The organism is Gordonia araii NBRC 100433 (assembly GCF_000241265.1).
GTDB classification, from domain to species: Bacteria; Actinomycetota; Actinomycetes; order Mycobacteriales; family Mycobacteriaceae; genus Gordonia; species Gordonia araii.
Window position 1 is genome coordinate 1 of sequence record NZ_BAEE01000026.1, and the last position, 55,616, is coordinate 55,616.

Consider the following 55,616-nt stretch of genomic DNA (forward strand, 5'->3'; position numbering starts at 1 on the left):
GGGCGGTTCAGTACTTCGTCCTGGGAATCGGCATGAGCGAGTCCGACAAGATCAGCAAGACGGTCAACGACTTCGCCAAAGCCGTCGACGCAGGCAATAGCCCCGAGATCCTGGATCTAATGTGCGAGGTTGAGGCCAAACAGATTCGTGCCAGCGATGACACTGCGCGAGCAGCTGCGCACCTATGCCCGCAAGAATCCGCGGCACGGGTTCCGCCGGGCGTGGGCGCACCTGCGCTTCGACGATGGCATCGAGATCAACAAGAAGAAGGTGCACCGGCTGTGGAAAGAGGAAGGGTTGCAGGTTCGCCGCGCGCCGCGGCGGAAACGAGCGGGCCAATCATCGGTGCCGATTGTCGTCGCTGATGCACCAAAAGTGGTGTGGGCGTTGGATTTTCAGTTCGATTCCACGGTGGACGGCAAGAAGGTCAAGATAGCTTCGATGGTCGATGAGCACACCCGGATGTCGTTGCTGAACATCGTGGACCGCTCGATCACCGCCGAGCGCCTGATCGAGGAGTTGGAGAAGACATTCGCGATCTGGGATGGCCCGCCGATAGTGCTGCGTATGGACAACGGCCCTGAGTTCATCTCAGAGGCCCTGCGGGAGTTCTGTGCAGGGTCGGTGGGGATCTCCTACATTCCGCCCGGCACACCGTGGAACAACGGGTACATCGAGTCGTTCAACAACCGGCTGCGCGACGAGTGCTTGAACCGCAATTGCTGGCCCACACTGCTCGAGGCCCGTGTGGTCATCGGCGACTTCAAAGACGACCACAACCACCGACACCGGCACTCGGCGCTGGGCTACCGAACCCCGGCCGAGTACGCTGCCGGATGCACCCACAGACACCACCCCGTGGGCTGCGAGATCGACTGACCGACAGCAACAAGGAACTGGCTCTAGAACGGCCTGGACCGGCTATCGGGGACCTGCCAACCCCAATCGAAGCCATCACTATGGGTCTGATCGGGCTCCTGAGGTGTACTGGTCCAGTTAGGGGACCGGAGTTCGTCCGGATCGCTCACGGCTCGGGGTAGGGAGAACTCGAACGTTGCTGATGGCGAGCTGACGACGATGGTTGCGCCAAGCGCCTCCGGAAGTACAACGATTCCGTTGCCGCACGCGAAGTGCCCTTCGAACACGCGGCTCTTCTCCATCCGCTGATCTTCGCATGTGCAACCGCGCAACCGGCGCACCTTGGGTAGCACGGGGGTAGCACGCAACGCGCTTGACCAGCATAGACGCACCGAAACCGCCTGTTACCAGGCGGTTTGCAGTGGGGCGACCGGGGCTCGAACCCGGGACCTACGGATTATGAGTCCGCGGCTCTAACCAACTGAGCTATCGCCCCGCGGGCGCTAGGCCCGCCGAAAAGAGTACCGGTCACCGTCGATTCGACGTCGACGAGGACCGTCTCCGTCAGTCGAGGACGCCGAAGTTTCCCCGGATGATGTTGTCGGGGTCGTGCGTGGCCTTGAGTTGACGGAGCCGTTGCAGTGACGACGGCGGCAGCGCGTCGGACAGCTGCTCTGCCGGGTTGAGGAACGACAGGGGTTTGTGGCCGCTCGACGGCAACGCTTCAGCAAAGGCGGCCTGCTTACGGACAATTGCCTGCTCCACCTCCGGCGTCGCGGGAACACCGAACATGTAGACCGCATACGGCTCGGACAGCGGTCCGTGCGGACTGTCGCTCGGGCGGGCGAAGGCGCCGCCGAGGTGGCGTACCTGCAACGTCATGAGCGGCGCGATGGGCTCGTCAACGAGCACGTCGATCGCCGCGTCGTCGAGATCGGTCAGCAGTTCCGCGCGCGACGTCCCCGGACTCGGCTCTGTCGGTTCGCCGGTGATTCCGCCGAGATCGGCGACGCTGATCGGTGCCCGGGTGTCGGAGAGCGGAGCAGGCAGGTGCTCGGTCTCGCGCATCAGGCGGCGCGCGGTCTCGGCGTCGCCCAGGTAGGTGGAGTCGATGGCGACCATCGGCTCGGCACCGGGGAAGTTCAGCAGCTCGTACCAGAGGGTCAGACCCTCGGGGGCAGAGTTCGTCAGCGTGCGAAAGACCTCGGCGACCTGTCGTGCATGCTCGCCCGACCAGAGTTGCCGTCCGCCGAACACTTCCGGTGCCGGGTGCAGTTGCAGTTCCAGAGCGGTGACGACGGCGATGTCGCCACCGCCGCCGCGCAACGCCCAGAACAGGTCAGGCTCGGTGGAGGCGGTGACGCGGCGCGCGTGGCCGTCGGCGGTGACGACCTCGAAGGCGACGACGCTGTCGGCGATCCAGCCGAACGATCGCCCGAACCAACTCAGCCCTCCTCCCAGTGCGGCGCCGGTGACGGTCACCACCGGCGAGCTGCCGGGCAGTGCGGTGAGGCCGTGTTCGGCTGCGGCACGCTGCAGATCGCCGGAACGAACACCTGCGCCGATGCGCGCGGTCTTCGTCAGCGGATCCACGTCAACGCTGTTGAGCCGACCGGTGCGCAGCAAGATGGCGCCGGCGGCCCTGCCGGTCGCCCCGTGCCCACTGGGCTGGGTGGCAATCGGGACGCCGTGCGCGCCGGCGAATCGCACAAGCTCGACGACATCATCGGCGTCGGCCGCCTCGACAACGGCCCAAACATCCTGGTCGACGGCGAGATTCCACGGTCGGCGATGGGCGTCGAACTCGGGGTCGTCGCTGAACCAGGCACCGCCGCGAATCTTCGCGCGCAGCTCATCGACAATGATGGACGGGTAGACGGTCACGGGTAACTCCTTCTCGATGGACGTGATCGGACGCGATTCGCGTCCTCTCATCACTGAGACGAGCGCGGCCGTCGGAATGTGACGAACCGTGAACTGAGGAGTTCTCGTGGTACCGGAACCGCCCGCGCCAACGCTGGACGACGTCGCCGCTCGATTCGAATCGCACCGCCCGCGGCTCCACGCCATCGCGTTCCGCACGCTCGGGTCGGTATGGACCGCCGACGACGCGGTGCAAGAAGCCTGGATACGGCTCCAGCGGACCGACGTCAACCAGATCGAGAACCTTGAGGCGTGGTTGACCACAGTGGTGTCGCGGATCTGCGTCGACATGATCCGCCACTCCGCCACGAGGCGCGAGGAGTTGGAGGAACAGAACGACGAGGCGGTGCCGTCGGGCCTGGCGAACGTTGAACACGGTCCGGCCGAGGATGCCCTGCTATCGGACGATCTGGCGCTAGCGATGGACGTCGTGCTCGAAACGCTGGGTCCGCTTGAGCGTCTCGCGCTGGTCCTGCACGACGTGTTCGCATTGTCCTTCGACGACATCGCGCCCATCGTCGAACGTTCGCCCGCCGCCGCCCGCCAGCTGGCTTCCCGCGCCCGCGCGCGACTGCGGACCGTCGACGTGAACGCGGTCCGGGAACGGCGCGCCGCGGCGATCGAGGCATTCCTTTCAGCGGCGCGCGAGGGCGACTTCGGCGGTCTTCTCCAACTGCTGGACCCCGAGATCGAGCTGAACAGCGACTCCGCTGCTCTGGAGCTGGCCGCGGCCGGCGCGGAGTACGGTGCGCCGCTGCTCGATCGCACGATCCGCGGTGGCGATGCCGTCGCCAAGGTATTCGCCGGACGCGCGGAACTCACCAGGCTGATCAGCCTCGGTGGCGTGCCCGCTGCGGCCTATGTCGACGACGGCACGGCCCACGCGCTCTATCTGATTACCTTCGACGGAGACCGGATCGCCCGGCTCGACGTCGTCGCCGACGCCGCGCTCCTCGCCGGCCTGCCCGTGGCGTTCTAGGTGTCTTACCTGACGTCGGCGAGAACCTCGTCGACGAACGCGTGGATTCGCCGCCGCAGATCGGCGACTCGTTCTTCCCGCACCGCATCGAGGTCGGTGCCGCCGTGATACGCGGGCGGCAACTGTCGTGCGTTGCGGGAGCACCCGAACTTCTCGCAGATCAGCACGCCCAACGTCGAGCCACGGCGACCGGCCGCTCCGGCACGGCGCACCGTGTAGAGCACGGCGTCGTCGGAGAGATTGACGTCGTTGCACCACGAGCACATCGCTCGGCCGCGGGGTTTGGTCTCGGCGCGGGTGAGTAGTAGCGCGACCGGGCCGGACGAATGCTCAACGACGAGGTAGGCGCGGCGTGGGATCTTGCGGTCGCGCCAACCGAGGAATTCGAGGCGCGAGAAGTCGATCTGGCCGAGGTCCGGATAGCTGACTCGGCTGATTTCGCTGCGCGTAGCGCCGCGAAACGCGGATCGGATGGTTGCTTCGGTGAGTGGTTGCATGAGGTGACCAACCTTGGAGGTGGCCGACGCGGCGGACGCGCCGGGAGGGCGAATGGAGGTAACAGTGACCCGCCGATCACCGTGATCGGCTTCGGGGCGCGGTCAACTGTTGTGGGCGCGGTAGGCGCCGGACTCCTCGATTCGCGGGTTGCTCACGGAGCCCAGGCTAGCGCCCGGGCGGAATGCGCGCACCCGAGATTCCGTTGCCAGGAGTATGGCGGCCGATCAGCATTCCGAGATCCGACGTCGAGTCTTGGTCATCGGGGCGGGACAGGCGGGCCTTTCGGCGGCCTACCACCTGCGGCGAGAGGGACTTGTTCCCGGCGACGACTTTGAGATCCTCGACGCGAACCCGACGCCCGGCGGCGCGTGGAGCCACCGCTGGGACGCGTTGACCTTCGACGAGGTGCACGGGCTGTACCCGTTGCCGGGGTCGACGATTGGCCCGCCCGACCCGGCCGAGCCGGCCCGCGAGGTGGTGAAGCGCTATTACGCGCAATACGAGCACGATCATGGTTTCCGCGTCAGCCGGCCGTGGCGCGTCACCGCCGTGGCTCGCGACGGTGAGCAGTTCATCGTCACCGCCACAGGTCCGGCGAACGCGCAGCGCGTCTACCGTTCCGACGCGGTGATCAGCGGCAGCGGTACGTGGGACCGACCGTATGTGCCGCACTATCCGGGACGATTCGCAGGCTCTCAACTGACTACGCGCGACTTCGCCGACCCCGAGGACTTTCGCGGCAAACGCGTCCTGGTCGTCGGGGGCGGCACGTCGGCCGTGCAGTTCCTGCTGCTTCTCGACCAGCACGGGGCGTCGACCGTGTGGTCCACGCGACGGCCGCCGCGGTGGACCGACCGGAAATTCGATGCCGAATGGGGGATCAGGGTCGAGCGCGGGGTCGCCGAGCGTACGCGGCAGGGGCTGCGCCCGCTCAGCGTCGTCGCGGCGACCGGGCTGCCGCTGATTCCACGGTATGTCGATGGCATCGAGCGCGGCGTTCTGGTCTCGCGCGGCGCACTAGCGCGCTTGACCGAGACCGGCGTCGACTTCGTCGACGGCACACACGAAGACGTCGACGTCATTCTGTGGGCGACCGGATTCCGAGCCTCCCTCGACCACCTCGCTCCACTGCGGATTCGTGAGCCCGGCGGTGGTGTGTTGATGGCGCGCGACGACGTGAGCGTCGTGACGATGCCGGGCCTGTACCTCGTCGGCTACGGCCGCAGCGCGTCGACTCTCGGTGCGACGAGGGCGGGACGGGCAGCGGCGCGGGCCGCGCGCCGGCATCTTGCGGCCGGTGCGGACGAGCGCCTCACAGGGTGAGGGCCCGTCACTCGTCGTCGAGTCCGCCCTGCTCGAGGATCTGCGCCCGCAGCTGGACGAACTGTTCTTCGGTGACGATGCTGGCGTCGCGGAGTTTCGCCAGCTTCTCCAGCCGGGCTACCGGATCGGCATCGGATCGGGTGGCGTGGACGGAGACGTTGGGCGGCGGCACCGGCGCACCGGGCGGCGTGCTCATCGGTTGAGGCGACGGCGCGCCATGGCCTGAGACGTGGACTTGGGCCCCAGGGAACATCTGTTGGATCTGCGAGATCACGTCGTTCGCCGTCGTCGGCATCCCCTGTTCTCCGCCGGGTGAAGGGTTGCCGGATTGGTTCAGGTGGTCGACGATCGCGGCCGCCTGCTGGCGACCGGCGTCCGCGCCGGTTGCCACTTCGTCCCAAAAAACTGCGAGGTTGTGCGGATTGCGTGGGTCGACGGCGACCGGCAGCGCGGTGCCGGGGTGCGGCCACTTGGAGACTCGGCAATTCAGCTTGCTGTAGTCGGTCTGAAAGGCGGGCATACCGGGAACCTCCACGACCAGGGTGGCCGACACGTTCGCCCAGGTCGCAGAGTGTGGCGGGGCGCTGGACGCGATGACGCGCGCGGTTCCCCGGACCCAATCGGGACCGGGCTGCTCCTTGCCGAACAGATTGTCAAAGAGGCCCACGGCCTAATTCTATTCGCAGGCGATGCCGTCATCGTCGCGATCCAGGTGCGCGGCGTAGCCGTCTTGCCCCTTGTGAAGCGGATCGGCGCCGTCGGCGCGAACCGCGTCACAGTTCTCGTAGTACTTCACCTGTGTCGCGCCCGGCAGGGGAGCGGCGTATGCCGTGCCAACAACCGCTGATGGGGCAAGGCCCGCAGCGGCAAACAGGACGGCACCGAGGGTTTTGGCGACGACGGTCATCGAAGGCTCCTTCGTTCAGTCCCCCGGAGCAACTGAACATAGGCCGCGCCGGCTATGCCCGTTGTTGTATTCGATGAAGTTCGGGCCCAAAGACCCTCGGTGACGGTCAGGGGCGCCGAGCCCGCATCAGAGCGCGGGGGAGCTGAGGCAGCTGGGGCTTTCGTACCGTACGTGCGATGAACTCACCCAGCGTCACCCCCGCTGCCAGGGCACATCCGACGCCGAAAGCCGTGGCCATCTCCCGGGTTCCGGCAGCCCCCGCGTCGGTCATCAAGCCGTACATTCCTCGATAGATCGCCAGGCCGGGCAGCAGCGGGGTGATCCCGGCGACGGCGATGACCAGCGGCGGCGTCAGCGAGCGGCGCGCCGCGATGCCGCCGACGAAGCCGATGATGATCGCGGCGGCCGCGTAGGCGAAGATCGGGCCGAGGTCGGTGAGATACAGGCTCGCGGTAACCCCGGAGCCGATGGCACCGGCGATGAATGCGGCAGGCAGCGCACGTCGTTCGGCGTAACTCGCCAGTGCGAAGGCGAACGCCGCGAGTGAGCCGCCGAATACGCGCGCGGGGATGTCGGCGGCGCCGAAGGGAGCCACCGTCGTGATGGTCGGCAGGTGCACGTCGAACAGGCCGACGAAACGGATCGAGAGCGCCACGCCGACCATGATGCCGCCGGTCATCACCACGACCTCGGTGACACGGGCCGTTCCGGTGATCGGCGCGCCGGTGATGGCGTCCTGGACGGCGCCGACGAGGGTGAGCCCGGAGAGCAGGACGACGATCCCGGCGGCGATGATCTGGGCCGGCCGGAAACCGAGGCCGCTTCCTTCCAGGACCGGGTAGAGAAGCGCGGCGGGCAGCACGGCGAGAAAACCGCCGGCCATCTGCTGAAAGAACGGGGGCGTGCCGATCCGGTTGAGCTGGCGGTTGACGACGATGATCACCACGGTGGTGGCGAAGGCCGTCAGGCACACGACCCAGGTGCCGCCCAGGTAGATGCCGATGCCCAGTGCGAGCAGTCCCCATGCGAGCGTGGCGATCCAGCGCGGATACGGGTGCGGGGCGGCGGTGATCTCGTCGACGATTCGGTGGGCGGTCGCGGGTGCGATAGCGGATCGTCGGATCCGCCGCACGAGCCGGTCAACTTGGGCCAGGCGCGTGAAGTCCAGCGACCGGTAGTTGACCGACCGCGACGACGTGATCGGTGGCAGCGTGCTGCCCCGGCGGGCGCAGATCAGGACGGTGTTGAAGGTGACATCGACATCGACGTCTTCGAGACCGTAGAACGCCGCGACGAACTCCACCTGGTGAGCCGTGTCGATCGCGCCCGTCCCCGCGTCGAGAAGAAGGGCGCCGATCCGGGCGGCGAGGTCGAGGACCTCGGTGATCGCGGCTTCGTCGTGGAGGTCGATCGGCTTGCGGGGCGCGATGACGATGCTGCCCGGCTCGATGGTGTCGATCGTCGCCGGGGGAGTGCCCAGCAGGCGGTTCCAGCCCCGCCGGATCGCTCCGAGCACCGGTTCACCTCCTCGAACGCGGGCCGCGATGCGAGCGGCTCCCAGGCAGACTGCGCACCCCTGGTCTGGGCTGTCTTCGACGATGCCGGGGTGCTTCGCCCATTGTAGGTATGCGCCTCGTGGCTCCGATTGTCTGGACGGATCGCGCAGTGCACCCCGGTCAGCCTGCGAACTTCGCGGGCGCAGACTGCCGAGCGGACGGGGCGCTATACGGTCCGACCGCTCGGCAGTTCGCATGGACGAGTACGAGAATGGCCCGCCCCGGCGAATGCGCTGGTGACGGGCCACTTTCTGGCTCCCCCAACTGGACTCGAACCAGTAACCGTTCGATTAACAGTCGAATGCTCTGCCAATTGAGCTATGGGGGAATGGCTTTGGCTCGGGTGAGCCGGATGTTGACTCTAGCGCATGCCCCGACTTGCGGACAAAACAGCAGTTCAGAAGGGGTGCCGCCACAGCTACTCGGCGGGCTTGGCGAAGGCTGCGAGGGTCTGTTGAAACTCCGGGGACTGCAGCAGCCGAGTCTGTCCGGCCAGCTCTTCGCCCAGTGCGGTCTCGAACGCCGCCATGGTGATCGCGTCGGAGGCGGCCTTCGTGGTTCGCAGCGCCGACGGCGACTTGGCGGCCAGCTTGCCGACGACCTCGTCGACCCGGGTCCGCAGCGCGGGTTCGTCGTCGACGACCTCGGTGATCAAGCCGGCATCGAACGCCGCCGCGGCGCGGAACTTCTCACCGAGCATCAGCAACGCGTTGGCCCGCGCCCGGCCGATCGACGCCGCGACGAGCATGGTGGCCGCGCCGTCGGGCATCAGGCCGATGTTGACGAACGGGAGGAGGAAGTAGGAGCGTGCGGTGGCGTAGATGAGATCGGCGCCCAAGGCCAGCGAGGCGCCGATCCCGACTGCGGCTCCATCGACGGCGGCGATGACCGGGACCGGGATCGCGCGGACGGAACGGGCGAGGTCGGAGCCGTTGGAGATGATGCCGACCGCGCTCGATTCGTCGACGGCGGGGGCATCGGCGGACTCCGCGCCGCGTGAATTCGCCGCGGCCATATCGGTGATGTCGGCGCCTGCCGAAAAGCTGCCGCCGGCTCCCGTGATCACGACCACCCGCACGTCGTCGCGCGTCGCCCATTCGTCGAGAGCTGCCCGGATGCCGAGCGACACCGCCCCGCTCAAGGCGTTCATCCGGGTCGGCCGGTTGATGGTGAGGCGGGCGATCCCGTCGTCGATTGTCGCGAGCAGTTCAGCAGAGTCGGTCACGAACCCGTTCTAGCACAGGGTGATCCACACCACCCTCTGCGCCGGGGTCAGACGACCTGCAGATCGTCGAGCAGCCAGCGGTCGCCATCGCGCACCAGCGTGACTTTCACGCGGGATTGGTAGAGGTGGTAGCCCTCGGGGAGGGCCTCGGCCAGGCCGGGGGCCGAGATCTTCTGGTCGAGGGTCACCAGTACCTCGGCCTTGTCGCCGGAGAGGGCGATGATCCCGGCGTTGGCGGCCGTCGCTTCCGACGACGCACCCGCTGCGGTGTTGCCCTTGCGCGCGTCTGCCGACGACTTGATGAATTCCTCGGCGAAGTCGGTGGTGGCGATCTCCCGAATCTTGCGGTCTAGTGCGCCGTAGTCCTTCACGTCGTAGGTCATCACCGACGACACGTACTCGCGGGCCGTTTTCATCGCATCCTGTCCGTGCCGCGACGCGGGATCGGTTTGGGCGGCGACATTGGACGAATGCAGTGCCCAGATCCCCAGCCCGACGGAGGTCGCTCCAAGGGCGACGACCAGCGCGGCCAGGACGGTCACCAATCGTCGACTGCCGCCCCCAGCAACTGAGCGCCACGACCGCTTCGGCGTCTCGACCTTCCCGGGGACGCGCGCTTTGCGTGCCGCTTCGCGGTCGGCCTCCTCTTTGGCCTGTGCCCGCTTCTTGCGGTTCACGGTCAGGAAGGCTTCGCCGGACAACGGGGAGTCGTGATCGACCTCGTCGCCACCGGTGTCGTTCGCCTTAGCGTCCTTGGTCGTGCGTCCCATGGCTAACCAGGGTAGGCGACGCGGTATCGCGGTCTACTGAGTCTGTCTCCTATCAAATATATGTGATAGGAATGAGGGCGACCCCTTACGAAAGGCCAAACTCGATGATCGAATTCACCCCCGAACAGCAATCCTTCGCCCAAGCCGTCCGCGACTTCTGTGCTCGCGAGGTCGGCACCCGCGAGCAGCGCGCCAAGTACACCCAAGACGGTCCGCACAGCCAAGAGCTGTACAAGAAGATGGCCGACCTCGGCTGGGCCGGGATCATCGTCGGCGAGGAGTACGGCGGAGCAGGAGCCGGCAACGTCGAACTGTGCATCTTCCTCGAGGAGGCGCTGCGCGGCATGGCCCCGGTCGGCGGCATCGGCCCGACCTTCATCACCGCGGCCGCTTACGAGAAGTTCGCCACCGAGGAACTCAAGAAGGAAGTCCTCGGCAACGTCGTGGCCGGCGACTCGCTGTCGATCGCGATGAGTGAGCCGGAAGCCGGTTCCGACGTCGCCAACCTCTCCTGTAAGGCCGAGAAAGTCGACGGTGGTTGGCTGATCAACGGTCAGAAGACGTGGATCTCGAACGCGGCCATCGCCTCGTCGATCCTGCTGATCGCGCGCACCGAGCGCACCGACAAGAAGCACGAGGGCATCACCCAGTTCCACGTGCCGGCCGGCACCAAGGGGCTGGAGATCGTGCCGATCGAGACGCTGGGCGGCCGCGAGCAGAACGACCTGTACTTCACCGACTGCTTCATCCCCGACGAGTACGTCGTCGGCGAGGTGAACCAGGGCTGGTGGCAGCTGATGTCCGGTCTGAACACCGAGCGCCTAATCCTCGGTGCGATGCAGCTCGGCCTGGCCGAGCGCTCCTTCGACGACACGCTGAAGTTCATCACCGAGCGCAAGCAGTTCGGCCGTCCCGTCGGCACGTTCCAGGCGCTGCGCCATCGGATGGCCGACCACGCCACCGAGATCGAGTGCACCAAGCTGCTCGTCTACAACTTGGCCGCCAAGGCGGATGCGAACCCGACGCAGATGTTCCCGCGCGAGGCGTCGATGGTGAAGCTCAAGGCCACCGAGGTCTCCAAGGCCATGACCATCGACGGCATGCAGATGATGGGCGGATACGGCTACACCAAGGAGTTCGACGCCGAGGCGTTGATGCGCAGCGCGATCATCTCGACCGTCTACGGTGGCACCAATGAGATCCAGCGCGACATTATCGGCAAGACGTACGGGCTGTAATCCGTGACGTCGTCCACCACCGGCGGCGCGCTGCGGCGCCGACCGCAACTGTCCGAGGAAGTCGCCGGCGCGATCCGGCACCGGATCATGACCGGCGACCTCCGGCCGGGCGACTTCATCCGGATGGACGAGACCGCCGCCGAACTCGGCGTCAGTGTCACCCCGGTGCGTGAGGCGCTGCTGACCCTGCGGGGCGAGGGCATGGTGAACCTCGCCCCGCACAAGGGCTATGTCGTCGCCGATCTCACCAAGACCGACGTCGAGGACATCTTCTGGCTGCAGGGCCAGATCGCCGTCAAGATCGCGCTGCGCGTCGCCGATGTGATCACCGCCGCCGACCTCGACGCGCTCGAAGCGTGCAACACACGGTTGCGGCAGGCCGTCGAGGCCGGCGACATCGACGGCGTGGTCGGCGCCGAGTTCGACTTCCACCGCACGCACAACCGCATCACCAACAGCGGCAAACTCGCCTGGTTTCTGCTCAATGCCACGCACTACACGCCGCACCGGCTCTATGCCGCCGATCCCGATTGGGGGGCGGTCGCGGTGGACAGCCACGCCAAGCTCATCGAGGCGTACCGGACCGGCGACCGGGGGGCGATCACCGCTCAGGTGCAGCGACAGTTCGACGATTGCGCGCAACGCCTCATCGCGAGGCTCTCCGAGGCCGGGATCTGGGCCGGCGCGCAAGACCAACAACAATAGGAGCGCACGTCATGTCCGTCACCCCGCTACCCGTCGAGGACCTTGCCGCCGAGCCCCTGCGGTCGCGACGCAATCACTGGAACAACCAGGTGCGCCGCCACGCCATGATGAAACCGGATGCGCCCGCTCTGCGCTTTCAGGGCAGGGAGACCACCTGGCGCCAGCTCGACGAACGGACGCGGGCGTTTGCCGCCGCGCTGAACCGTCGCGGCGTCGCGTTCGGCGACCGGATCCTGATTCTGATGCTGAACCGGTCCGAGTATGTCGAGGCCGTGCTGGGCGCGAATCTGATCGGAGCTATCCCGGTACCGGTGAACTTCCGGATGGCACCTGCCGAGGTCGGATTCCTCGTCGCCGACAGCGGCGCGCGGTGGATCGTCATCGAGACCGCACTGGCTCCGCTCGCCGACGCGGTGGCCGCGACCACCGGAGCGATCGACGCGATCGTCACCGTCGGCGAGGCCGGCGAAGGACATCTCGCGTTCGAGGCGTTGATGGACGAGGACGCCGCCGATCTGCCGGAGACCGACGTGCCGGAGGACACCGTCGCCCTGATCATGTACACCTCGGGCACGACCGGGAAGCCCAAAGGGGCGATGCTCACCCACCAGAACCTGCAGGCCCAGGCCATGACCTGTCTGGAGGCCCTCGGTACGCGCCCGGACGACGTCGGTTCGTGCGTGGCCCCGATGTTCCACATCGCGGCGCTGGGCGCGATGACACCTCTTTTCCACGTCGGCGCGCTGTCGGTGATCCATCCGCTCGGTGCCTTCGACCCCAACGAACTGCTCGACACCCTCGCGGCAGAGGGCACGACCTCGATCTTCCTGGTGCCCGCACAGTGGCAGGCCGTCTGCGCCGCTCAGCAGGCAAATCCACGTGACCTGCGGTTGCGGGTCATCAGCTGGGGTGCGGCTCCCGCCTCGGACACGGTGCTGAACGCGATGAACGAAACCTTCCCGGATGCCGTCAACGTCGCCGTGTTCGGCCAGACGGAGATGTCGCCGATCACCTGCGTCCTCGAAGGTGAGCACGCGTTGCGCAAGCTCGGCTCGGTGGGGCGCGTCGTCGCGTCGGTGACGGCGCGCATCGTCGATCCGCTCGGCGACGACGTCCCCGACGGCGAGGTCGGGGAGATCGTCTATCGAGGCCCGCAGCTGATGGCCGGCTATTGGCGCAACCCGCAGGGGACTGCCGACGCCTTCAAGGGCGGGTGGTTCCATTCGGGCGACCTCGTCCGCCGTGACGAAGAAGGCTTCGTCTACGTCGTCGACCGGGCCAAGGACATGATCATCTCCGGCGGCGAGAACATCTACTGCGCCGAGGTGGAGAACGCGCTGTTCGCCCATCCGCGGATCGCGGAGGCCGCCATCATCGGCCGCGCCGACGACAAGTGGGGCGAGGTACCGGTCGCCGTCGTGGTCGTCGCCGACGGGGGAGACCTCACCCTCGCCGAACTGGAGCCCTTCCTCAACGAGAATCTGGCGCGGTACAAGCATCCGAAGGATCTCGTGATCGTCGACGAGTTGCCGCGCAACGCCGGCGGCAAGGTGGTCAAACCCGCGCTGCGCAGCGAATACGGCAGCAAGGACGAGGGGCTGCGGCACTGATCGCCGACCCGCACGACGACACCAAACTGTAACGTGTTCCAATTTCACCCGCGGGTGACTACGCTCACAACGGGAGCGGGGAGACCCCGCAGACAACGTCGCGAGTGAGGATGGACAGTGAAGACTAAAGGTGCGCTGCTTCGAGAGCTGAATTCGCCGTGGAAGATCGAGGAGATCGACATCGGCGACCCCAAGGCCCACGAGGTCAAGATCAAGATGGAAGCGGCCGGCATGTGCCACTCCGACCATCACCTCATGACCGGTGGGATCCCAATGGGCGGCTTCCCGATCCTGGGTGGACACGAGGGCGCGGGTGTCGTCGAAGCGGTCGGCGAGGGTGTCACCGACGTCGAGCCGGGCGACCACGTCGTGCTCTCCTTCATTCCGTCCTGCGGCAAGTGTCCGTCGTGTCAGGCCGGCATGGCGAACCTGTGCGACCTCGGCATGTATCTGCTGCAGGGCGAGGCGGTCTCCGACCACACCTTCCGCATCCACACCGCCGACGGGGAGAACGTCTACCCGATGACGCTGCTGGGCACCTTCAGCCCGTACATGGTGGTGCACGAGGCATCGGTCGTGAAGATCGACAAGGACATTCCGTTCGAGGTGGCCGCGCTGTGCGGCTGCGGCGTCCCGACCGGCTATGGATCGTCCACGCGCAGCGGCGACGTCCGCCCGGGTGAGGATGTCGCGATCGTCGGCGTCGGTGGCGTGGGCACCGCCGCGCTGCAGGGCGCGGTGATCGCGGGTGCGCGCAATGTGTTCGCGATCGACCCGGTCGAGTGGAAGCGCGAGCAGGCGCTCAAGTTCGGTGCGACCAAGGCTTACGCGAACATCGACGAGGCGATGGGCGACATCGCCGGCATCACCGCCGGGGGGATGTGCAAGAAGGTCATCGTCACGGTCGGCGAAGTCCACGGCAAGGACATCGACAGCTGGATGAATCTGACTTCCAAGGGCGGCACGTGCGTGCTGACCGGTATGGGCAGCATGCTCGACACCGAGGTGACGCTGAACTTCGCGATGCTGACCCTCATGCAGAAGAACCTGCAGGGCTCTATCTTCGGCGGTGCCAATCCGAAGCTCGACATTCCGAACCTGCTGTCGATGTTCAAGGCGGGCAAGCTGAACATCTCCGACATGATCACCCGGCAATACCGCCTGGACCAGATCAACGAGGGCTACTCGGACATGCTCGAGGGCAGGAACATCCGCGGCGTTATCCGCTACACCGAAGAAGACTGGTGACACAGTTCACCGCACGCCGACGTTCGGTAGTGCACTAGAGTCTGTTTCGTCGCGATTCACCGTCGCGGATTCCACGTTGTGAAGGGCAAGAGTCAAATGGCAGAGGCAAAGAAGACGGCGAAGTCCGCCGAACGCGAGCGGGCGTCCGCGATCGCAGAGGGCAACTGGGTACCGACCCCGGAATCCAAGTCCAAGGCGATCTGGTTCCGCGTCGCCGCGATCGTGCTGTGGGTCGCCGCGATCGGTATCGAACTCTGGGTCATCTTCAAGATCCTGCGCCCGAGCGAGCCGGTCAACACCTGGTGGCTCATCGGCTTCCTCGTCGCCATGGCCGTCCTGGCCATCGGCGGAAACCTGCTGTGGAAGAAGGCGAATCGCCTCGACCCCGCATCGGAGAAGAATAAGTTCCGGTTCTTCGTGCAGAACCAGCTCGGTGCGATCATCACCGTCATCGCGTTCCTGCCGTTGATCATCCTGATCTTCTTGGACAAGGACATGGACGGCAAGCAGAAGGGCATCATCGGCGGCATCGCCATTGTCCTCGCCGGCATCGTCTTCGCCACCGGTGTCGAGACGGACCCGGTTTCCTCCGAGCAGATCTCGCGCGAGACCAACGTCGTGCAGAACCTGACCGGCAAGGACGAGGTCTGGTACTCCAAGAAGGGCAGCACCTTCCACGTGTGCGAGAAGGCCGCGCTCATCACCGGCCGGATCAAGCCCGAGAACCTCACCCACGGGACGGTGGCCGAGGCTCACGCCGCTGGCGTGCCGCGTCTGACCAAGCTGTGGACGTCCGAGGCCCGCAACCACTGCGGTGTTCCCGAGGACCGGATTCAGTCGGTGCTGTCGGGTGCGACGGGTCTGAGTGCCGACGACCTGAAGGACACCCTCGATCCGAAGGATCAGGGTCAGATCAAGGCTCCGGCGAGCGGCGTCCCGACGCCGAACAACGTGACGCCGCTGCCCTCGACCCCGGCGCCGGCGCCCAACACGCAGCGTCCCGCCGCCTGAGGCGAGTGCTGCAAGAACTAGCGCAGTGGCCGGTCGACAATGTCGCCGGCGCGCTGATCGGCCCGGGCGGTGTCACCGAAACCTTCGGTGACACCGCCCGGGCTTTCGCGTTGGCGTCGGTGACCAAGCCGCTGGTCGCCTCCGCCGTCCTCGTCGCCGTCGAGGAGGGCGCGGTCGAACTCGACACCCTGGCCGGTCCGCCCGGCGCGACCGTCGCGCACCTGCTCGCCCATGCCTCGGGCCTCGCCTTCGATTCGCGCGAGCAGATCGCCGCCGTCGGGACCCAGCGCATCTATTCGTCGGCCGGCTTCGAAGTGCTCGCGGAGACCGTCGAGCGAGCGACCGGCATAGCGTTCGCGGATTACCTGAACGAGGCCGTGGCCGAGCCCCTCGGCATGTCGACGACGACCCTCGACGGCCCGGCCGGGCACGGCGCGACATCCTGCGTCGACGACCTGGCCCGCTACGCACAGGATCTGCTCGTCCCGCGGATCGTCTCGCCGGAGACGGCGCGCAGTGCGCATTCGGTGTGGTTTCCCGGGCTCGACGGTTTCGTGCCCGGATACGGCCGGCATCGTCCGTGTGATTGGGGGCTGGGCTTCGAGATCCGCGGGCAGAAGTCGCCGCACTGGACCGCGCCGAGCGCTTCCCCGGAGACCTTCGGGCACTTCGGTCAGTCGGGGACCTTCCTGTGGGTCGACCCGGTTCGCCGTGCCGCATGCGTGGTCCTCACCGACCGCGCCTTCGGTGCGTGGGCCAAACCCCTGTGGAGTGAATTCAACGAGCGCGTCTGCACGGAACTGGACAATCCGGTCGGCTAGCCTCAGCCTATGCGCGAGCTGACCTCCGACGACCTCGGCCTCCTGCTCTCCGTCTACGCGGTCCTGTTGCTGGCCTTTGCGGCGAACTTCCACTTCTCGCCGAAATCCGTACGCCGGCACCGCAGGGCGGCGATGGTGTTCGCGATCGTCAACTTCATCGGCGAGGCCTCGACGGCCATCGCGCTGCTGCTCACGTGGGTAGCCCTCTGGAGCCCTCGCGCGTGGGAACGCATCAACGATCTGCTGGTGTTCGTGCCTGGCTCGCTGGCAATCGTCTGCGCGGTCTTCTTGACCTTCGAATCGGTGTGGGCGCGGATCAAGCGAATCGCCGAAGTCGGATTCGAAGCACAACAACACCAGGAAGAACTAGCGCAACACACGTCTCATAAGGCACACTAGATATCAGTGATGTGATAAGTAGCGCCCCCGGGTGACGACGAGGTGTGTTGGGGAAGACGTTCCTCGTCGAACCGGAGGTGATCAAGGTGCGCAACCTGACTCAGTTTGCGGACTACGCGACAGGTGTGGTGTACATCCATGCCGCGCCAGTGGCGCTGTGCCCGCACGTGGAGTGGGCGCTGTCGTCGACCCTGAATGTGCGCGCCCAGCTCAAGTGGTCGCCGCAGGACGCCGAGCCCGGCATGCAACGGGCCACGGCCGACTGGGTCGGTCCGGTGGGTACGGCGGCCCGTCTCGTGACGGCGCTGCGCGAATGGTCGTCGCTGCGATTCGAGGTGACCGAGGACCCCAGCGACGGGGTGGACGGTCAACGGTTCAGCTATGTTCCCGGTCTCGGCCTGTGGCACGGATCCACCGCCGCCAACGGGGACGTCATCCTCGGCGAGATGCAGATCCGCGCGCTGATGGACGCCCAGCCCGACGGCCGGGGCCTGGCGGGGGAGCTCAATGCCGCACTGGGCACGGCGTGGGACGCCGAGCTCGAGAACTACCGCTTGGGGTCCGTCGGGGCCGAAGCGACCTGGCTTGCCCAACGGGTGGGGTAGCAACCGCAAACGTTGGATGACGCGAACCCCGCATCGGTCGATGCGGGGTTCGTTGTGTCAGGGGCTGGTGTTCGGACTGCCGCTTACAGCGGGATGTTCTTGTGCCGCCCGCGACGCGCCGGCGCGGCCGCGATCGCGGCGGCCAGGGTGCTGCGGGTGGTGGCCGGATCGATGATCTCGTCGACGACGCCGATCGACTGGGCGCGTCCCACACCGCCGGCGATGGCTTCGTGCTCGGCCGCCAGGCGTTCGTGCAGCGCTTCGCGCTCGTCTTCGGGAGCCGCGGCCAGCGCCTTCTTGTGCAAGATGCCGACGGCCGCTTTGGCGCCCATCACCGCGACTTCTGAACCGGGCCACGCGTAGACGGCGGTGGCGCCGAGTGCCCGTGAGTTCATCGCGATGTAGGCGCCGCCGTAGATCTTGCGCGTCACCAGCGTCACTCGCGGGACACTGCACTCGGCGAACGCGTGGAGCAGCTTGGCGCCGCGCCGGACCACGCCGTCCCATTCCTGTCCGACGCCGGGCAGGTAGCCCGGTACGTCGGTCAGCACGACCAGCGGGATGCCGAAGGCGTCGCAGAGGCGCACGAAACGTGACGCCTTCTCGGCGCTCAGCGAGTTCAGGCAGCCGCCCATCCGCAGCGGGTTGTTGGCGATGACGCCGACGCTTCGACCGGCGAGCCGCCCGAAGCCGATGACGATGTTGGGCGCCCACTTGGCCTGAAGTTCCTCGAACGAGGAGATCTCGTTGCCGTCCACGTCGTGCTCGGTATCGAGCAGCTCGCGCACGATCGGATGCACGTCGTAGGCGCGGCGGCTGGACTCGGGGAGCAGGGCGCGCAGATCGGTGTCGCCCGCCTTCGCCTTGGCGGAGTCGACTTCGCCCTGACGGTTGAACGTCGCGACGAGGCGCCGCGCGCGCCAGAGCGCATCGGCCTCCGAGTCGGCGGTTATGTGGCAGACACCGGACTTCTTGCCGTGGGTGTGCGGACCGCCGAGCGATTCCATGTCGACGTCTTCGCCGGTGACGCTGCGCACGACGTCGGGACCGGTGACGAACACCCGTCCCTCCGGTGCCATGATGACGACGTCGGTGAGTGCGGGGCCGTACGCCGCTCCGCCCGCGGCGAAGCCGACGACCACCGAAATCTGCGGGATGTAGCCGGATGCGCGGACCATGGCCTCGAAGACCTGGCCGACCGCATGCAGGGCTTCGACGCCCTCGGCGAGCCGAGCTCCGCCCGAGTGCCAGATGCCCACGACCGGGGCTTGCTCGGCAAGCGCGGTATCGATGGCGTCGACGATGTGTGCACAACCAACCACCCCCATGGCACCGCCCATCACGGTGCCATCGGTGCAGTAGGAAACGGTGGGAACACCGTTGACCCGACCGATCGCGGTCTGCACCCCGGAACGATCCCGGGGGTGGAGCAGACGCATGGTTCCTTCGTCGAAGAAGTTGGTCAAGCGCAGCAGCGGGTCGCGTGGATCCGCCGAGTCCTCATGGCTGGTGATGGGAGCCAATGTGGTCATCGCTCTCTCCTTTATGCGTCTGCTCGGAGTGGCTGGTCGTGCGTCACATCTCTTAAGCGCGTCCGATCGCGATGGCCACGTTGTGACCGCCGAAGCCGAACGAGTTGTTGAGCGCGTACTCGTAGTTGCCTTCACGGGGCTTGCCGTGGACAACGTCGATGTCGCCGCACTCGGGATCCAGATTCTCCAGGTTGAGGGTGGGCGGAATGACGCCTTCCTCAACCGCCTTCATCGTCAGCACGGACTCGAGGGCGCCGACCGCACCGATCGAATGGCCGAGCGCCGACTTCGGAGCGTAGATCGCCGCGTGGCTGCCGACCGCAGCCTGGATGCCGATCGCCTCCGCGGTGTCGCCGATAGGGGTCGACGTCGCGTGAGCGTTGACATGGCTGATGTCGTTCTTGGTCAGCCCGGCGGTCTGGATCGCGCGCGCCATGGCCCGCGCGTTGCCCTGACCGCTGGGGTCGGGGGCAACCAGGTGGAAACCGTCGGAGGTGATGCCGGCACCGAGGACACGGGCGTGAATGTGCGCGCCGCGAGCCTTGGCGTGCTCCTCGCGCTCGAGGATCAGCATCGCCGCGGCCTCACCGAAGACGAAACCGTCCCGATCCTTGTCGAACGGACGCGAAGCGGCAGCCGGATCGTCGTTGCGAGTGCTCATCGCGCGCATCATCGTGAACGCGGCGATCGGAATCGCATCGATGTAGCCCTCCACACCACCGGTGACGACCATGTCGGCGTCACCCAGGACGATGTGGCGCCACGCATGGGCGATCGCCTCGGCACCCGACGAACACGCCGACACCGGGGTGATCACACCGGCGCGCGCGCCGACGTTCAGGCCGACGACGCCGGCCGGACCGTTGGGCATCGACATCTGGACGGCGAGCGGTGACACCTTGCGGTAGTTCATCGACTCTTCCATCGCGGCCCAGTTGTGGATCATGGCGTCGCCGCCGCCCTGTCCGGTGCCGATCACGACGGCGAGCCGCTCGGGATCGACCTCGGGCTCGCCGGCCTGCGTCCACAGACGCTTGCTCATGACGTGGGCAACCCGCTCCACATACGCCATCCGGCGGGCCTCGACCCGCGTGACCTCCTCAGCGGGATCCTGGAGGAGCTTCCCGCCGATGCGGCAGGGGAGTTCCCCGTACTTCGTAACGAAGTCGCCGGTCAGCTCTCGGATACCGGACTCACCGTTGAGAAGCCCGTTCCAAGTCGAATCGAGATCAACGCCGAGCGAGGTGGTGGCGGCCATAGACGTCACCACCACGCTGGGAAAGTTACCTCCCAGCGTGGAGTACTCGCGAAGCGACGGGGTCACGCCTTCTTGTCCTCGGCAACGCTGGCGGCGATGGCGGCAGCAGCTTCGGGGTTCTCGGCCTCGAGCTTCTGGATGTAGGCGACGGCGTCACCGACGGTGCGCAGACCGGCGAGGTCCTCGTCGGGCACCTTCACGCCGTACTTGTCTTCGAGCTGCACGGCGATCTCCACGATCGACAGCGAGTCGATGTCCAGATCGTCGACGAAGGACTTCTCGATCGTCACCTCGGACGGGTCGATGCCGGTGACTTCTTCGATGATCTCGGCGATGCCGGCGATGAGTTCTTCCTGGGTGGCGGCCACGGTGTGGCTCCCTTCTATCTTCTACACGTAGATGGTGTTCGATTACCTGCCGGGGCAACCTGCTGGTTGCTTGGACGCTCCTGGGGAGTCCGGCTATCCAAGTTCGTTGAGGTCGGCGAGACTGTCGGGGGTCTTGAGTGCCAAGGTCGGCGTGCCCTTGAGTTCACGCTTGGCGATGCCGACGAGGGTGCCCGCCGGGGGCAGTTCGACGAGTGCCGTCGTCGCGGCTTCGCGCATTGTGGCCGAGCACAGGTCCCACCGGACCGGTCGGGTCACCTGGGCGACGAGCTTCTCCAGCGCCTCGGTTCCGCTGGTGACGGCCTTGCCGTCGGAGTTCGACAGCAGCGTGAGCTTCGGATCCGCCGGCGTGATCGAGGCGGCGGCCTCGGCAACGGCGTCCTGCGCGGGTGCCATGAAGGCCGTGTGGAACGCGCCCGCCACGGCGAGCTTGCGGATGCGGGCCCGCTCGGGCGGGTTCGCCACGAGTTCGTCGATCGCGTCGACCTTGCCCGCTGCGACGATCTGGCCGGCGGCGTTGCGGTTGGCGGGAACCAGTTCAAGTTCTTCGAGGCGGGCGAGGACTTCGGCCTCGTCGCCGCCGAGTACGGCAGCCATCGTCGTGGGTTCCAGCGCGCAGGCGCGGGCCATCTCGGCACCGCGCACCGCGGCGAGGGTGACTGCCTCGTCGGCGCTGATCACACCGGCGATCGCGGCCGCGGCCAGTTCGCCGACGGAGTGACCGGCGACGATGGTGTCGGCGGGCAGTGGGTGCTGCTTGGCCAGCTCGTCATAGGCGAGCAGGGCGGAGGCGACGACCAACGGCTGGGTGATCGCCGTATCGGTGATCTCCTCGGCGGTCGCGGTCGTGCCGAGCCGTTCGAGATCCAGCCCGGTGAGCTTCGACCACGTCGCGAGCTGATCGCGGGCACCGGCGAGCTCGAGCCATTCGGCGAGCATGCCGGGTGTCTGGGAGCCCTGTCCGGGCGCAAGCAACGTAAGCACCTTGTTACTGAACACCCTCAGCATGGTGCACGAGGGTGTTGGCGGGCATGAACCTTTCCGCCGCAATTTGTAGGAATCCTACAAACGTGCCCCGGGCTGTTTCGGCGTCGAAGCCCCTTCGTTATTCGTTACCGAATCGAGTCCAAAGCCGCATTACCTGGGAGAACGGTAAGAAGGGTCTGTTACGGGTGTGACTTAAGTGGCTGATGACAGCGTTTTGTTTCGGACTTGAGTCAATCGTCCCACAGTCGTTGCCACACGCAAGACATAGGCATCCCGCGGGTTAGTTGCATCACGTCCGGTGATGTCGGCGATCCGTTTTAGTCGATAACGAACAGTATTTGGGTGAACGAACAACGTCCGGGCGCACGACTCCACCGAGCCGCCGGCGTCGAGATAGGCCTCCAAAGTGGCCGTCAGATTCGCGCCCGCCTCGCTCAGCGGTTTCGTCAGCGTCTGGGTGAGCGTCACCGCGGCCGTCGGATCGCCGGCGAGTGCCCGCTCGGGCAGCAGTTCCAGACTGTGCACCGGGCGCGGTGCTCCGGGCCAGCCGACGACCGCGTCGATCCCGGCCATCGCCTCGACAGCGCTGGTGTGCGCGCTCTCCAGGTCGGGCATCGTCGGACCGATGACCACCGGACCGTCGGCGAAGTTGCTCAGCAGTTCCGCGACGAACGGCTCGGTGGGCGTGATCGGGCCGCTGACGATGGCCACGAGCACGGCACCCTGCACCACCGACAGCGCGGCGCGGTCGTGCGCGACCGCCGTGTTGTGGATCGCCAGCGGTACCGACACGTTCTGCTCGGGCGGCGGGTTGCCGACGATCACGGTCGCCGCGGCATCGGAATCCCAGTTCAGGGCCGCTGCGCGGGAGAGCAGCTGTGGACCGCCGTCGCCGCGAACCACGGCGTCGACGACCAGCGCCTCCAGTCGTGAATCCCACGCGCCGCGGGATTCGGCCGCCGACGCATAGATCGAGGCGGCCGCGAACCCGATCTCGCGACCGTAGCGCAGCACCGACTCGGTCAGGGCCCGCAGCTGGTCGTCGTTGCGCGCCAGCAGTGGCAGCCACTTCTCGAAGAACTCCATGGCGACGCGCACCATCTCGACCGTCTGCAGCAGTGAGATGCGGCGCGCCAGATCCTGCGGTACGACCTGGAACGCCTCGACGGTGAACTTGACGTTGCCCTCTGGATCCTGGATCCATTCGACGAAGTTGACGACGGCGGTCTGCACGACCAGCTGCACCGAGGCGCGCTGTGCCGCGTCGAGTTCGGAAAAGTACGGCAGCTGATCCGACATGGAATGCACCGCTTCGGTGGCCAGCCGGCCGCTGTACTGCTTCACCCGGCGGAGCAAGGTGTCCGGCAGCGCGTCGCGCACGTTCTCCGGCGTCGGAACGTGCGCACCGCGTTCCCCGAACACGTCCATGCCGGGGGGCTGCTGGTTCAGGTGCGCGTCGGCCACCCCCACAGTGTATGGCCGACGCGCCTATCCCAGGAGACGACCGATGAAGGGTGCTACCTCACGCCACGCCCGGGTCCGAGGTCTGCTCGGGCGCGGCGGTCACATCATCGATGCGGTAGCGGCGGGCGGCTTCGGCGGCGACGGACCGATCGACGCGGCCGTCGCGGGCCAGTGCCAGCAGTGCGCCGACGACGATCGACTCGGCGTCGACGTTGAACACGCGCCGCGCGGCGGGGCGGGTGTCGGAGAACCCGAAGCCGTCGGTGCCCAGCGTCAGGTAGGTACCGGGCACGTAGGCGCGGATCTGTTCCTGGACGGCCCGCTGGAAGTCGCTGACCGCGACCGTCGCGTTGGCGTCCAGCGCCGCGGTCACGAACGGAACCCGTGCGGGCGCGGACGGATCGAGCAGCGACTCGCGGTCGGCGGCGATGCCGTCGCGGGCCAGCTCCGACCACGACGTCACCGAATAGACCGACGCGGCCACCTTCCAGTCGTCGGCGAGCAGCTGCTGCGCGCGCAACGCGTCCGGCATGAGCACCCCGGAGGCGAGAATGTTCGCCTGCGCGATCGCGTCACCGGTGAGGGCGGGGGCGCCGGCATAGCGGTAGATCCCGCGCAGCAGGGCGTTGACGTCGAGGCCTTCGGGAGTGGCCGGCTGATGGAAGGGCTCGTTGTAGACGGTGATGTAGAAGAAGACGTCCTCGGGCTCGTCGCCGTACATCCGCCGCAGACCGTCGTCGACGATGTAGGCCAGCTCGTAGGCGAACGCCGGGTCGTAGATCACCGCAGCGGGATTGCTCGACGCCAGCAGGGGCGAATGCCCGTCGGCGTGCTGCAGTCCTTCGCCGGTCAACGTGGTCCGCCCGGCGGTGGCGCCGATGACGAAGCCGCGGGCCATTTGATCACCGGCGGCCCAGAAGCTGTCGCCGGTGCGCTGGAAGCCGAACATCGAATAGAAGATGTAGAGGGGGATCATCGGTACGTTGTGCGTCGAGTACGACGTGCCGACCGCGGTGAACGTGGCCGTCGATCCGGCCTCGTTGATGCCCTCGTGCAGGATCTGACCGGCCTGGCTCTCCTTGTAGGCGAGCATCAGCTCGGCATCGACAGAGGTGTAGAGCTGCCCGTTGGGGTTGTAGATCTTCAGCGAGGGGAACCAGGAGTCCATCCCGAAGGTGCGGGCCTCGTCGGGAATGATCGGGACGATCCGGTCGCCGATCTCCTTGTCGCGGAGCAGTTCCTTGAAGATGCGGACCAGTGCCATGGTGGTGGCCACCTGCTGTTTGCCCGATCCCTTCGCGACCGCCTCGATCGCCGGAGCCGTATCCGGATGCAGCGCTTGCGACGTCCGGCGGCGCGCGGGGAGGAAGCCGCCGAGGTTGCTCCGCCGGTCGAGCATGTATTTGATCTCGGTCGCCTCCGCGCCGGGGTGGTAGTACGGCGGCAGGTATGGATCGGCTTCGAGTTGCTCGTCGGTGAAAGGGATGCGCAGCGTGTCGCGCAGGGCGATGAGGTCGTCGAGTGCCAGTTTCTTCATCTGGTGCGTGGCGTTGCGGCCCTCGAAGTGCTTGCCGAGCGTGTAGCCCTTGATGGTCTTGGCGAGGATCACCGTCGGCTGGCCCTTGTGCGTCATCGCGGCCGAGTAGGCGGCGTAGAGCTTGCGGTAGTCGTGGCCGCCGCGCTTGAGGTTCCAGATCTCCTGGTCGCTCAGGTTCTTGACCAGTTCCTTGGTCCGCGGGTCGCGGTTGAAGAAGTGTTCGCGGACGAAGGCGCCGTCGTTGGCGCGATAGGTCTGGTAGTCGCCGTCGGGCGTCGAGTTCATCAGGTTGACCAGCGCGCCGTCACGGTCGGCATGGAGTAGGGAGTCCCACTCGCGACCCCACACCACCTTGATGACGTTCCAGCCGGCGCCCCGGAAAAAGGACTCCAGCTCTTGGATGATCTTTCCGTTGCCGCGGACGGGGCCGTCGAGTCGCTGCAGGTTGCAGTTGACGACGAAAGTCAGATTGTCTAGCCCCTCGGTCGCCGCCACCTGGAGCAGGCCGCGCGACTCGGGCTCGTCCATCTCGCCGTCGCCGAGGAAGGCCCACACGTGCTGTTGGCTGGTGTCGGACAGCCCACGGTCGTGCAGGTAGTGGTTGAAGCGGGCCTGCATGATCGCGTTCATCGGGCCGAGGCCCATCGACACCGTCGGGAACTGCCAGAACTCGGGCATCAGCCGCGGGTGAGGGTAGGAGGGGAGGCCGCCGCCCAGTCCGGCGTGGCTGTGTTCCTGCCGGAAGCCGTCGAGCTGATTCTCAGTGAGACGGCCTTCGAGGAACGCGCGCGCGTAGATACCCGGCGACGCGTGGCCCTGGATGAAGATCTGGTCGCCGCCGCCCGGGTGGTCTTGGCCGCGGAAGAAGTGGTTGAAACCGACTTCGTAGAGGGAGGCCGACGACGCGTAGGTGGAGATGTGGCCGCCGACGCCGATTCCGGGGCGCTGTGCACGGTGAACCATGATCGCGGCGTTCCAGCGGATCAGCCGGCGGAAGTTGCGCTCGACCTCTTCATCGCCGGGAAACCAGGGCTCGTTCTCGGTGGGGATGGTGTTGACGTAGTCGGTGGAAGTCAGCGACGGAATGGAGACGTGACGCTCACCGGCGCGCTCCAGCAGGCGAAGCATGAGGTAGCGGGCGCGTCCGGGACCCTCGGCGTCGATCAGCCCGTCGAGTGAACTCAACCATTCGGAGGTCTCCTCCGGGTCGATGTCGGGCAGGTAGGAGGCCACACCCTCCCGGATGACGCGGACGCGGTTGGCGTTGTTCGACTCGTCAGACACGGATATCGGTTCCTTAGATTCTGTTGTCGCCATTCGCTTGTGGTAAACGGCGCCGATGATGGGTGCGGGCGCGATGGGTGATGCGCCTCGCCCGTCCAGCCTAATAGTGCGCCGTGTCTCATGACCGATTGGTGGCCGCGTGACACGCATCAAGTGAATGGGCAGGCGTGGACACGAGGGCAATAGCCGATAGTCTCGTAGACGCGCCCGGCGAACCCGAGTGCGTCTACGAGTGAAGGCAAGGCGTCGCGAACAATACGGAGAGTCATGACTGACAGGAACTCGAAAGCCCGTCGACCTTGGGTCGCGGTCGTGGTCGCGGCGGTGCTTGTGACGGGTGTGCTGTCCGGGTGCACGGTCAACGGGACCGCCAGCGCGCCCGAGGCGGAGGTCGCCGCATACAAGAGCCAGCAACTCATCAAGCGGCAGAAGGCCAACGCGATGTCCACGTGCATGACCGTCAGCGTCACGCTCGCAGGCAGCTCGGCTGCGTACAACAGGTACATCGCAGCGCTTAACGCGCAGAATCCGGACCCGAAGTTGGCGACCGATGTCGTGAACCGTTTCAACTCGGACGTCGAATACCTGCGCAAGGCATCGACCGAGGAACTGCCCGACGATCTCAAAGAGCAGCTGAAGGTCCTCGCCGATACGCGCGAAACCCAGAGTAGGACCGTCGCCTCGAAAAACATCCAAGGCCTGAACGCGGCCGCGGACCGGATGAATCAGGGCCGCGCGAAACTCAACGACGTCTGCAGGGGCTACCTGCCGTGAGGCCTGGACGTTGAACCCGCGCTCGGCGCGACCGGGTGCGCAGACGCGTGCCGCGATGGCCGTGGTGACGGCCCTCGTCGCGACCGGGTGCGCGGTGTCCGGGCAGGCGGTGGCGCCCCCGGCCCAGGTGGAGAAGTACACGGCGCAGCAGAAGATCGAGCGCCAGCGCGCCAGCGCGGCGGCGGCGTGCACCTCCACGCTCAACGAGATGCGCGGATCGCTAAACGCCTACAACGCGATGATCACGACGCTCAACGCCAGTCAAAGCATGGACGAACTCAAAGGCACCGACCGTACCGTCGCGGCCAGGCTGAGTCGCGACGTCGCGAGCCTGCGCGGCCATGCCGGCAGTGGACTGCCGGATGATCTCGCCGGGCAGATGTCCCGTACCGCCGACACGGCTGAGGCTGTGCGCAGGGCCGTCACGCGCAAGCAGCGGGCGGCGCTGAACCCCGCGGCGAAGAAGTGGGACGAGGCGCGCCGCGGGCTGCTCGCCGTGTGTCGGAGCTACTTCACCGGGTGAATCCGCGATAGCGACAGTGACCGTTCGGGTTGCGCTCAGGCGCGCGAGCGGGTGGGATAACTACACAGGTCGTCGAGAATCACTCGGCGTCGTCCAGATAAGGGAGGTCACGCGTGGTCGCCGCCGATGGTTCCGGTGCGCAGAAGCTGGGGTTGAGTAAGGGGCTCGTCGTCCAGGAGTTGGGGTGGGACGATGACACCGACGACGACCTGCGCGCGGACATCGAGGACATCATCGACGCGGAGATGCTCGACGAGGACGCCGTCGAGGTGATCGACGTTGTACTCCTGTGGTGGCGCGACGACGACGGTGACCTGACGGATGCTCTGATCGAGGCGATCGGGCCGCTGGCCGACGATGGATACCTATGGGTGCTGTCACCGAAGACCGGCAGAAGCGGTCATGTCGAGCCGAGCGAGGTCAGCGAGGCCGCATCGACGACGGGCCTGACGCAGACCAGTGTGACCAACCTGGGCGACTGGACCGCCACGCGACTGGTACAGCCGCGTTCGCGCGGTGCGCGCTAGGCATGCAGGATCTGATCGCCGTCGGTAGCCGCGCGCCGGACTTCACTTTGCCCGACCAGAACAACCAACGGGTGAATCTGTCGACGCTGACCGACGAACGCCGCACGCTGCTGGTCTTCTTCCCACTCGCCTTCACCGGCAACTGCGAGGGCGAACTCGGCCTCATCCGCGACCGGCTGCCCGAGTTCGACAACGATTCGCTGACAACGGTGGCGATATCGGTCGGCCCGCCGCCCACGCACAAGGTGTGGTCGAGTGCGCAGGGGTTCCTGTTCCCGATCCTGTCCGACTTCTGGCCGCACGGCGCGGTAGCGCAACAGTACGGGGTGTTCAGCGAGCGCCACGGCTATTCGTTGCGCGGCACGGTGCTCGTCGACCGGGACCGCAGCGTGTTGTTCTCCGACGCCGCCGAGGCGGGCGCTCCGAGGGACGACTCGGTCTGGGAGCGCGCGCTGGCCGCGGTGCAGGTTTGAACCGCGACCGGCGAGCACGCTAGATTTGCCTAGCCATCGACGTCGATGACGGCGGGCGAGCGCGTATAGCTCAGCGGTAGAGCTCTGGTCTTACACACCAGCGGTCGTAGGTTCAAATCCTACTGCGCGCACTGTTATATATGTATATATGCAGGTCAAGGGGCAACTTTCCGGGACTCCCGATAGGTTGCCCTTCTCCTTTTACCCACATTTTGCCCACACTCGGAAATCACGTGGCCGTAACGGGACCATCTTGTCGAGCGCTGCGGCGACCGAATCGAGGTCGTCGTCGTGCAGATGTCCGCCGTGACCGGCGGCGCGAACACCTACATCGACGTCGTGCCCGACTAGTCACGTAGATCGGTGCGCACCGCGGCCCCTGCCCATCTAGTCAGACTTCACGAGCTGGTCGGCGCGCTGGTAGGACACGTCGAGGATCGCACCGATATCGCGCAGGGGCACCCCGCGACCGGCGAGCTGACGTGCCACGCGCCTCGATTCGGCTTGTGCCTCGTTCTCCATCTCTGCGGCGCGAGCCTTGAGCTTGGCGATATTGGCGGCGGCCGAGATCAGATCGTCCTTGTAGTCGACTGTGACGTGGACGTCGAGTCCTACGGCGCTGGGCGCGGAGTCGGTGACTGAGCAGATGAAGTCGCGCGCCTCGCGGTTGATGTCGGCGTAGCGGCGGGCCTGGGTGATCGCCTCGTCGGGGAAGCGGGCGCCGGTGGCATCGACATATCCGTCGAGTTCGGGAACGCGGATCATCCACCATCGTCCGTCGCGGTGGACGTCTACCCGATAGATCGTGCTCATTGTGCCTCCTCTTGGTTGCTCGCTTCGATGGCCTTGTTCACCTGTCGGTGGACACCCGGCGAGATCGTGCGGTGTCCGTCGGGTAGCGACACCTTGTAGTTGCCCGACGGGCTGACCCACACGGTGTGCGAGCCTATGGCGTTGCGCGGGCTGAAGCCCGCCGCCTTGAGTCGCTTGATGATGGTCCGAGTGGGCGCCTCACCGATCATGACACTAGTCTATCTGTCTAGACGAATGCAAGTCAAGTTAGATAGACAATATGCTACCGCAAACCTGCCTCCACCCGCCGAATACCGGGACGGCGAGAGGTAGGACGCTAGCCGCCTTCGCGTGATATCATCATAACGATATCGGAGGTGATTGCTGTGGAGCAGATTCTGATTCGCAACCTTCCTGCCGGCACGAAGGCGGCACTCAAGGCGCGCGCCGAACAGCACCGGCGGTCCGTTGAGGCCGAGGCACGCGACATCCTCGCTGAAGCGCTCGAACGTGAGCCGGCCACCCTCGTTGATCTACTCGGCACCGAGGAAGGTGCGGACATCGAGTTCGAGCCGGAAGGCCTCGGGCTAACTGCTCGCACCTCTGACCTGTGACTAGGACGATGCAGTACGTTCTGGACACGAACGTGGTCTCTGCCCTGCGGGTCCGTGGACGCAACACGCAGGTCGAGGCCTGGGTGTCAGCGGTTCCAGTCGCCGACCAGTTCGTGACAGCACCGTCTATCGCCGAGATCGAGCGCGGCGTGATCGCCCGGGAGCGATCTGACCCATCCCAGGGTCAGGTCCTGCGGCGCTGGTTCGACGATCACGTTCTGCCAGCATTTTCCGGACGGGTGCTGCCTTTCGACCTACCGGCCGCGCGAATCCTGGCCACCTACCGCGTCCCAGAACATGCTCCGCTCGATGACGCACTCATCGCTGCCATCAGTCAGGCCGCGCACATGACCGTGGTCACGCGGAACACTCGACATTTCGAGCCGCTCGGCGTCGACACAATTAACCCGTGGGCTTAGTCAGCTGCCCACGATCAACCCCGGGCGCTGCAGCTGGAAGAACTGCCAGATCAGCGCGGCGGCGTTGACCCGGTCGGACGGTCGCCAATCGGAGCGGGTGGAGCCCGGCCAGCGATGCGTTCCGCCGTCGATCCGCACATGACTCACCATCGTGCCCAGCGGCCGGCAGACGAACCAGTCGATGCGGGTGACGTTGGAGGCGATCTTTCGCTCCAGCGGTTGCTGGCACCCCGATCGGACGGTCCAGCGGTCGAGGTAGGCGGGAACCGCGGGAAGGTTCGAGCCGAACTTGTAGGCACCGTCGTAGGGGACGATCCGGTCCTCGGTGCCGTGGAACTCGATCCTCGATACTGCTCGGGAATGCTGGCAGCCGCGCTGAGACTGGGGGTAGAAGGCCCCCGACACCATGGCGATCCCGGCGAACTGTCCGGGGAGCTGGCATGCCAACAGATTGACCAGGCCGCCGCCGTTGGAACGGCCGACGGCGAAGATCCGGCTGCGATCGACGCACGCCTCCGAACTGATCTTGCGGATGATGGCGCGCGTGAACGCGATGTCGTCGGCCTTCGGGTTCGCGTACGGCGCCGACTGCCAGGAGCGCGGCCCCGTGCTGCTGCGCAGGCCGTCGGGGTAGGCGACGATCGCGGGCAGCCGCGACAGCTGGGTGTAGCGCTCGAACCAGATCGCCTTCTCGCCGCGGCCGTGGAACGCCAGGATCAACGGAGCAGCACTGCCTCGGCTGTACCCGGACGGCAGGTGAACCCGAAAGTGTCGTTCGACGCCGTTGACCTGCAAGGTCCGCGAGACCGAGGAGTTGGCGGCGAGATTGGCCGAACCGCTGCACGCGGCTGCCGGGCTGGCGACGACCTGCGGCGCGGCCACGACGTACTGGGCGGCGCTGCCACCGATGAGTCCGGCGGTGGCGAGGACACCGGCAGATAACGCAAGTCGACGAGAAAGCACGACGATCAGAATAGGGTGGCATCCAGTGATCACCTGCATCGACGGTGCCCAGGCGCATGAGGCGCCGATCGCATTGCCGCATGAAGCGTGACCATTTCGTCACCTTGAGTGTGACGAGAATCACTCACATGAGAGGGAGATATGCATCGGTCTGCTCGTTGGGGGATTGCCGCGCTCGCGGCGGTGGTGGCGACCGCGGTCATGCCCGCGACAAGTCAGGCCGCAGCGCCGTTGCCGCCCGGTTTCCTGTGGGGCGTGGCCTCCTCCGGCTTCCAATCCGAGGGATCGCCCGGCGGAAAGCCGGCGAGCAACTGGACGGTGCCGCGGTCGGGGCAGACTCCCATCGGGCGGTCGGTGGATTTCCGCAACCGCTACCGATCCGACATCGCGCTCGCACGGGGACTGGGCGTGAAGGTGTACCGGGTCGGCGTCGAATGGGCCCGTGTGCAGCCGTCGCCCACCCGGTTCGACGAGCGGGAATGGGCCTACTACGACGACATGATCGGCGCGATCGTCGCCGCGGGGATGCGCCCGATGATCACCATCGACCACTGGGTGTACCCGCAGTGGATGATGAGGGCCGGTGGATGGACCAACCCGGCGTCGGTCCGGTGGTGGCTGCGATACGCCAACCGTGTGGTGCACCGGTTCGCGAAGTTCGATCCGATGTGGGTGACGTTCAACGAGCCCGTCGTGAACATCGCGCAGCAACTCTCTCGCGGTGAGCTTCCGCCGTCGGCGGCGCCGACCATGGCCGACCGCATGGTCGAGGTCAATCGGCGAATCTACCGGGAGATCCATCGGATCCAGCCGCGCGCGATGGTGACCTCCAACTCCGCGTACATACCGGCCGGTGGTGAACCGCTGATCGACCCGGTGCTCACCGACCGGTTCATGCGCCACGCCGACTACGTGGGCGTCGACAACTACTACGGTTTCTCGCTCGGCAACCCGCTCGCGGTCACCGGTGCGCTGCGCGACGGCATGGCGGGACTTCCGGTCAGTGCCGACAGCATCTACTACGCACTGCGCTACAACGCCCGGCGGTACCCGGGCAAGCCGATCTACGTGGTGGAGAGCGGCATGCCGACCGCGGACGGCAAACCGCGATCCGACGGCTACCGGCGCGGCGACCACCTGGCCGACCTCATCTACTGGGTACAACGGGCACGGGCCGCGGGAATCCCGGTCATCGGCTACAACTACTGGAGTCTCACCGACAATTACGAGTGGGGGAGCTTCACCCCGCGCTTCGGCCTCTACACCGTCAACGTGGAGCGCGACCGCAGCCTGCGGCGGATTCCCACCGACGCCGTGCCGGTTTACCGTCGGATCATTTCGCGCAACGGCGTCGCGCCCAGCTATCGACCCACCCGTCCGGCGGAGTTCTGCTCGATCGTGGAAGCGGCCGCGAGCTGCCTCGAACCGGTACGGTGATGGCACTATGAGTCGCTCGCCGATCGATTCCGCGCCCGTCGTCACCGCTTTGGGGCAGGAGTGGGCCGCGTTGCGGGACCTGTTCGCCGGCCTGTCCGACGAGCAGTTAGCCGCGCCGTCAGTGCTGCCGGGGTGGACGAACGCGGACATCCTCGCCCACGTGATCGGTACGGAAAGCCTGCTGGCCGGACGACCGGTTCCCGAACGCGAGGTGAGCGGGCGCGCGCATGTTCGCAACCCGATCGGCGAGTTGAACGAGAAGTGGATCGAGGAGTTCCGCGGCCGCCCGGCCGGCGAGGTGCTCGAAGCCTTCGACTCGATCACCGCCGAGCGGGCGAGCGCGCTGGCCGCGATGTCCGACGAGGAGATGGCCGCGGAGACGCTGACACCGGCCGGTCCGGACAGCTACGCGCGATTCATGAGAATCCGTGTCTTCGATTGCTGGATCCACGAACTCGACGTCCGCGACGGATTGGCCCTCGGATCGCCGACGACGGCCGGTCCGGCCGCGGTCGCGGTCGAGGAGGCAGCGGCATCGCTGCCGTACGTCCTGGCCAAACGAGCGGGGGTGCCGCGCGGCAGCACGGTGGTGTTGCGGCTCACCGGCCTGGTGGACCGATCATTGGCCGTCGACGTCGCCGACCGCGCGACGCTCGTCGCCGCCGAAGAGGTTGCCGAACCCGACGTCGTGCTGACCGTCGACACGTGCGAGTTCTTCCGCCTCATAGGTGGACGCCGCGACGCGAATCCGTCGACGGTGGGTATCACCGGTGACCAGGCGCTCGGCGAGCGGATCGCCGCGAATCTCGCCTATACGATCTGACCGGCCCCCGCCCGCAGGTCGGCGTCGCGCAACGGCACCGCCGTGCCGGCGAGCGCGCGGGCTCGTGTGTCGTCGAGAATCTGCGCCGGTTGCGGATCGGCGAGCAGTGCCCGCGTCAGCGCTGGCGTCACGTCGATCGGAGCGCGGCTGGCGCCGATCACCACGTTGCCCGTGCGGCGGCCCTTGAGCATCGCGGCGTCGGCGACGGCGACGACGTGCTCGAATACGTTCCCGATGGTCGCCAGTTCCGTCCGGGCCAAGGTCAACCGGCGGTCATCGGCGCAGTTGACGAGGTAGAGCCCCCCGTCGTCGAGGAGGGCCGCCACCGCCTCGGTGAACTCCACCGTCGTCAGGTGGCCGGGCGCGCGTTCGCCGTTGAACGCGTCGCGGATGACCAGATCGCGGGTGCGCGGCGTCAGCTGTTCGACGACGGTGCGCGCTTCACCCACCCGGATGCGGAGCGCGGGGGATCGGGGCAGGTCGAACCACTCGCGCGCGTACGCCGCCAGCGCCGCATCGATCTCCACGGCCACCTGTCGGGCGCCGCCTCGATGGCGGTGGTCGAAGTATCGGGGCAGCGCGCAGGCGGCCGCGCCGAGATGAAGCACGCGGGGGCAGCGCGGTCCGGACGGGAATCGGTCGTCGGCGAGCACGACCATCTGGCGCATGTATTCGAAATCGAGGCGCGACGGGTCGTCGGGGTCGATGTGGCTGCTCTCCGCGCCGTTGATGGACAGCAGCCAGCCACCGCCGATCGCTGCCAACTCGGCTGTGCCGGTGTCGATCGGGTAGACCCCCGGGGAGGGGGCGGGGTTGCGGGCTGCCACGCGGCCAAGTCTAAGGCCCGCCGACGCGCGCACTGGATACGCTTGGCCAATGAAGACAGCCGCCGGGATCGTCATCGGGGCTCTCGCCGATACCGCGGTGGGTGATCCGCGCCGCTGGCATCCGGTGGCAGGATTCGGGCGGCTGGCCGGGACGCTGGAGCGCAAGATCTATGCGCCGAGCCGCGCGAAGGGCGCGCTGTTCACGCTCGTGTGCGTCTCGGCGGCAACGCTGGTCGGCGCGGTCTTGGACCGATTCGGTGTGTTGGGGGTCACCGCGGCCACGTGGACCGCGCTGGGGGGAAGATCCCTTGCGGCAGTGGGTGATTCGATGGCGGATGCGTTGGAGTCAGGCGATCTGGTCGCCGCCCGTGCATTGGTTCCGAGCCTGTGCGGGCGTGATCCGGAGGCGCTCGACGAAGCGGGCATCTGCCGTGCGGCGGTGGAGTCGATCGCCGAGAATACGTCCGATGCCGCGGTCGCGCCGCTGCTGGCCGCCGCGGTGGCGGGGGCGCCCGGTGTACTCGCTTACCGAGCGATCAACACGCTCGACGCGATGGTGGGGTACCGCAACGACCGGTATCGCGAATTCGGTTGGGCCAGCGCACGTCTGGACGACGTGGCCAACTATGTTCCGGCTCGCCTGTCCGGCGTGCTGGCCGTGTTGTGCGGCCCGTCGCCAGCGTCGGCCGTCGCGACCTGGCGCCGCGACGCGCGCCGTCACCCCAGCCCGAACGCCGGCGTCGTCGAAGCAGCCTTTGCCGGTGCACTGGACCTTTCGCTCGGCGGTACGACGGCCTATCACGGGTACACGGAGGAGCGGCCGGTGCTCGGGACGGGGCGCGCACCGCAGGTCGAAGACTTGCGCGCCGCGGTGCGACTGTCGAGGCGTGTCCGCGCCGGGGCGGTGGTGGTCGCCGTCGCGATAGCGTTCAGCCGCGGCCGTAGCGGTCGGCGAGCTTGCGTTTGACCTGTTCGTCGTCGACCTGCGGCGCGTTGCCGATCGTGTGCCGCTGACGCGCACCGGTGGCGAATCCGGCGTCGCGCAACCGCTCCTTCGCGCTGGCGGGTGCATCGGCGGCATCCTCGTCGGCGGTCAGGCGGTCGGTGGCGGCCCTGCGCCGCTGCCGGATCTCGGTGAACAGGAAATAGGCGACGCCGAGCGGGGCCATGATGCCGAATGCCAGCCACTGCAGCCCGTAGGAAAGGTACGGGCCGGACTCCAGCTGGGGGAGCGCGATCGGGGCCAACGAACCCGGCTGGTCGGCCGAGAGCTGCAGATAGAACGGCGCCAGCTCGGTGCGCTGCGCGCGGGCGACGTCCGCTGGATCGATGCTGTAGGCGGTCATGGTGCCGTCGACACGGCTCACCTCGCGCCCTGGTGACGTGCCTTCCGGCCCTCGGATCCGCGCATTGATCGTCACCGTTTCCGACGGGGGCGCTGGTACCTCCGGGATGTCGGCGGCCTTGGGGGGACGCACGTAGCCGCGGTTGACGAGGTAGGTCGCGCCCGCGGTCTCGAACGGTGTCAGAACCTCCACTGCCGGACGCCCCTCGATGCTGCGCAGCCGGAGCAGGACTTGCTGATCGGTGCGGTAGCGGCCGGTCACCGCCACCTCGCGCCACTCGGTCTCCGGATCGAAGGTTCCAGGGGTACGCACGACGTCGGCGATCGGCTCGGACGACGTGGCGACGGCCTCTCGGATGAGTTCGTTGCGATGCGACGTCGTCGAGTTCTTTCCCAATTGCCACGGCGCCAGCACCGAGAAGCACAAAGCGGCGAACGCGACGACGGCGATCCCCAGCGCGATCCAGCCGGGGCGCAGTATCGCGCGCAGAACCGACATGCTCAGCTCACAACGGACTCGCGCAGCCGCGCTCGCACCCATTCGAGGATGCCGGGGACTGCTGCTTCGATCAGCTCGCGCGTGAGCGCGAAATCATCCTCGGTCCCGTAGTACGGGTCGGGGACGTCGGCGAGTGGGTCGGACGAGGGGTCGAAGCTGCGGAAGAGGCGCGTGCGGTCGCGCAGCCGCTTGCGCTCCAACGCGCGCAGGTGGCCGACGTCCATGGCCAGCAGTAGGTCGGCGTCGAAGTGGTCGGGGCCCAGCTGAGCGGCGACGTGCCCGTCGGGGTAGCCGTGGGCGAGCAGCTCGGTGCGGGCCCGATTGTCGGCCGGGTCACCGACGTGCCAGCCGCTGGTCCCGGCGCTCACCACGTCGACCCGGTCATCGAGGCCGGCTTCGGTCAGGGCGTGCCGCAGAATGTTCTGCCCCATGGGGGACCGGCAGATGTTTCCGGTGCACACCACACAAATGAGGAGTTTCTCAGTCATCGCATAACCAGCCTACGGGTAGCAGGGGCTCGGCGCGCGGGTCGGTACGCTCGACGGTTATGGATCCCGACCGCCACGGCGACGCCGATGCCTGGCCCGGGATGGTCGACTTCGCGGTGAACGTGAGGCCGGGACCACCGGATTTCGTGCTCGCAGCGCTGAGCGAGTCGCTGCTCGACCTTGCCGCCTATCCGCGAGCCGAAGACGAGTTCGCGGCCCGCGCCTCGGTGGCCGAATCGCACGGACGTTCGCCCGACGAAGTGCTGCTCCTCAACGGCGTCGCGGAGGGATTCGAGTTGCTCGCCGGCCTGTCGGTGCGGCACGCCGCCGTGGTGGTGCCGTCGTTTACCGAACCGGTGTCCGCGCTGCGTCGAGCCGGGGTCCGGGTGACGGAGGTCGTGGGTGCCCAACCGTGGCGGCTGGCACAGGTGCACGACGACGTGCCGTCCGACGCGGACCTCGTCGTCGTCGGCAACCCGACGAACCCCACGTCGGTTCTGCATCCCGTCGATGACGTCCTGGCCTTTCGCGCGCCCGGACGGCTGCTCGTCGTCGACGAGGCGTTCGCCGACCTGGCGGGCGGGTCGGTGGCCGACCGAAGCCTCGACGACGTCGTCGTGCTGCGAAGTGTGACCAAGACCTTCGGCCTGGCCGGACTGCGCGCCGGCTATCTGTTGGCCGCACCGGGTGTGATCGCCGATCTGACCAGGCGCAGGCGCAGCTGGCCGGTAGGTTCGCCGACGCTCGCCGCGCTGCGTGCGTGCACTGGGCCGCGCGGCCAGGCCTACGCGGCAGCGATGGCCGACGAGGTTGCCGGCGACCGCGATCATCTCTGCCGTCGCCTCGTCGAGGCTGGTTTCACACTCCCGGTGCGGCCGGAGGCGCCGTTCGTCCTGGCCCATCACCGGCAGGCGGCGACAATCCGGGAACAGTTGGCGCGCCGGGGATTCGCCGTGCGTTCCGCGGCGAACTTCACCGGCCTCTCGGATCGGTATCTGCGTTTCGCGGTCCGGGGGCGAGAGGTCGTCGATGATCTATCCCGTGCGCTCGAGGCGGTACTCGCCGACGAGTCGCGGATGTCGGGGTCGAAGGAGGAGTCCGGTGGCTGAGGATGTAGCGCTCGTACGGGTGATCGAGCGGTTGGAGGAGGCTTACCCGCCTCGGCTCGCGGAGCACTGGGATTCGGTCGGTCTCGTGTGCGGCGATCCCGCCGAGCCCGTTCGCCGCGCGCTCGTGTGCGTCGATGTCACCGACGACGTCGTCGCGGCGGCGATCGACCGCGAATGCCAACTCATCGTCGCCCACCATCCATTGCTGCTGCGCGGCGTAGATACCGTGGCGGCGTCCACCCCCAAGGGTGCGTTGATTCATCGTCTGATCCGTGCGGGATGTGCGCTGTTCACCGCGCACACCAATGCCGATAGCGCTCGACCTGGCGTGTCCGACGCGCTGGCGGACCTGCTCGGCCTCGGCGACACCGTCCCGCTCCGGCCGCTGCCCTCCGGGGATTTGGACAAGTGGGTCGTCATGGTGCCGGTCGACGACGCCTCGGCGGTCCGATCGGCGATGTTCGCCGCGGGCGCCGGTGAGATCGGCGACTACCGGCACTGCGCGTGGTCGGTCGTCGGCACCGGTCAGTTCGAACCGTTGCCCGGCGCGGCACCGGCGATCGGTGAGATCGGCGGGCTGAGCGAGGTGGCCGAGGCGCGCGTCGAGATGGTCGCGTCGCGGCGTGTCCGCGAGGAGGTTCTCGCGTCGTTGCGGTCAGCGCATCCGTATGAAGAACCGGCCTTCGACGTCTTCGAGCTGGCCGCCCTGCCGAGCGGCGTCGGATTGGGGCGCGTGGGCGAGCTGTCGGAAGAACTGTCGTTGCGCGAGTTTGCCGACTTTGTCGCGAGTCGGCTGCCGACCGCACCCTGGGGGATCCGCGCCGCCGGTGACCCGCAGCGCCGGATTCGTCGTGTCGCGGTATGCGGCGGGGCGGGAGATTCCCTCATCGACGATGCGGTGCGGGCCGCTGCCGACGTCTACGTGACCGGGGACCTCCGGCATCATGTCGTCGATGAGGCGTTGCGCGCGGGTGGGCCGGCCTTCGTGGATGCGGGGCATTGGGCGACGGAGTTCCCGTGGTGCGGCTCGGTGGCCAAGATGCTGACCTCGCTCGGGGTGGAGACGACCGTGCATTCCGAACCGACCGACCCGTTCAGGTTGCACGGCGCGTCCGCGCACTAGGCACGGTCGGCGGGAATCTGGGCACGGTCGGCGGGAATCTGGGCACGGTCGGCGGGAATCTGGGCACGGTCGGCGGGAATCTGGGCACGGTCGGCGGGAATGTGGGCACGGTCGGCGGGAATCTGGGCACGGTCGGCGGGCAAGTACACTCGCGCAGATGAAGGTCGAGGCGGCGCGGCAGCGAATCATGCTCGAGGTGGCCGAGGTCGACGCCGATCTGGCCAAACTGCGCCATCGTCGCGCCAATCTTCCCGAAGAGCAGGAGATGGCCGATCTGCGCGACCGCATCGCCGTCGCTCGCGACGACGCGGTCCGGGCGGATATCGCCGCACAGGACCTCGACCGCGAATACCAGCGGCTCGACACCGAGATCAACGGGATGCGCATTCGCGAGGAACACGACAAGGAACTGCTGGACCGGCCGGGGATGGCCGCCAAAGCGCTGGCCGAACTGCAGCATGAACTTGCCGGATTGGCGCGCCGCCGGGCGGTGGCGGAGGACGAACTCCTGGACTTGATGGAGCAGCAGGAGGCGACGTCGGCGGAGAAAGCGCGCGCCGAGGCCGCGGTGGCGGCTCTCGAGGTGGATCTGGAGCAGGTCACCTCGCGACGCGACGCCGCCGGCACCGACCTCGACGAGAAGGTCGCCGACTTGGAGGCGCGGCGCACAGCGATTGTCGCGGACGCACCAGCCGAACTGCTCACGGTCTACGACCGCCAGCAGTCCCATGGAAAACCGGGCGCCGGGCTGCTGCGTCAACGACGGTGCGGCGCGTGCCGGATGGAACTGGACCGAGGCACCCTTTCGCAGATCGCGACCGCTGCCGAGGACGAGGTGCTGCGATGCGAAGAATGCGGCGCGCTGCTCATCCGGACCCATGAGTCGGGACTGTGACCGGAGTGGAGTCGACCCGCCTCGTCCTCCTGCGTCACGGGCAGACGCCGCTGTCGGTCGAGCGCCGGTACTCCGGACGCGACGATGTCGCACTAACCGAACTCGGCGTCGACCAGGCCGCCCGAGCCGCCGGCCGGCTCGCGAATTGGCCGATCTCGGCGATCGTTTGTTCGCCGCTGCGGCGGACCAGGCAGACCGCGGAACCGCTTGCCGCGGCTGCCGGGTTACCGGTCACCGTCGATGACCGGCTGATCGAGGCCGACTTCGGCGAATGGGAAGGTCTCACGTTCACCGAGGCGGCGCAGCGCGACCCCGAGTTGCACCGTGAGTGGGTCGGTGACGAAGTGATCGCTCCGCCCGGCGGGGAGAGCTTCGCCGACGCCGCGCGGCGGGTCGCCGACGCGCGCGCCGCGATCGTCGCCGACCATCCGGGTCAGACCGTCGTCGTGGTCAGTCACGTGACACGGATCAAATCGATACTTCGCGACGCCATGCGCGTCGGTCCGGAACTCCTCTACGGGCTGCATCTGGATCTGGCTTCGGTATCGCTGGTGGAGTTCTTCGCCGATGGCGGATCTGTGGGTCGCCTGGTGAACGACACGTCTCACCTGCGCAGTTACCCACTCGGTTAGCGTCGGCGCCGCACCCGGTGCGTGTACTCTGAACGGGCGAACGAGTCGGCCAGGCGGCCGCGTCGCGCGGAACGGCCAGGTCCCTGGTGCGCCGCGCGCCGAGGAAAGTCCGGACTCCACAGAGCAGGGTGGTTGCTAACGGCAACCCGAGGTGACTCGCGGGACAGTGCCACAGAAAACAAACCGCCGGCGCGAGCCGGTAAGGGTGAAACGGTGCGGTAAGAGCGCACCAGCGGCGCGGGTGACCGCGTCGGCTAGGTAAACCCCACCTGGAGCAAGGTCGAAGCCCGCACCACACGGTGCGGGTGCGCGGGCGTTTGAGGGCTGCTCGCCCGAGCCCGCGGGTGGACTGCTCGAGGCACCCGGCGACGGTGTGCCCAGATGGATGGTCGCCCCCGCTTCGGCGGGACAGGATCCGGCTTATCGGCCGGCTCGTTCGCCACCACTCACTCCGTCGGAATCACGGGTGGTCTATCCGGACGACCCGGGTGTTGCGGGTGCTTGCAGCTGGTGGTTGGCTTATTCTCATCGGACGCGACGACGACGTGCGCCGCAACCCGATCTAGTTGGATCCCAGCGTGTTAATCTCAGCCGGTTGTCTGGGCTACACGCCCTGTTCGGAATGGGGAAAAGGTGAATAGGACGTTCAAGACCGCGGTGGTTGCACTCGCGGCAACCCTAGGCTTGATGACGGGTGCGGGACCGGTCACGGCCGATCCCGTTGCGGTCAACGAACGCGTCAGCAAGGCGCTGGTGTTCTTGCTCGTGCAGTTCACCGGGCAGGTGCAGATCCCCTTCACCGACGGTGCGGCGTGGTCCGAAGATGTCTCCGCCGGTGCGCTGTGCACGGGTTACATCGTCGATCCGACCGGGTTCGTGGCGACTGCGGGCCACTGCGTCAACGTGTCCGACGACAGCCTCAAGAACGAGATCCGCGAGCAGGCGGTGATCGCCCTCGCCAAGAAGCAGAACCGTGACGCCACCTGGGCGTCGAACATCTATCGGCGTGCCGTTAGCGAGGCGTGGCCGGTGCGCGGCGCCGGTGGCGACGGCGAGAAGCCGACGGTGTCGGTGAAAGCCAAGCAGGCATCGGGCCCCAACCAGGTGATCCGCGAGTGGACGACGCTGCAGGTGGTGGCTTCGCAGGCGTTCCGTGACGGTGACAACGCGATCCTGAAGATCAACTCGGCGCCCGGTCAGCTCACCGCGCTGCCGATCGCGAAGGACGTCCCGAAGACCGGTGAGTCGATCACCAGCGTCGGCTTCCCGTCGCAAGTCCGCAAGGTCAGCGACGACATCACGCTGCCGCAGCCGTCCTTCAAGACGGGGACCGTGTCGTCGCGGCAGCAGAATCCCAGCGGTGTGGCACAGACCGAGGTCTCGGCGACTCTCGGTAAGGGCATGTCGGGCGGCCCGACGGTCAACGCCGCGGGCGAGGTCATCGGCACCAACTCGATGAAGACCGTGTCCAGTGACGAGACCTCCGAGTTCGGGTTCATCACCGACAACGTCGCGTTGCGCCTGTACCTGCAGAACAACGGCGTCGCGCTCGCCGCACCCGAGGAAGAGGGCTCGGGGCTGAACATGTGGATCTGGCTGGGACCGCTGATCGGCCTGCTGGCGCTCATTCTCATCGTCGGCCTCGTCCTCGGGCTTCGCCGCAAGCCGAAGTCGGGTCCGCCCAACTTCGGTGGGGGCGGAGGCCCGGGCGGTGGTGGATCGCCGTTCGGCGGGCCCACGGCCCCGCAGGGCATCGGACAGTTCGGTGCACCCACGCCGCCCGCGCAGCCGTCGGGATTCCCGCCGCCTTCGCCGCAACCGGGATTCGGAACCCCGCCGCCGCAGTCGGGACCGTCCTTCGGTCAGCCCGGTTTCCCCCCGCCCGGTCAGCAGCCCGGGTACCCGGGCTCGCAGTTCGGTCGCTAACCGGTCGGTATTTCGCCCATCCGCGCGTTCCGCCAATTTGTCCGGTTAGTCTGACCGGAGCGATCATGGCCGACCGCGCTGGCGGTTGCGGAGTGAAACGGGGAATGGTGCGTACAACAGTCAAACTGGCGGCGATCGCCGTCGCGGCCGCGATGGGCCTGCTGTCGGGATCCGGCCCGGCCGTCGCCGATCCCGTGTCGGTCAACGAAAAGGTCAGCAAGGCACTGGTCTTCCTGCAGATGACCGTCACCGGGCAGGTTCAGATTCCGTTCGAAAGCGGTCCGAAGTGGTCGCAGGACGTCGAGTTCAGCGGCGTCTGCTCGGGCTACGTCGTCGACCCCACCGGATTCATCGCCACCGCGGGCCACTGTGTCTACACCGGCGACGACCAGACGAAGAACATGCTGAGGCAGAAGGCCGTCGTCGCGCTGGCGTCCGCTCAGCGTCGCGACAGTGCGTGGGCCACCACCATCTACCGCCGTGCCCTGAACGAGGGGTGGCCGGTTCGTGCGGCGGGTGGCGATGGCGAGAAGCCGTCGGTGTCGGTCAAGGTGAAGCAGCCCGGCGGACCGAATCAGGTGATCCGCGACTGGACCACGGTCCAGGTGGTCTCGAGCCAGTCGTTCAAGGACGGCGACAACGCGATTCTGAAGCTGAACTCGCCGCCCGGCGAGCTGACGGCGCTGCCGATCAGCACGGAGATTCCGAAGGCGGGCGAAGCCGTCACCAGTGTCGGATTCCCCGGTCAGGTGCGACGCGTCAGCGATGACATCACCCTGCCCCAGCCGTCGTTCAAGACCGGCACCGTATCGTCGCGCCAGCAGAACTCGGCCGGCGCCGCGCAGACCGAGGTGTCGGCCACGATCGGCAAGGGCATGTCGGGCGGGCCCACGGTGAACGCGGACGGGCTCGTGATCGGCACGAACTCGATGAAGACCGTCTCGCAGGAAGAGTCCTCGGAATTCGGTTTCGTCACCGACAACATCGCGCTGCGGAACTACCTGCAGAGCAACGGAGCGGTACTGGTCAGTGCCGAGCCGGCCGGTTCGAAGCTGAGCATGTGGGTCTGGTTGGGACCGCTGATCGGAGTCATCCTGCTGCTGGCCATCGTCGGGCTGCTTCTCGGGTTCCGGCGTAAGCCGGCGCCCGTTGCCGCGTACCCCGTTCAGGGGACCGGCCCGCTACCCGGAGCTCCGCAAGCACCGTTCACGGGGCAGGTTCCCGGTCCGATTCCGGCTCCGCCGCCACCGCCGGGGCCGGCGCAGCATCCGGGGCAGGGGCCCAACCCGTACCAGCCGCCGACGGCGCCGCCACCGCCCCCTGGGCCGGGACCGATCGGCTAACGCCCGGCGAATCCGTCAGTGGCGGCCACCAGCGCGTCGACGATCCCGGGTTCGAACGATGCGTGCCCGGCGTCGTCGACGATCGCCAGTGTTGCGCTCGGCCACGCGCGATGCAGGTCCCACGCGCTGCGCATCGGACAGACGACGTCGTAGCGCCCCTGGACGATGACCGCGGGGATGTCGGCGATCCGGTCGATCTCGTCGAGGAGTTGTCCGTCGCGCAGGAAGCCGCCGTGGGTGAAGTAGTGGTTCTCGATCTTGGCGAACGCCAGCGCGAACCGCTCGGGGTCGTCGAACGGTTCCTCCGGCCGGGGGAGAAGGTAGCTGGTCGAGGTCTCCCAGGTGGTCCACGCGAGCGCGGCTGCGAGGGCCTGATCGTGGTCCGGCCCGGTGAGGATGCGGTGGTAGGCGGCGACGAGATCGCCGTCACGCTCGTCGTCGGGGATGGGTGCGAGGTAGCCCTCCCACCGGTCGGGGAAGACGTTGGCGGCTCCGCCGTTGTAGTACCAGTCGATCTCGCTGCGGCGCAGCAGGAAGATGCCGCGCAGCACGAGTTCGGTGACCCGGTCCGGGTGCGCCTGCGCGTAGGCCAGCCCGAGCGTCGAACCCCATGATCCGCCGAAGACCTGCCAGCGCGACACCCCCAGATGCTTGCGCAGCTTCTCCATGTCGGCGATGAGGTGCTGGGTGGTGTTCACCGAGAGGTCGGCGCCGTCGGCGATATGGGGACGCGATCGCCCGCAACCGCGCTGGTCGAAGAGCACGATCCGGTAGCGGTCGGGGTCGAAGAAGCGGCGTTGCCGGCCCGACGTCCCGCCGCCGGGACCGCCGTGGACGAAAACGGTGGGTTTGCCCTCGGGGTTCCCCGAGACCTCCCAGTAGAGTTCCTGGCCGTCACCGACGTCGAGGTGACCGTGGTCGTGCGGTTCGATCTCCGGATACAGCTCGCGCATGCACCCAGCGTAGTGAGATCAGTAGCTGTGCTCGGGACCGGGGAAGCTGCCGCGCGCGACCTCGTCGGCATAGGCGGCGGCCGCGTCGCGCAGCTCGTCGCCGATGTTGGCGAAGCGCTTGACGAACTTCGCCGTCTTGCCGCTCGTCAGCCCCGCCATGTCCTGCCAGACCAGCACCTGAGCATCGGTCTCGTTGCCGGCGCCGATACCCACCGTCGGGATGGTGAGCTTGCGGGTGATCTGCGCGGCCAGCTCGGCCGGCACCATCTCCATGACGACCGCGAACGCGCCGGCCTCCTGGACGGCGATGGCGTCGGCGATCAGCTGGTCGGCGCCGTCGCCGCGCCCCTGGACCCGGTAGCCGCCGAGGCCGTTGACGCTCTGCGGCGTGAAACCGATGTGCGCCATGACCGGAATCCCCGCGGCGGACAACGTGGCGATCTGTTCGGCGACGCGCTCGCCGCCCTCCAGCTTCACCGCGTGCGCGCCGGTCTCCTTGAAGTAGCGCACCGACGATTCGAGTGCCTGCTGCGGACCGGCCTCGTAGGAGCCGAACGGCAGGTCGGCGACCACCAGTGCGTGCGGCGCTCCGCGGACGACGGCCCGAATCAGCGGGATCATCTCGTCGAGGGTGACCGGGATGGTCGTGTCGTATCCGTAGACGGTGTTGGCGCCGGAGTCACCGACGAGCAGGACAGGAATCCCGGCTTCGTCGAAGCGTGCTGCGGTCGAATAGTCGTAGCAGGTGAGCATCGCCCACTTGCGGCCCTCGGCCTTCATTTGAGCCAGGTGCTGGATGCGGGTGGCGCGACGGGGCTGGTCGCCGGATGAGCCGTACACGGGTGCATCGGACATGATGTGTCTCTTTTCTGCCTCGAGTCCCTGCGCGGGTACCCGGGATAAATGCGGACAACATCGATTGTTCCACCGCAGCAGCGCCGGGCCAATGGGCGCAATCGTGCGGTTGGTCACATCGGATGGGCCGCAGCGTTGGTGAACGGGCCGAATTCGCCGCGGGCGGGCATCAAAAGGCCTGGAAGTAACACAGACGTAACAGGTTACTTCTAGGCTCGGCGGATATGGACCGCCAAAAAGAGTTCGTGCTGCGGACGCTCGAAGAGCGTGACATTCGATTCGTGCGCCTGTGGTTTACCGACGTGCTGGGCTACCTCAAGTCGGTGGCGATCGCGCCCGCAGAACTGGAGGGTGCGTTCGAAGAGGGGATCGGCTTCGACGGCTCGGCGATCGAAGGATTCTCGCGGGTCTCGGAGGCCGACACCGTGGCTCGGCCCGACCCGTCGACCTTCCAGGTCCTGCCGTGGACGACCTCGGCCGGGCGCCACCATTCGGCCCGCATGTTCTGTGACGTCGTGATGCCCGACGGCACGCCGTCGTGGGCCGATTCCCGGCAGGTGCTGCGCCGGCAGATGAACAAGGCGGCTGAGAAGGGCTTCAGCTGCTACGTCCATCCGGAGATCGAGTTCTTCCTCCTCAAAGACGCGCCGACTGACGGTTCGGAGCCGCAGCCCGCCGACCGCGGCGGCTACTTCGACCAGACCGTCCACAACGCCGCCCCGAATTTCCGCCGGCACGCGATCGACGCGCTGGAGTCGATGAGCATCTCGGTCGAGTTCTCCCATCACGAGGGCGCGCCCGGTCAGCAGGAGATCGACCTGCGGTACGCGGACGCGCTGTCGATGGCGGACAACGTGATGACCTTCCGCTACCTCATCAAGGAGGTTGCGATCGAAGAGGGTGTCGTCGCAACGTTCATGCCCAAGCCGTTCAGCAACTACGCCGGGTCGGCCATGCACACCCACATGAGTCTGTTCGAAGGCGAGGAGAACGCCTTCCACGATCCCGACGACCCCCTGCAGCTTTCGGCGGTCGGCAAGCAGTTCGTCGCCGGGATCCTGCATCACGCGAGCGAGCTGAGCGCTGTCACCAACCAGTGGGTGAACAGCTACAAGCGCCTCATCCACGGCGGCGAGGCACCGACGGCGGCGACATGGGGTCGCGCCAACCGCTCGGCGCTGGTGCGACTCCCGATGTACACGCCGAACAAGTCGTCGTCGCGTCGCGTCGAGGTGCGCAGCCCGGATTCGGCGTGCAACCCCTATCTCACTTTCGCGGTGCTGCTGGCGGCAGGGCTCAAGGGAATCGGCGAAGGCTACGAACTGCCCGAGGAGGCAGAGGACGACGTGTGGGCGCTGACGCCGGGAGAGCGCCGCGCGATGGGCTACCGGGAGCTGCCCGGCAGTCTCGCCGACGCCCTGGTGGAAATGGAGCGCTCGGAACTCGTCGCCGAGGCACTCGGCGAACACGTCTTCGACTACTTCCTGCGCAACAAGTGGGCGGAGTGGTCGGAGTACCGGAGCCACGTCACCCCGTTCGAGCTGCGCAACTACTTGCCGCTGTAGGGCGCGGCGATGCGTCGCGGAGTCATACCCAGCGTCGGGCGTCTCGGGTTGCTCGACGGATCAGCCGCCGGCAACCTCGAATCGCTCGGCTGGAACACCGAGGATCGGGTCGACGTGTGCTGGGCCATTTCGCGCGCGGCCGACGCCGACCTGGCACTCAGGGCGGTCGTCCGGTTGCGCGAGGCCGTGACCGATGCGGGTGGTGATTGGGCCGAGATCGACCGGCTCATCGTCGACGACACGACCTTCCGCGGTCGGCTGTTCGGCGTGCTCGGCGCCTCGGATGCGCTGGGCGATCACCTCGTCGCCGAGCCGGACGCCTGGCGGCTGCTGACCGAGCCGAACCTGCCCACCGCCGACGAGATGGTTCCGGCGATGCTGGCATCGGTCGATGCCCGTCCGGACCCATCGGCCGGGCCGGGCGACAGGCTGTTCCGCGCGGCCGTGACCGGCCCCGACGCGGTCATCGCGCTGCGGCGCGCCTATCGGAATCAGGTTCTCGTGATCGCGGCGCACGACCTGGCCTCGACGGTGCAGGACGAGCCCGTCGTCTCGATGCCGACGGTCGGGGCGCTCCTGGCGGATCTCGCCGACGCGGCGTTGACGGCGGCGCTGGCGGTGGCGATCGCCCAGGCCATCGGCGACGATCCGGGAGACGACCCGCTCGACGGGCGGCTGGCGATCATCGCGATGGGCAAGTGCGGCGCGCGGGAGCTCAACTACGTTTCCGACGTCGACGTCATCTTCGTGGCCGAACCGGCCGACTCCACGTCGGCGCGCATCGCCGGGGAGTTCATGCGGATCGGGTCGGCCGCCTTCTTCGAGGTCGATGCCGCGCTGCGCCCCGAGGGCAAGGCCGGTGCGCTGACCCGCACCGTCGACAGCCACCTTGCCTACTACCAGCGGTGGGCCAAGACCTGGGAGTTCCAGGCGCTGCTCAAAGCGCGGGCGATGTGCGGCGACATGGCGTTGGCGGCCGAGTACCTCGACGCGGTCACACCGCTGGTCTGGACCGCCGCCGAGCGCGACGACTTCGTGGTCGACGTGCAGGCGATGCGTCGCCGCGTCGAGTCACTCGTGCCGGCCGACTTGCGCGAACGCAACCTCAAGCTGGGCAGCGGCAGCCTGCGCGACGTCGAATTCGCGGTACAGCTGCTGCAGATGGTGCACGGCCGGGTCGACGAGTCGCTGCGCGTGCAACCGACCGTCGACGCGCTGGCCGCGCTGACCGCGGGTGGCTACGTCGGCCGCGACGACGGCGCCAACCTGTCGGCGTCCTACCAGTTCATGCGGCTGCTCGAGCATCGTCTGCAACTGCAGCGCCTCTCACGCACTCACGTGCTGCCCGATCCCGACGACGGCGCCGCGATGCGCTGGCTGGCCCGGGCGGCGCACATACGGCCCGCGACCGACCTCGACGCCGCCGGAGTGCTGAAAGCCGAGCTGCGCGCGCAGCGGCAGCGCATCCGCCAGTTGCACGAGAAGCTGTTCTACCGCCCCCTGCTCGAGGCGGTCACGCGTTTCGAGGCCGACGAACTCACCCTGTCGGACGAGTCGGCCCAGCGACGGCTGGCCGCGCTGGGCTATGCGCAGCCCGAACGCGCACTCGGCCACATCCGTTCGCTCGCGTCGACACCGGGGCGCCGCGGGCAGATCCAGCTGCTGATCCTGCCGTCGCTCCTGGAGTGGATCAGCCGGACCCCCGACCCCGATGCCGGGCTGCTCAACTACCGGCGGCTCTGCGAGGAACTCGTCGACGCCGAATGGTTCCTGCGGCTGCTGCGCGATGACGGCGCCGTCGCCCAGCGGCTCATGCACGTGCTGGGGACGTCGGCCTACATCGCCGAATTGCTGATGCGGGCTCCCGAAGTCATCAAGCTCTACACCGACGGGGCCGACGGACCCAAGCTGATCGGGGTCGACCCCGACGATGTCGCGAAGGGGCTGATCGCGTCGACCGTGCGTCGCACCGATCTCAAACAGGCGGTGGCGGTGGCGCGCGGGCACCGGCGCGCCGAGCTGGCCCGCATCGCATCGGCCGACGTCCTGGGGATGCTCGACGTGCCGCAGGTGTGCGCGGCGCTCTCCTCGGTGTGGGCGGCGGTGCTCAACGCCGCCCTGCAGGTGGTCATCGCCGAGTCGCTGCCGTCGGGGGAGGAGGCGCCGGCCCGGATCGCGGTGATCGGCATGGGGCGCCTGGGCGGCAGCGAGCTGGGCTACGGCTCCGACGCCGACGTGATGTTCGTCTGCGATCCGCGTCCGGGCGTCGACGAGACCGTCGCGCTCAGGTGGGCGCAGACCGTCGCCGAGAACGTGCGGACCATGCTCGGCACTCCCAGCGCGGACCCGCCCCTGGAGGTCGACATCGATCTGCGGCCGGAGGGCCGCAAGGGGCCGGTGGTGCGGACTCTCGCGTCGTATCGCGCTTACTACGACCAGTGGGCGCAGCCGTGGGAGATCCAGGCGCTGCTGCGCGCCCACCAGGTCGCGGGCGACAACGATCTGGGCATCGAGTTCCTGCACATGGCCGACCGCATCCGGTACCCGGAGGGCGGCGTGTCGCCGGAGGCGGTCCGCGAGATCCGACGGATCAAAGCTCGCGTCGACGCCGAGCGACTGCCGCGCGGCGCCGATCCGGCGCTGCACACCAAACTGGGCCGCGGCGGCCTCGCCGACGTGGAGTGGACCGTTCAGCTCGTGCAGTTGCGCCACGCGCATGACCACCCGTCTCTGCACAACACCTCGACGCTGGAATCGCTCGACGCGATCGCGGCCGACGGACTCCTGCCCGGGCAGCAGGTCGACCTGCTGCGCGAGGCCTGGCTGACCGCGACCAAGGCGCGCAACGCGCTCGTGCTGGTGCGAGGAAAGCCGGTCGACGAGTTGCCCGGCCCCGGTGCAGCGCTGCGGGCGGTCGCTTTCGCGGCCGGATGGCCGGCCGACGAGGCCGGCGAGTTCCTGGAGAACTATCTGCGCGTCACGCGGCGGGCCAAAGCGGTGGTCACCGAGGTGTTCGGCGCCTAATCTCCGTGGTGCGCCCGCACGACCCTTGCGTCTGTCGAGGTCGGCGGGCCGATAAGGTTGGCGCGTGTTTGTCAAAGTCATCCGGACGTGCGGCGTGCTGTTGGGGATCGCGTTGCTCGTCGGCGGGATCGCGGCCGTAGCGCTGTTCTTCTACCCGTCGCGCGACAACGTGACGATCTATCCGGCGAGCGCCGTGCCGGTGGCGGTGCTGACCACGGTCGCGGCGGTCTTGCTGTTCGCGCTGATGCGTCGGTGGATTCTGATGGGCGCCGCGGTCGTGGTGGCCGGCGCCCTGGTCGTCACCCAGCTCCCGTTGTGGATCTCCGAGACGCCGGCCAATGCCGACGCACAGAAGATCACCGTGCTGTCGTCGAATCTGATGGCGGGGGAGGGCGACATCGGTGCGCTGGCCGAGATCGTCGGCGAAGTCCAGCCCGACATCGTCAGTCTCCAGGAACTCACGCCGGAAGCGTGGGCCCGCGCCGAGGCGTCGCCGATCACCACCGTGGTTCCCAATCTGTACGCGGTCCCCGGACCGTTCGCCGCGGGCACCGCACTGCTGACCCGCGACGTCCAGCGGGATCAAGCCAAGCTGCCGGACATGATCCTGCACAACCTGGCCGCGACGACGAATCTGTCCGGTGCCCCGGACACCCGAGTGCTGTCGATTCACGCCGGCGCGCCCGTACCCGGGCACGGCACGTCGTCGGTCAACGACATCGGCGTCCTTCGCGGCCATTTCGAAAAGCTGCCGCCCGGACGGGTCATCGCCGTCGGCGACTTCAACGCGACATGGAATCACAAGCACTACCGGCAGCTGCTGCACGGCGGCCTCATCGACGCCACCGACCAGGCCGGAGCAGGGTGGGTGCCGACCTATCCCACCGACAAGCTCGGCCGTCGCCCGGTGGTCGGAATCGACCATGTGATCAGCCGGGGCTTCGTCGCGACGTCGGTCGAGACGCGGTACCTGCCCGGCGCGGATCACCGGGTGCTGATCGTGAAGCTCGTGCCGCGGTGACGATGAAGTTAGTGTGGCCTGCCTCACTTGGTTAGGGTGACCTCACTTGAGCGGGTAGCATAGCCGTCATGGCAATCGCGACGAATATCCCGCTCGACCGGAATTCCGACGTGCTCCGCGAGGCGACCGCCCGTGCCCACGAGAACGCCGAACGGTCGGGATTCGTCACCGATCTGATGGGCGGCGCTCTCGACGTCGGCGCGTATACGGCGCTCGCCGGCCAGTTGCACTTCGTCTATCGCGCACTGGAGGCCGTCGGGAGGCAGTTGGCCGGTGATCCGGTTGCGACCGCGGTGCTTGATGAGCGCCTCCACCGGGTGCCGTCGCTGACGGCCGACCTGGAAGCTCTCGGCGTCAAGGTCGCGGAGCTGACGGCGCTGCCGGTGACCGCCGACTACGTCGAGGCGATCAAGGCGTGCGGCGTCGATCCGGTTCGCTACGTCGCGCACCACTACACCCGCTACCTCGGTGATCTGTCCGGTGGTCAGATCATCGCGAGTCGCATGCGCAATCTGTACGGCGTGCCCGATGAGGCGCTGTCCTTCTACCGCTTCGACGGGATCGACAAGCTCAAGCGCTACAAGGACCGGTACCGCGAGCGCATCGACACGCTGGATCTCGACCGGGAAGCCGTCGACCGGCTCACCGCCGAGGCAGTGCGCGCGTTCGAGTTCAACCAGCGGTTGTTCACCGCCCTCGAAACCCGCTAGCGCCAGCGGCTATTCGCTGCCGTCGGTCTTGTCGATGCCGCGAATCTGGAGGACGAAGATCAGCGCGTCCTGCGCCTGAATGCCCGCGTCGGGCTGACCGCCCATGGGGCCGTATCCGTCGGCCGGGGTCATGGCGACCGCGACGGTCGCGCCGGGCTTCTGGCCGACGATGGCCTTCTGGAATCCGGTGACGACGTTGGTCAGCGGGAAGGAGGCCGGTGCGCCTCGCTGGTATGCACTGTCGAAGACGTTGCCGTCGCGGCCGTTGACACCCATGTAGCAGACCGACACCATGTCGGCCTCGGTGATCGTCTGGTCGCCGGAGCCTTCGCGCAGCGTGTGCACCTTCGTCTCGGAGACCGTGAACGGTCCCTGCACCGTCACGCCGGGCGCATGGCTCTTCGACGGTGAGACCACCTTGATCGATCCGCTCGTCCCGTCGAGGCTCCAGTCCGTCTTCGCGTCGGCGGCCGGAGCGGCCGTCGGACAGGTCCCGACTTCGGGGGCGCCGTCGTCCGCGTCGTCGGTTGAATCCTTCGACCCGCACCCGGCGAGGACGAGGGCGGCGGAGAGGGTCACGGCGGCGATCAGGGCGGATTTGCGCATGGGTCTCAACCTAGCAGTCGGCCCGCCCGGAACGAGTCCGGGCGGGCTCACTGCGTGAGGGATTCACTGCGTAGCCTCACCGCCTGCGTCCGCGAGGATGCTCAACGTGAGCTGTGCTTGTGTGCGCTGGCGTGGAGGCAGTGCCCGCCATGCCGCGTGAGTCGCGTTGAGGGTCTTGGCCAGGGTGCCGATGCGGCGCCGGTCGGAACCGGTGTATTGAGTCCGCTCGGCGAATGGGTCGTCGATACAGGCGAGTAGGGCGGCGGAGTCGAACATGTGGCGTTCTCGGTCACGCGAATCGGTGGTGTAGGCGGCGGCCTTCAGGATCAGCGCACCGAACGGTCGCGGCACCGAGATCGTCGTGATGGTGCCGGGTGCGATCTCCAGCCGTGCGTTGACAGTGCGGCGTAGCGCCTGGGTGCCGCCTTCGATGCGAACCATCTGGTAGCCGCGTAGCCTCTCGATTACGCGTGGCGCTGGATGATCGGCGATGAGGACATCGACCTGATCCGCGGTAGCGCCGGTCACCAAGTCGATGGCGGTCGTGCCCCGCACGAAACGGTGTGCGATGTTGTTGCGTACGTCGATGCTCGGACGGAATCGATAGCCCAATGACTCCAGGGCGGTGGCGACCCTGTTCGGTGTTCCACGCACGGTCTCGATGTGCAGCACGATGTCGACATCGTTGGTGGGACGCACGATCTCCAGCCCGTGGTGGATAGTGTGGAGCTGAGTCATTAGTCCACCGATGAGTGTCCAACTTCCGTCGGGCAGCACCGCTGCCAATTCTGCGACACTGGGCCACGGAGGTGGCCAGCCGCCCGGAGGCGAGGCAACCTCAATGGTGGGACGGCCGGTGTTCACGGTATGCCTCCAACAGCTCTCCCAGTGCGCGGTGGCCGACACCACGCAGTCGAGGGTCCGTGCTCGTGGCGATGTCCAACGCCGCGACGACGGGAGTCTCGACCAGGTTCCGAACGCGGGTGAAGTCGAAATCGGTGACCCGTAGGGTAACCGCACCACTCGATGAGGGCCGGAGTCCAAGTGCCCGCACGATGTCATTTAGTTGGCCGGCGGCGATGTAGCCATCGACGTCGCCGAGGGTGCCGGTGATGCCGAGGGGTTCCGTGCTGCTGGTCGTAACGAGTTCGCGCAGTCGGGGGAGTGCGGCACGGTGGGCGTCGAACGTGTGACTCAGGGCGCGGTCGCGCATCCGGGTGAGCAGCTCATCGACCTCGTTGATACTGCGCAGTGCTTGGCGCAGTCGTGAGACTTGAGTGGCTCCTAGCCAGTCTGCCTCACGACCGGCGAGGATTGCGGCGGCTCCCCACGCGGTGTGCTCGGCCCACGAGCGCGTGCGCCCCTGTCGCTGCGACTGGAGGTAGCGGTCAACCGAAGCGCGGTCAACCAGACCTCGCGCAACCCGATTGATCGCCCCGGAGTCGGCCAGACGACGAGCATGGCGGGTCGACACTCCCAAGTTGTGCGCCGTCTCCTCAATGGTGAGGAAGTCTTCCCTGTTCATAACAGATAATGTCCCATATCGGACCTAATCTGTCTATGAATTATTGAAGAAACGAGCGGCGCTATGAGAACCAAACGGTGACTGACCTGGACGGACGTCGAAGGACGCGTCCAGGTCAGCCACCGTTGGTGACGAGAGTCAGAGGGGATCCCTCTGGGGTCAGCAGTCGTAGTAGAGGCTGAACTCGTACGGGTGCGGACGGATCTGCGTCGGCAGGATCTCGTTGTCGCGCTTGAGGCGGATCCACGTCTCGATGAGGTCCTCGGTGAACACCCCACCGGCGGTGAGGTAGTCGTGGTCCTCTTCGAGGCGGTCGATGACGGCCGCGAGCGAGGTCGGCGCCTGCGGGATCGCCTTGGCCTCTTCCGGCGGCAGCTCGTAGAGGTCCTTGTCGACCGGCTCGTGCGGCTCGATCTTGTTCTTGATGCCGTCCAGGCCGGCCATCATCATCGCCGCGAAGGCCAGGTACGGGTTACCCGAGCTGTCCGGGCAGCGGAACTCGAGGCGCTTGGCCTTCGGGTTGTTGCCGGTGATCGGGATACGCACACAGGCGCTACGGTTGCGCTGGCTGTAGACCAGGTTGATCGGGGCCTCGTAGCCGGGCACCAGGCGCTTGTACGAGTTGATCGTCGGGTTGGTGAAGGCCAGCAGCGACGGAGCGTGGTGTAGAATGCCGCCGATGTAGTAGCGGGCCAGGTCCGACAGACCGGCGTAGCCGGACTCGTCGTGGAACAGCGGCTTGCCGTCCTTCCACAGCGACTGATGGGCGTGCATGCCCGAGCCGTTGTCGCCGAACAGCGGCTTCGGCATGAAGGTGACCGACTTGCCGTTCTGCCACGCCGTGTTCTTCACGATGTACTTGAACAGCTGAACATCGTCGGCGGCGTGCAGCAGGGTGTTGAACTTGTAGTTGATCTCGGCCTGGCCGGCGGTGCCGACCTCGTGGTGGCCGCGCTCCAGCTCGAAGCCGGAGTTGATCAGGTTCGTCGAGATCTCGTCGCGCAGGTCGACGTAGTGGTCGTACGGTGCGACGGGGAAGTAGCCGCCCTTGGGGCGCACCTTGTAGCCCAGGTTCGGGCTGCCGTCCGGGTCGGTCGGGGACGAGGCGTTCCACCAGCCCGACTCCGACTCGATCTTGTAGAAGGTGCCGTTCATCTCCGAGCCGTAGGACACGGAGTCGAAGATGTAGAACTCGGCCTCGGCCCCGAAGAAACAGGTGTCGGCGACACCGGTCGAGGCCAGGTAGTCCTCGGCCTTGCGGGCGACGTTGCGCGGGTCGCGGCTGTAGGCCTCACGGGTGAAGGGGTCGTGGACGAAGAAGCTGAGGTTCATCGTCTTCGCCTTGCGGAACGGATCGATCCGCGCCGTTGCCGGGTCGGGCAACAGCATCATGTCCGACTCGTCGATCGATTGGAAGCCGCGCACCGACGAACCGTCGAAGGCGAGGCCGTCCTCGAACACCGACTCGTCGAAAGCCGACGCGGGGATCGAGAAGTGCTGCATGACACCGGGCAGGTCGCAGAAACGGATGTCGACGTACTCGACGCCCTCTTTCTTGATGCCCTCGAGAATTTCTTCTTTGCTGCTATACACCGTCCGGTGACTCCTTCACTTGTGCCTCAACCAGGGATCTGGCGGGCGTTCCGCCAGGGGGTCTGGCATTGACGATGACGTTATGGAGGCCAGGTTGCCCTCCGGTCA

General features: G+C 67.2%; 56 protein-coding genes, 3 tRNA genes and 1 other RNA gene. 32 read left to right on the forward strand and 28 right to left on the reverse strand.

Annotated elements, in window-relative coordinates; all coding sequences use genetic code 11:
• The first annotated feature begins 156 nt into the window (after window positions 1-156).
• The gene (locus tag GOARA_RS04175) at window positions 157-879 is read left to right on the forward strand and encodes an IS3 family transposase (RefSeq protein ID WP_007321049.1); all 723 of its coding nucleotides are present in this window, start codon (window positions 157-159) and stop codon (window positions 877-879) included.
• Window positions 880-1,280: 401 nt separating this feature from the next.
• Here the strand turns inward: GOARA_RS04175 and GOARA_RS04180 are convergent.
• Together GOARA_RS04180 and GOARA_RS04185 are read right to left on the reverse strand one after the other, a co-directional pair.
• Window positions 1,281-1,354: transfer RNA gene (locus GOARA_RS04180), tRNA-Ile, on the reverse strand.
• A gap of 68 nt (window positions 1,355-1,422) precedes the next feature.
• A complete protein-coding gene (locus GOARA_RS04185; RefSeq protein WP_007321051.1) occupies window positions 1,423-2,742 on the reverse strand; it encodes an FAD-binding oxidoreductase in 1,320 nt (439 codons plus the stop codon).
• 106 nt (window positions 2,743-2,848) lie between these two features.
• On the opposite strand from GOARA_RS04185, the gene GOARA_RS04190 reads away from it, so the two are divergent.
• Window positions 2,849-3,760: a sigma-70 family RNA polymerase sigma factor gene (locus tag GOARA_RS04190; RefSeq protein ID WP_007321052.1), complete on the forward strand. Its 912-nt coding sequence runs from the start codon at window positions 2,849-2,851 to the stop codon at window positions 3,758-3,760.
• Between the two features lie 5 nt (window positions 3,761-3,765).
• Here GOARA_RS04190 and GOARA_RS04195 read toward each other — a convergent pair whose 3' ends face one another.
• Complete coding sequence (locus GOARA_RS04195; protein ID WP_007321053.1) at window positions 3,766-4,257, reverse strand: FBP domain-containing protein; 492 nt, start codon at window positions 4,255-4,257, stop codon at window positions 3,766-3,768.
• Between the two features lie 214 nt (window positions 4,258-4,471).
• Here GOARA_RS04195 and GOARA_RS04200 point away from each other — a divergent pair, with 214 nt between their 5' ends.
• Window positions 4,472-5,581 (forward strand): flavin-containing monooxygenase, encoded by a 1,110-nt coding sequence (locus GOARA_RS04200; RefSeq protein ID WP_040521725.1) that lies wholly within the window; start codon window positions 4,472-4,474, stop codon window positions 5,579-5,581.
• Between the two features lie 7 nt (window positions 5,582-5,588).
• Here GOARA_RS04200 and GOARA_RS04205 read toward each other — a convergent pair whose 3' ends face one another.
• The 6 genes from GOARA_RS04205 to GOARA_RS04225 all read right to left on the reverse strand — a co-directional run bounded on the left by GOARA_RS04205 (window position 5,589) and on the right by GOARA_RS04225 (window position 10,039).
• A complete protein-coding gene (locus GOARA_RS04205) occupies window positions 5,589-6,248 on the reverse strand; it encodes an SHOCT domain-containing protein (RefSeq protein ID WP_007321055.1) in 660 nt (219 codons plus the stop codon).
• Window positions 6,249-6,257: 9 nt separating this feature from the next.
• Window positions 6,258-6,488: an excalibur calcium-binding domain-containing protein gene (locus tag GOARA_RS19190; protein WP_007321056.1), complete on the reverse strand. Its 231-nt coding sequence runs from the start codon at window positions 6,486-6,488 to the stop codon at window positions 6,258-6,260.
• Between the two features lie 106 nt (window positions 6,489-6,594).
• Complete coding sequence (locus GOARA_RS04210; protein WP_007321057.1) at window positions 6,595-8,004, reverse strand: threonine/serine exporter family protein; 1,410 nt, start codon at window positions 8,002-8,004, stop codon at window positions 6,595-6,597.
• 292 nt (window positions 8,005-8,296) lie between these two features.
• Window positions 8,297-8,372, reverse strand: a tRNA-Asn gene (locus GOARA_RS04215).
• Window positions 8,373-8,462: 90 nt separating this feature from the next.
• Window positions 8,463-9,269 (reverse strand): enoyl-CoA hydratase-related protein, encoded by an 807-nt coding sequence (locus tag GOARA_RS04220; protein WP_007321058.1) that lies wholly within the window; start codon window positions 9,267-9,269, stop codon window positions 8,463-8,465.
• A 47-nt stretch (window positions 9,270-9,316) separates the two neighbouring features.
• The gene (locus tag GOARA_RS04225; protein ID WP_007321059.1) at window positions 9,317-10,039 is read right to left on the reverse strand and encodes a hypothetical protein; all 723 of its coding nucleotides are present in this window, start codon (window positions 10,037-10,039) and stop codon (window positions 9,317-9,319) included.
• Window positions 10,040-10,143: 104 nt separating this feature from the next.
• Here GOARA_RS04225 and GOARA_RS04230 point away from each other — a divergent pair, with 104 nt between their 5' ends.
• The 8 genes from GOARA_RS04230 to GOARA_RS04265 all read left to right on the forward strand — a co-directional run bounded on the left by GOARA_RS04230 (window position 10,144) and on the right by GOARA_RS04265 (window position 17,676).
• Entirely contained in the window at window positions 10,144-11,277 is a 1,134-nt protein-coding gene (locus tag GOARA_RS04230) for an acyl-CoA dehydrogenase family protein (RefSeq protein WP_007321060.1), read from the forward strand.
• Window positions 11,278-11,280: 3 nt separating this feature from the next.
• A complete protein-coding gene (locus GOARA_RS04235; protein ID WP_007321061.1) occupies window positions 11,281-11,982 on the forward strand; it encodes a GntR family transcriptional regulator in 702 nt (233 codons plus the stop codon).
• Between the two features lie 11 nt (window positions 11,983-11,993).
• Entirely contained in the window at window positions 11,994-13,592 is a 1,599-nt protein-coding gene (gene fadD5 / locus GOARA_RS04240; protein ID WP_040521726.1) for a fatty-acid--CoA ligase FadD5, read from the forward strand.
• Window positions 13,593-13,709: 117 nt separating this feature from the next.
• The gene (locus GOARA_RS04245; RefSeq protein WP_007321063.1) at window positions 13,710-14,840 is read left to right on the forward strand and encodes an NDMA-dependent alcohol dehydrogenase; all 1,131 of its coding nucleotides are present in this window, start codon (window positions 13,710-13,712) and stop codon (window positions 14,838-14,840) included.
• Between the two features lie 96 nt (window positions 14,841-14,936).
• Window positions 14,937-15,851, forward strand: a complete 915-nt coding sequence (locus tag GOARA_RS04250; protein ID WP_050947153.1) for a hypothetical protein — start codon at window positions 14,937-14,939, stop codon at window positions 15,849-15,851.
• Window positions 15,852-15,856: 5 nt separating this feature from the next.
• Window positions 15,857-16,672: a serine hydrolase domain-containing protein gene (locus tag GOARA_RS04255; protein ID WP_040521727.1), complete on the forward strand. Its 816-nt coding sequence runs from the start codon at window positions 15,857-15,859 to the stop codon at window positions 16,670-16,672.
• Between the two features lie 9 nt (window positions 16,673-16,681).
• Complete coding sequence (locus tag GOARA_RS04260; protein WP_007321066.1) at window positions 16,682-17,071, forward strand: hypothetical protein; 390 nt, start codon at window positions 16,682-16,684, stop codon at window positions 17,069-17,071.
• An 86-nt stretch (window positions 17,072-17,157) separates the two neighbouring features.
• Window positions 17,158-17,676: a DUF3145 domain-containing protein gene (locus GOARA_RS04265; RefSeq protein ID WP_040521744.1), complete on the forward strand. Its 519-nt coding sequence runs from the start codon at window positions 17,158-17,160 to the stop codon at window positions 17,674-17,676.
• A gap of 83 nt (window positions 17,677-17,759) precedes the next feature.
• Here the strand turns inward: GOARA_RS04265 and GOARA_RS04270 are convergent, their stop codons facing one another.
• The 6 genes from GOARA_RS04270 to aceE form a co-directional block, all read right to left on the reverse strand.
• A complete protein-coding gene (locus GOARA_RS04270) occupies window positions 17,760-19,208 on the reverse strand; it encodes an acyl-CoA carboxylase subunit beta (RefSeq protein ID WP_007321068.1) in 1,449 nt (482 codons plus the stop codon).
• Window positions 19,209-19,260: 52 nt separating this feature from the next.
• The gene (locus GOARA_RS04275) at window positions 19,261-20,532 is read right to left on the reverse strand and encodes a KasA/KasB family beta-ketoacyl-ACP synthase (RefSeq protein ID WP_007321069.1); all 1,272 of its coding nucleotides are present in this window, start codon (window positions 20,530-20,532) and stop codon (window positions 19,261-19,263) included.
• Entirely contained in the window at window positions 20,529-20,834 is a 306-nt protein-coding gene (acpM, locus tag GOARA_RS04280; RefSeq protein ID WP_007321070.1) for a meromycolate extension acyl carrier protein AcpM, read from the reverse strand. Before acpM ends, GOARA_RS04275 begins: the two co-directional genes overlap by 4 nt.
• 93 nt (window positions 20,835-20,927) lie before the next feature.
• Entirely contained in the window at window positions 20,928-21,836 is a 909-nt protein-coding gene (locus tag GOARA_RS04285) for an ACP S-malonyltransferase (RefSeq protein WP_040521746.1), read from the reverse strand.
• 195 nt (window positions 21,837-22,031) lie between these two features.
• Window positions 22,032-23,303, reverse strand: a complete 1,272-nt coding sequence (locus tag GOARA_RS04290; protein WP_040521747.1) for a PucR family transcriptional regulator — start codon at window positions 23,301-23,303, stop codon at window positions 22,032-22,034.
• 58 nt (window positions 23,304-23,361) lie between these two features.
• The gene (gene aceE, locus GOARA_RS04295; protein WP_007321073.1) at window positions 23,362-26,124 is read right to left on the reverse strand and encodes a pyruvate dehydrogenase (acetyl-transferring), homodimeric type; all 2,763 of its coding nucleotides are present in this window, start codon (window positions 26,122-26,124) and stop codon (window positions 23,362-23,364) included.
• A 267-nt stretch (window positions 26,125-26,391) separates the two neighbouring features.
• Here aceE and GOARA_RS04300 point away from each other — a divergent pair, with 267 nt between their 5' ends.
• From GOARA_RS04300 to GOARA_RS04320, 5 genes are all read left to right on the forward strand, one after another.
• The gene (locus tag GOARA_RS04300; protein WP_007321074.1) at window positions 26,392-26,898 is read left to right on the forward strand and encodes an Rv2240c family protein; all 507 of its coding nucleotides are present in this window, start codon (window positions 26,392-26,394) and stop codon (window positions 26,896-26,898) included.
• A gap of 55 nt (window positions 26,899-26,953) precedes the next feature.
• Window positions 26,954-27,421: an Rv2240c family protein gene (locus GOARA_RS04305; RefSeq protein ID WP_138947532.1), complete on the forward strand. Its 468-nt coding sequence runs from the start codon at window positions 26,954-26,956 to the stop codon at window positions 27,419-27,421.
• Between the two features lie 113 nt (window positions 27,422-27,534).
• Complete coding sequence (locus GOARA_RS04310; RefSeq protein ID WP_007321076.1) at window positions 27,535-27,948, forward strand: DUF3052 domain-containing protein; 414 nt, start codon at window positions 27,535-27,537, stop codon at window positions 27,946-27,948.
• Between the two features lie 2 nt (window positions 27,949-27,950).
• Window positions 27,951-28,421, forward strand: a complete 471-nt coding sequence (locus tag GOARA_RS04315; RefSeq protein WP_007321077.1) for a redoxin domain-containing protein — start codon at window positions 27,951-27,953, stop codon at window positions 28,419-28,421.
• A 59-nt stretch (window positions 28,422-28,480) separates the two neighbouring features.
• A tRNA-Val gene (locus GOARA_RS04320) sits at window positions 28,481-28,552 on the forward strand.
• A 256-nt stretch (window positions 28,553-28,808) separates the two neighbouring features.
• Here the strand turns inward: GOARA_RS04320 and GOARA_RS04325 are convergent.
• Window positions 28,809-29,234: a hypothetical protein gene (locus GOARA_RS04325; RefSeq protein WP_007321078.1), complete on the reverse strand. Its 426-nt coding sequence runs from the start codon at window positions 29,232-29,234 to the stop codon at window positions 28,809-28,811.
• Window positions 29,231-29,443, reverse strand: a complete 213-nt coding sequence (locus GOARA_RS04330; protein ID WP_007321079.1) for a type II toxin-antitoxin system HicA family toxin — start codon at window positions 29,441-29,443, stop codon at window positions 29,231-29,233. The genes GOARA_RS04325 and GOARA_RS04330 overlap by 4 nt, the downstream gene beginning before the upstream one ends.
• A gap of 156 nt (window positions 29,444-29,599) precedes the next feature.
• Here GOARA_RS04330 and GOARA_RS04335 point away from each other — a divergent pair, with 156 nt between their 5' ends.
• Both GOARA_RS04335 and GOARA_RS04340 read left to right on the forward strand, forming a co-directional pair.
• Window positions 29,600-29,827 (forward strand): FitA-like ribbon-helix-helix domain-containing protein, encoded by a 228-nt coding sequence (locus tag GOARA_RS04335; RefSeq protein ID WP_040521729.1) that lies wholly within the window; start codon window positions 29,600-29,602, stop codon window positions 29,825-29,827.
• Between the two features lie 8 nt (window positions 29,828-29,835).
• Entirely contained in the window at window positions 29,836-30,246 is a 411-nt protein-coding gene (locus GOARA_RS04340) for a type II toxin-antitoxin system VapC family toxin (protein ID WP_007321081.1), read from the forward strand.
• Here the strand turns inward: GOARA_RS04340 and GOARA_RS04345 are convergent, their stop codons facing one another.
• The gene (locus GOARA_RS04345) at window positions 30,247-31,209 is read right to left on the reverse strand and encodes a CE1 family esterase (protein ID WP_050947156.1); all 963 of its coding nucleotides are present in this window, start codon (window positions 31,207-31,209) and stop codon (window positions 30,247-30,249) included.
• Window positions 31,210-31,350: 141 nt separating this feature from the next.
• Here GOARA_RS04345 and GOARA_RS04350 point away from each other — a divergent pair, with 141 nt between their 5' ends.
• Window positions 31,351-32,646 carry a family 1 glycosylhydrolase gene (locus GOARA_RS04350; RefSeq protein ID WP_007321083.1) on the forward strand — a complete coding sequence of 432 codons (1,296 nt, stop codon included), beginning with the start codon at window positions 31,351-31,353 and terminating at the stop codon, window positions 32,644-32,646.
• A 7-nt stretch (window positions 32,647-32,653) separates the two neighbouring features.
• Entirely contained in the window at window positions 32,654-33,469 is an 816-nt protein-coding gene (locus GOARA_RS04355; RefSeq protein WP_007321084.1) for a maleylpyruvate isomerase family mycothiol-dependent enzyme, read from the forward strand.
• On the opposite strand, the gene GOARA_RS04360 is transcribed toward GOARA_RS04355, so the two are convergent.
• Window positions 33,457-34,296 (reverse strand): spermidine synthase, encoded by an 840-nt coding sequence (locus tag GOARA_RS04360; RefSeq protein ID WP_007321085.1) that lies wholly within the window; start codon window positions 34,294-34,296, stop codon window positions 33,457-33,459. The genes GOARA_RS04355 and GOARA_RS04360 overlap by 13 nt on opposite strands.
• Before the next feature lie 49 nt (window positions 34,297-34,345).
• Here GOARA_RS04360 and GOARA_RS04365 point away from each other — a divergent pair, with 49 nt between their 5' ends.
• On the forward strand, window positions 34,346-35,263 hold the full coding sequence (locus tag GOARA_RS04365; protein WP_007321086.1) for a cobalamin biosynthesis protein: 918 nt from the start codon (window positions 34,346-34,348) through the stop codon (window positions 35,261-35,263).
• Here the strand turns inward: GOARA_RS04365 and GOARA_RS04370 are convergent.
• Together GOARA_RS04370 and GOARA_RS04375 are read right to left on the reverse strand one after the other, a co-directional pair.
• Window positions 35,226-36,140, reverse strand: a complete 915-nt coding sequence (locus GOARA_RS04370; RefSeq protein WP_007321087.1) for an SURF1 family cytochrome oxidase biogenesis protein — start codon at window positions 36,138-36,140, stop codon at window positions 35,226-35,228. The genes GOARA_RS04365 and GOARA_RS04370 overlap by 38 nt on opposite strands.
• A gap of 2 nt (window positions 36,141-36,142) precedes the next feature.
• Window positions 36,143-36,628, reverse strand: a complete 486-nt coding sequence (locus GOARA_RS04375; protein ID WP_040521730.1) for a low molecular weight protein-tyrosine-phosphatase — start codon at window positions 36,626-36,628, stop codon at window positions 36,143-36,145.
• A gap of 59 nt (window positions 36,629-36,687) precedes the next feature.
• Here GOARA_RS04375 and cobC point away from each other — a divergent pair, with 59 nt between their 5' ends.
• Window positions 36,688-37,737: an Rv2231c family histidinol phosphate aminotransferase CobC gene (cobC, locus tag GOARA_RS04380; RefSeq protein WP_007321089.1), complete on the forward strand. Its 1,050-nt coding sequence runs from the start codon at window positions 36,688-36,690 to the stop codon at window positions 37,735-37,737.
• Window positions 37,730-38,860 (forward strand): Nif3-like dinuclear metal center hexameric protein, encoded by a 1,131-nt coding sequence (locus GOARA_RS04385; protein ID WP_040521731.1) that lies wholly within the window; start codon window positions 37,730-37,732, stop codon window positions 38,858-38,860. Before cobC ends, GOARA_RS04385 begins: the two co-directional genes overlap by 8 nt.
• On the opposite strand, the gene GOARA_RS20100 is transcribed toward GOARA_RS04385, so the two are convergent.
• Window positions 38,857-39,009 (reverse strand): hypothetical protein, encoded by a 153-nt coding sequence (locus GOARA_RS20100; RefSeq protein WP_007321091.1) that lies wholly within the window; start codon window positions 39,007-39,009, stop codon window positions 38,857-38,859. The two genes, GOARA_RS04385 and GOARA_RS20100, sit on opposite strands and share 4 nt — an antisense overlap.
• 8 nt (window positions 39,010-39,017) lie before the next feature.
• On the opposite strand from GOARA_RS20100, the gene GOARA_RS04390 reads away from it, so the two are divergent.
• From GOARA_RS04390 to GOARA_RS04405, 5 genes are all read left to right on the forward strand, one after another.
• On the forward strand, window positions 39,018-39,755 hold the full coding sequence (locus GOARA_RS04390) for a zinc ribbon domain-containing protein (RefSeq protein WP_007321092.1): 738 nt from the start codon (window positions 39,018-39,020) through the stop codon (window positions 39,753-39,755).
• Window positions 39,752-40,387, forward strand: coding sequence for a histidine phosphatase family protein (locus tag GOARA_RS04395; RefSeq protein WP_007321093.1), 636 nt, complete (start codon window positions 39,752-39,754; stop codon window positions 40,385-40,387). The genes GOARA_RS04390 and GOARA_RS04395 overlap by 4 nt, the downstream gene beginning before the upstream one ends.
• Before the next feature lie 41 nt (window positions 40,388-40,428).
• Window positions 40,429-40,826, forward strand: an RNA gene (gene rnpB / locus GOARA_RS18835) — RNase P RNA component class A.
• A 248-nt stretch (window positions 40,827-41,074) separates the two neighbouring features.
• Window positions 41,075-42,313, forward strand: coding sequence for a S1 family peptidase (locus GOARA_RS04400; protein WP_040521732.1), 1,239 nt, complete (start codon window positions 41,075-41,077; stop codon window positions 42,311-42,313).
• 104 nt (window positions 42,314-42,417) lie between these two features.
• On the forward strand, window positions 42,418-43,656 hold the full coding sequence (locus tag GOARA_RS04405) for a S1 family peptidase (RefSeq protein WP_007321095.1): 1,239 nt from the start codon (window positions 42,418-42,420) through the stop codon (window positions 43,654-43,656).
• Here the strand turns inward: GOARA_RS04405 and pip are convergent.
• On the reverse strand, window positions 43,653-44,609 hold the full coding sequence (gene pip / locus GOARA_RS04410) for a prolyl aminopeptidase (RefSeq protein WP_007321096.1): 957 nt from the start codon (window positions 44,607-44,609) through the stop codon (window positions 43,653-43,655). The genes GOARA_RS04405 and pip overlap by 4 nt on opposite strands.
• Window positions 44,610-44,627: 18 nt before the next feature.
• Entirely contained in the window at window positions 44,628-45,464 is an 837-nt protein-coding gene (gene panB / locus GOARA_RS04415) for a 3-methyl-2-oxobutanoate hydroxymethyltransferase (RefSeq protein WP_007321097.1), read from the reverse strand.
• 224 nt (window positions 45,465-45,688) lie between these two features.
• On the opposite strand from panB, the gene glnA (GOARA_RS04420) reads away from it, so the two are divergent.
• From glnA (GOARA_RS04420) to GOARA_RS04435, 4 genes are all read left to right on the forward strand, one after another.
• On the forward strand, window positions 45,689-47,029 hold the full coding sequence (glnA, locus tag GOARA_RS04420; RefSeq protein WP_007321098.1) for a type I glutamate--ammonia ligase: 1,341 nt from the start codon (window positions 45,689-45,691) through the stop codon (window positions 47,027-47,029).
• A gap of 9 nt (window positions 47,030-47,038) precedes the next feature.
• The gene (locus GOARA_RS04425) at window positions 47,039-50,053 is read left to right on the forward strand and encodes a bifunctional [glutamine synthetase] adenylyltransferase/[glutamine synthetase]-adenylyl-L-tyrosine phosphorylase (protein WP_007321099.1); all 3,015 of its coding nucleotides are present in this window, start codon (window positions 47,039-47,041) and stop codon (window positions 50,051-50,053) included.
• A gap of 64 nt (window positions 50,054-50,117) precedes the next feature.
• Window positions 50,118-51,074, forward strand: coding sequence for an endonuclease/exonuclease/phosphatase family protein (locus tag GOARA_RS04430; RefSeq protein WP_007321100.1), 957 nt, complete (start codon window positions 50,118-50,120; stop codon window positions 51,072-51,074).
• A gap of 68 nt (window positions 51,075-51,142) precedes the next feature.
• Complete coding sequence (locus GOARA_RS04435) at window positions 51,143-51,784, forward strand: biliverdin-producing heme oxygenase (RefSeq protein WP_007321101.1); 642 nt, start codon at window positions 51,143-51,145, stop codon at window positions 51,782-51,784.
• Between the two features lie 9 nt (window positions 51,785-51,793).
• On the opposite strand, the gene GOARA_RS04440 is transcribed toward GOARA_RS04435, so the two are convergent.
• From GOARA_RS04440 to glnA (GOARA_RS04455), 4 genes are all read right to left on the reverse strand, one after another.
• Window positions 51,794-52,390 (reverse strand): FKBP-type peptidyl-prolyl cis-trans isomerase, encoded by a 597-nt coding sequence (locus tag GOARA_RS04440; RefSeq protein ID WP_007321102.1) that lies wholly within the window; start codon window positions 52,388-52,390, stop codon window positions 51,794-51,796.
• Window positions 52,391-52,453: 63 nt separating this feature from the next.
• Window positions 52,454-53,128, reverse strand: a complete 675-nt coding sequence (locus GOARA_RS04445; RefSeq protein ID WP_245548353.1) for a hypothetical protein — start codon at window positions 53,126-53,128, stop codon at window positions 52,454-52,456.
• Window positions 53,129-53,228: 100 nt separating this feature from the next.
• Window positions 53,229-53,915, reverse strand: coding sequence for a helix-turn-helix domain-containing protein (locus GOARA_RS04450; protein ID WP_007321104.1), 687 nt, complete (start codon window positions 53,913-53,915; stop codon window positions 53,229-53,231).
• A 159-nt stretch (window positions 53,916-54,074) separates the two neighbouring features.
• Entirely contained in the window at window positions 54,075-55,508 is a 1,434-nt protein-coding gene (glnA, locus tag GOARA_RS04455) for a type I glutamate--ammonia ligase (protein ID WP_007321105.1), read from the reverse strand.
• Between the last annotated feature and the right edge of the window lie 108 nt (window positions 55,509-55,616).

What these genes read in the sequence shown, in the direction of transcription:
- GOARA_RS04175 (WP_007321049.1), top strand. Translation starts at nt 157, where the DNA reads ATGACACTGCGCGAGCAGCTGCGCACCTATGCCCGCAAGAATCCGCGG.
- GOARA_RS04195 (WP_007321053.1), bottom strand. Translation starts at nt 4,257, where the DNA reads ATGCAACCACTCACCGAAGCAACCATCCGATCCGCGTTTCGCGGCGCT.
- GOARA_RS04200 (WP_040521725.1), top strand. Translation starts at nt 4,472, where the DNA reads ATGGCGGCCGATCAGCATTCCGAGATCCGACGTCGAGTCTTGGTCATC.
- GOARA_RS19190 (WP_007321056.1), bottom strand. Translation starts at nt 6,488, where the DNA reads ATGACCGTCGTCGCCAAAACCCTCGGTGCCGTCCTGTTTGCCGCTGCG.
- GOARA_RS04225 (WP_007321059.1), bottom strand. Translation starts at nt 10,039, where the DNA reads ATGGGACGCACGACCAAGGACGCTAAGGCGAACGACACCGGTGGCGAC.
- GOARA_RS04230 (WP_007321060.1), top strand. Translation starts at nt 10,144, where the DNA reads ATGATCGAATTCACCCCCGAACAGCAATCCTTCGCCCAAGCCGTCCGC.
- fadD5 (WP_040521726.1), top strand. Translation starts at nt 11,994, where the DNA reads ATGTCCGTCACCCCGCTACCCGTCGAGGACCTTGCCGCCGAGCCCCTG.
- GOARA_RS04250 (WP_050947153.1), top strand. Translation starts at nt 14,937, where the DNA reads ATGGCAGAGGCAAAGAAGACGGCGAAGTCCGCCGAACGCGAGCGGGCG.
- GOARA_RS04260 (WP_007321066.1), top strand. Translation starts at nt 16,682, where the DNA reads ATGCGCGAGCTGACCTCCGACGACCTCGGCCTCCTGCTCTCCGTCTAC.
- GOARA_RS04270 (WP_007321068.1), bottom strand. Translation starts at nt 19,208, where the DNA reads ATGACCACATTGGCTCCCATCACCAGCCATGAGGACTCGGCGGATCCA.
- GOARA_RS04300 (WP_007321074.1), top strand. Translation starts at nt 26,392, where the DNA reads ATGACTGACAGGAACTCGAAAGCCCGTCGACCTTGGGTCGCGGTCGTG.
- GOARA_RS04305 (WP_138947532.1), top strand. Translation starts at nt 26,954, where the DNA reads ATGGCCGTGGTGACGGCCCTCGTCGCGACCGGGTGCGCGGTGTCCGGG.
- GOARA_RS04315 (WP_007321077.1), top strand. Translation starts at nt 27,951, where the DNA reads ATGCAGGATCTGATCGCCGTCGGTAGCCGCGCGCCGGACTTCACTTTG.
- GOARA_RS04325 (WP_007321078.1), bottom strand. Translation starts at nt 29,234, where the DNA reads ATGAGCACGATCTATCGGGTAGACGTCCACCGCGACGGACGATGGTGG.
- GOARA_RS04330 (WP_007321079.1), bottom strand. Translation starts at nt 29,443, where the DNA reads ATGATCGGTGAGGCGCCCACTCGGACCATCATCAAGCGACTCAAGGCG.
- GOARA_RS04340 (WP_007321081.1), top strand. Translation starts at nt 29,836, where the DNA reads ATGCAGTACGTTCTGGACACGAACGTGGTCTCTGCCCTGCGGGTCCGT.
- GOARA_RS04350 (WP_007321083.1), top strand. Translation starts at nt 31,351, where the DNA reads ATGCATCGGTCTGCTCGTTGGGGGATTGCCGCGCTCGCGGCGGTGGTG.
- GOARA_RS04355 (WP_007321084.1), top strand. Translation starts at nt 32,654, where the DNA reads ATGAGTCGCTCGCCGATCGATTCCGCGCCCGTCGTCACCGCTTTGGGG.
- GOARA_RS04365 (WP_007321086.1), top strand. Translation starts at nt 34,346, where the DNA reads ATGAAGACAGCCGCCGGGATCGTCATCGGGGCTCTCGCCGATACCGCG.
- GOARA_RS04370 (WP_007321087.1), bottom strand. Translation starts at nt 36,140, where the DNA reads ATGTCGGTTCTGCGCGCGATACTGCGCCCCGGCTGGATCGCGCTGGGG.
- GOARA_RS04375 (WP_040521730.1), bottom strand. Translation starts at nt 36,628, where the DNA reads ATGACTGAGAAACTCCTCATTTGTGTGGTGTGCACCGGAAACATCTGC.
- cobC (WP_007321089.1), top strand. Translation starts at nt 36,688, where the DNA reads ATGGATCCCGACCGCCACGGCGACGCCGATGCCTGGCCCGGGATGGTC.
- GOARA_RS04390 (WP_007321092.1), top strand. Translation starts at nt 39,018, where the DNA reads ATGAAGGTCGAGGCGGCGCGGCAGCGAATCATGCTCGAGGTGGCCGAG.
- GOARA_RS04400 (WP_040521732.1), top strand. Translation starts at nt 41,075, where the DNA reads ATGACGGGTGCGGGACCGGTCACGGCCGATCCCGTTGCGGTCAACGAA.
- GOARA_RS04405 (WP_007321095.1), top strand. Translation starts at nt 42,418, where the DNA reads ATGGTGCGTACAACAGTCAAACTGGCGGCGATCGCCGTCGCGGCCGCG.
- pip (WP_007321096.1), bottom strand. Translation starts at nt 44,609, where the DNA reads ATGCGCGAGCTGTATCCGGAGATCGAACCGCACGACCACGGTCACCTC.
- panB (WP_007321097.1), bottom strand. Translation starts at nt 45,464, where the DNA reads ATGTCCGATGCACCCGTGTACGGCTCATCCGGCGACCAGCCCCGTCGC.
- glnA (WP_007321098.1), top strand. Translation starts at nt 45,689, where the DNA reads ATGGACCGCCAAAAAGAGTTCGTGCTGCGGACGCTCGAAGAGCGTGAC.
- GOARA_RS04425 (WP_007321099.1), top strand. Translation starts at nt 47,039, where the DNA reads ATGCGTCGCGGAGTCATACCCAGCGTCGGGCGTCTCGGGTTGCTCGAC.
- GOARA_RS04435 (WP_007321101.1), top strand. Translation starts at nt 51,143, where the DNA reads ATGGCAATCGCGACGAATATCCCGCTCGACCGGAATTCCGACGTGCTC.
- GOARA_RS04440 (WP_007321102.1), bottom strand. Translation starts at nt 52,390, where the DNA reads ATGCGCAAATCCGCCCTGATCGCCGCCGTGACCCTCTCCGCCGCCCTC.
- GOARA_RS04445 (WP_245548353.1), bottom strand. Translation starts at nt 53,128, where the DNA reads ATGACTCAGCTCCACACTATCCACCACGGGCTGGAGATCGTGCGTCCC.
- GOARA_RS04450 (WP_007321104.1), bottom strand. Translation starts at nt 53,915, where the DNA reads ATGAACAGGGAAGACTTCCTCACCATTGAGGAGACGGCGCACAACTTG.